General features: G+C 70.5%; 52 protein-coding genes (2 of these 52 only partly in view). 17 read left to right on the top strand and 35 right to left on the bottom strand.

Features of this window, described 5'->3' with window-relative positions; translation table 11 throughout:
- On the top strand, positions 1-292 hold the end of the coding sequence (ppk2, locus tag QZ749_RS24985) for a polyphosphate kinase 2 (RefSeq protein WP_296953123.1). The gene continues 629 nt to the left of window position 1, outside the view; 292 of the gene's 921 nt are visible here — the last part of the coding sequence; its start codon lies off the left edge, out of view; the stop codon is at positions 290-292.
- A gap of 52 nt (positions 293-344) precedes the next feature.
- Here the strand turns inward: ppk2 and QZ749_RS24980 are convergent, their stop codons facing one another.
- Complete coding sequence (locus QZ749_RS24980) at positions 345-533, bottom strand: hypothetical protein (RefSeq protein WP_296953082.1); 189 nt, start codon at positions 531-533, stop codon at positions 345-347.
- Between the two features lie 387 nt (positions 534-920).
- Here QZ749_RS24980 and QZ749_RS24975 point away from each other — a divergent pair, with 387 nt between their 5' ends.
- On the top strand, positions 921-2504 hold the full coding sequence (locus tag QZ749_RS24975; protein ID WP_296953080.1) for a hypothetical protein: 1584 nt from the start codon (positions 921-923) through the stop codon (positions 2502-2504).
- Between the two features lie 179 nt (positions 2505-2683).
- On the opposite strand, the gene QZ749_RS24970 is transcribed toward QZ749_RS24975, so the two are convergent.
- The 15 genes from QZ749_RS24970 to QZ749_RS24900 form a co-directional block, all read right to left on the bottom strand.
- Positions 2684-3310 (bottom strand): cold shock and DUF1294 domain-containing protein, encoded by a 627-nt coding sequence (locus QZ749_RS24970; RefSeq protein WP_296953079.1) that lies wholly within the window; start codon positions 3308-3310, stop codon positions 2684-2686.
- Positions 3311-3446: 136 nt separating this feature from the next.
- Entirely contained in the window at positions 3447-3965 is a 519-nt protein-coding gene (locus QZ749_RS24965) for a hypothetical protein (protein WP_296953076.1), read from the bottom strand.
- Positions 3962-5725 (bottom strand): TIGR02594 family protein, encoded by a 1764-nt coding sequence (locus QZ749_RS24960; RefSeq protein ID WP_296953074.1) that lies wholly within the window; start codon positions 5723-5725, stop codon positions 3962-3964. Before QZ749_RS24960 ends, QZ749_RS24965 begins: the two co-directional genes overlap by 4 nt.
- A gap of 9 nt (positions 5726-5734) precedes the next feature.
- Positions 5735-6301, bottom strand: coding sequence for a hypothetical protein (locus QZ749_RS24955; RefSeq protein ID WP_296953072.1), 567 nt, complete (start codon positions 6299-6301; stop codon positions 5735-5737).
- A 3-nt stretch (positions 6302-6304) separates the two neighbouring features.
- Positions 6305-9133 carry a type VI secretion system Vgr family protein gene (locus tag QZ749_RS24950; protein ID WP_296953068.1) on the bottom strand — a complete coding sequence of 943 codons (2829 nt, stop codon included), beginning with the start codon at positions 9131-9133 and terminating at the stop codon, positions 6305-6307.
- Between the two features lie 166 nt (positions 9134-9299).
- Complete coding sequence (locus QZ749_RS24945; RefSeq protein WP_296953066.1) at positions 9300-9668, bottom strand: hypothetical protein; 369 nt, start codon at positions 9666-9668, stop codon at positions 9300-9302.
- Positions 9669-9725: 57 nt separating this feature from the next.
- The gene (locus QZ749_RS24940; protein WP_296953064.1) at positions 9726-10112 is read right to left on the bottom strand and encodes a hypothetical protein; all 387 of its coding nucleotides are present in this window, start codon (positions 10110-10112) and stop codon (positions 9726-9728) included.
- A complete protein-coding gene (locus QZ749_RS24935) occupies positions 10109-10900 on the bottom strand; it encodes a polymorphic toxin type 44 domain-containing protein (RefSeq protein WP_296953062.1) in 792 nt (263 codons plus the stop codon). Before QZ749_RS24935 ends, QZ749_RS24940 begins: the two co-directional genes overlap by 4 nt.
- Positions 10897-11457 carry a PAAR domain-containing protein gene (locus QZ749_RS24930; RefSeq protein WP_296953059.1) on the bottom strand — a complete coding sequence of 187 codons (561 nt, stop codon included), beginning with the start codon at positions 11455-11457 and terminating at the stop codon, positions 10897-10899. The genes QZ749_RS24935 and QZ749_RS24930 overlap by 4 nt, the downstream gene beginning before the upstream one ends.
- Before the next feature lie 94 nt (positions 11458-11551).
- Positions 11552-11968, bottom strand: coding sequence for a hypothetical protein (locus QZ749_RS24925; RefSeq protein WP_296953058.1), 417 nt, complete (start codon positions 11966-11968; stop codon positions 11552-11554).
- 2 nt (positions 11969-11970) lie between these two features.
- Complete coding sequence (locus tag QZ749_RS24920; RefSeq protein WP_296953056.1) at positions 11971-12846, bottom strand: peptidase; 876 nt, start codon at positions 12844-12846, stop codon at positions 11971-11973.
- A gap of 43 nt (positions 12847-12889) precedes the next feature.
- A complete protein-coding gene (locus QZ749_RS24915) occupies positions 12890-13702 on the bottom strand; it encodes a transglutaminase family protein (RefSeq protein WP_296953054.1) in 813 nt (270 codons plus the stop codon).
- Position 13703: 1 nt separating this feature from the next.
- On the bottom strand, positions 13704-14657 hold the full coding sequence (locus tag QZ749_RS24910) for an alpha-E domain-containing protein (protein WP_296953122.1): 954 nt from the start codon (positions 14655-14657) through the stop codon (positions 13704-13706).
- Entirely contained in the window at positions 14657-16072 is a 1416-nt protein-coding gene (locus tag QZ749_RS24905) for a circularly permuted type 2 ATP-grasp protein (RefSeq protein WP_296953052.1), read from the bottom strand. Before QZ749_RS24905 ends, QZ749_RS24910 begins: the two co-directional genes overlap by 1 nt.
- 92 nt (positions 16073-16164) lie before the next feature.
- A complete protein-coding gene (locus tag QZ749_RS24900; RefSeq protein ID WP_296953050.1) occupies positions 16165-16857 on the bottom strand; it encodes a DNA-binding protein in 693 nt (230 codons plus the stop codon).
- Positions 16858-17303: 446 nt separating this feature from the next.
- On the opposite strand from QZ749_RS24900, the gene QZ749_RS24895 reads away from it, so the two are divergent.
- Positions 17304-17600: a hypothetical protein gene (locus QZ749_RS24895; RefSeq protein ID WP_296953048.1), complete on the top strand. Its 297-nt coding sequence runs from the start codon at positions 17304-17306 to the stop codon at positions 17598-17600.
- A 274-nt stretch (positions 17601-17874) separates the two neighbouring features.
- Here the strand turns inward: QZ749_RS24895 and QZ749_RS24890 are convergent, their stop codons facing one another.
- The 3 genes from QZ749_RS24890 to QZ749_RS24880 form a co-directional block, all read right to left on the bottom strand.
- Positions 17875-18834 carry an HDOD domain-containing protein gene (locus QZ749_RS24890; protein WP_296953046.1) on the bottom strand — a complete coding sequence of 320 codons (960 nt, stop codon included), beginning with the start codon at positions 18832-18834 and terminating at the stop codon, positions 17875-17877.
- A gap of 96 nt (positions 18835-18930) precedes the next feature.
- Positions 18931-20376, bottom strand: a complete 1446-nt coding sequence (locus tag QZ749_RS24885) for a GMC family oxidoreductase N-terminal domain-containing protein (protein WP_296953045.1) — start codon at positions 20374-20376, stop codon at positions 18931-18933.
- A gap of 32 nt (positions 20377-20408) precedes the next feature.
- Complete coding sequence (locus QZ749_RS24880) at positions 20409-20537, bottom strand: hypothetical protein (protein WP_296953044.1); 129 nt, start codon at positions 20535-20537, stop codon at positions 20409-20411.
- Here QZ749_RS24880 and QZ749_RS24875 point away from each other — a divergent pair.
- Complete coding sequence (locus QZ749_RS24875; protein WP_296953043.1) at positions 20536-21762, top strand: YeeE/YedE family protein; 1227 nt, start codon at positions 20536-20538, stop codon at positions 21760-21762. The genes QZ749_RS24880 and QZ749_RS24875 overlap by 2 nt on opposite strands.
- 25 nt (positions 21763-21787) lie before the next feature.
- On the opposite strand, the gene QZ749_RS24870 is transcribed toward QZ749_RS24875, so the two are convergent.
- Together QZ749_RS24870 and QZ749_RS24865 are read right to left on the bottom strand one after the other, a co-directional pair.
- Entirely contained in the window at positions 21788-22672 is an 885-nt protein-coding gene (locus tag QZ749_RS24870; RefSeq protein WP_296953041.1) for a hypothetical protein, read from the bottom strand.
- 498 nt (positions 22673-23170) lie between these two features.
- On the bottom strand, positions 23171-23695 hold the full coding sequence (locus tag QZ749_RS24865) for a hypothetical protein (protein WP_296953039.1): 525 nt from the start codon (positions 23693-23695) through the stop codon (positions 23171-23173).
- A gap of 297 nt (positions 23696-23992) precedes the next feature.
- Between QZ749_RS24865 and QZ749_RS24860 the strand changes: the two genes are divergently transcribed.
- Positions 23993-24727 carry a sterol desaturase family protein gene (locus tag QZ749_RS24860; RefSeq protein WP_296953037.1) on the top strand — a complete coding sequence of 245 codons (735 nt, stop codon included), beginning with the start codon at positions 23993-23995 and terminating at the stop codon, positions 24725-24727.
- A gap of 30 nt (positions 24728-24757) precedes the next feature.
- On the opposite strand, the gene QZ749_RS24855 is transcribed toward QZ749_RS24860, so the two are convergent.
- Positions 24758-26056 carry a family 1 glycosylhydrolase gene (locus tag QZ749_RS24855; protein ID WP_296953036.1) on the bottom strand — a complete coding sequence of 433 codons (1299 nt, stop codon included), beginning with the start codon at positions 26054-26056 and terminating at the stop codon, positions 24758-24760.
- Between the two features lie 34 nt (positions 26057-26090).
- Positions 26091-27878 carry a thiamine pyrophosphate-requiring protein gene (locus QZ749_RS24850; RefSeq protein WP_296953035.1) on the bottom strand — a complete coding sequence of 596 codons (1788 nt, stop codon included), beginning with the start codon at positions 27876-27878 and terminating at the stop codon, positions 26091-26093.
- Positions 27879-28168: 290 nt separating this feature from the next.
- Here QZ749_RS24850 and QZ749_RS24845 point away from each other — a divergent pair, with 290 nt between their 5' ends.
- Positions 28169-29614: an NAD-dependent succinate-semialdehyde dehydrogenase gene (locus tag QZ749_RS24845; protein WP_296953033.1), complete on the top strand. Its 1446-nt coding sequence runs from the start codon at positions 28169-28171 to the stop codon at positions 29612-29614.
- A 114-nt stretch (positions 29615-29728) separates the two neighbouring features.
- On the opposite strand, the gene QZ749_RS24840 is transcribed toward QZ749_RS24845, so the two are convergent.
- Complete coding sequence (locus QZ749_RS24840) at positions 29729-30250, bottom strand: DUF6622 family protein (RefSeq protein ID WP_296953031.1); 522 nt, start codon at positions 30248-30250, stop codon at positions 29729-29731.
- Positions 30251-30495: 245 nt separating this feature from the next.
- Here QZ749_RS24840 and QZ749_RS24835 point away from each other — a divergent pair, with 245 nt between their 5' ends.
- On the top strand, positions 30496-32880 hold the full coding sequence (locus QZ749_RS24835) for an EAL domain-containing protein (protein WP_296953029.1): 2385 nt from the start codon (positions 30496-30498) through the stop codon (positions 32878-32880).
- Positions 32881-32985: 105 nt separating this feature from the next.
- Here QZ749_RS24835 and QZ749_RS24830 read toward each other — a convergent pair whose 3' ends face one another.
- Positions 32986-34311, bottom strand: coding sequence for a hypothetical protein (locus QZ749_RS24830; protein WP_296953027.1), 1326 nt, complete (start codon positions 34309-34311; stop codon positions 32986-32988).
- 352 nt (positions 34312-34663) lie between these two features.
- Here QZ749_RS24830 and QZ749_RS24825 point away from each other — a divergent pair, with 352 nt between their 5' ends.
- Positions 34664-36100: a hypothetical protein gene (locus QZ749_RS24825; RefSeq protein WP_296953025.1), complete on the top strand. Its 1437-nt coding sequence runs from the start codon at positions 34664-34666 to the stop codon at positions 36098-36100.
- On the opposite strand, the gene QZ749_RS24820 is transcribed toward QZ749_RS24825, so the two are convergent.
- Complete coding sequence (locus tag QZ749_RS24820) at positions 36045-36731, bottom strand: NUDIX hydrolase (RefSeq protein ID WP_296953023.1); 687 nt, start codon at positions 36729-36731, stop codon at positions 36045-36047. The genes QZ749_RS24825 and QZ749_RS24820 overlap by 56 nt on opposite strands.
- Positions 36732-37003: 272 nt before the next feature.
- Positions 37004-38671 carry a sodium/solute symporter gene (locus QZ749_RS24815; RefSeq protein ID WP_296953021.1) on the bottom strand — a complete coding sequence of 556 codons (1668 nt, stop codon included), beginning with the start codon at positions 38669-38671 and terminating at the stop codon, positions 37004-37006.
- A gap of 437 nt (positions 38672-39108) precedes the next feature.
- On the opposite strand from QZ749_RS24815, the gene QZ749_RS24810 reads away from it, so the two are divergent.
- The 3 genes from QZ749_RS24810 to QZ749_RS24800 all read left to right on the top strand — a co-directional run bounded on the left by QZ749_RS24810 (position 39109) and on the right by QZ749_RS24800 (position 43129).
- Positions 39109-39771, top strand: a complete 663-nt coding sequence (locus QZ749_RS24810; protein ID WP_296953017.1) for a hypothetical protein — start codon at positions 39109-39111, stop codon at positions 39769-39771.
- Positions 39772-39850: 79 nt separating this feature from the next.
- Complete coding sequence (locus tag QZ749_RS24805; protein ID WP_296953015.1) at positions 39851-40702, top strand: ferritin-like domain-containing protein; 852 nt, start codon at positions 39851-39853, stop codon at positions 40700-40702.
- A 15-nt stretch (positions 40703-40717) separates the two neighbouring features.
- Positions 40718-43129: a DNA polymerase II gene (locus QZ749_RS24800; protein ID WP_296953013.1), complete on the top strand. Its 2412-nt coding sequence runs from the start codon at positions 40718-40720 to the stop codon at positions 43127-43129.
- 17 nt (positions 43130-43146) lie between these two features.
- On the opposite strand, the gene QZ749_RS24795 is transcribed toward QZ749_RS24800, so the two are convergent.
- From QZ749_RS24795 to QZ749_RS24775, 5 genes are all read right to left on the bottom strand, one after another.
- Entirely contained in the window at positions 43147-43611 is a 465-nt protein-coding gene (locus tag QZ749_RS24795) for a carboxymuconolactone decarboxylase family protein (RefSeq protein ID WP_296953011.1), read from the bottom strand.
- A gap of 91 nt (positions 43612-43702) precedes the next feature.
- On the bottom strand, positions 43703-44776 hold the full coding sequence (gene ada, locus QZ749_RS24790) for a bifunctional DNA-binding transcriptional regulator/O6-methylguanine-DNA methyltransferase Ada (RefSeq protein ID WP_296953008.1): 1074 nt from the start codon (positions 44774-44776) through the stop codon (positions 43703-43705).
- 2 nt (positions 44777-44778) lie between these two features.
- Positions 44779-45183, bottom strand: a complete 405-nt coding sequence (locus QZ749_RS24785; protein ID WP_296953006.1) for a nuclear transport factor 2 family protein — start codon at positions 45181-45183, stop codon at positions 44779-44781.
- A gap of 118 nt (positions 45184-45301) precedes the next feature.
- Positions 45302-45754, bottom strand: coding sequence for an Rrf2 family transcriptional regulator (locus QZ749_RS24780; protein WP_296953004.1), 453 nt, complete (start codon positions 45752-45754; stop codon positions 45302-45304).
- A 79-nt stretch (positions 45755-45833) separates the two neighbouring features.
- Complete coding sequence (locus QZ749_RS24775; RefSeq protein ID WP_296953002.1) at positions 45834-46619, bottom strand: SDR family oxidoreductase; 786 nt, start codon at positions 46617-46619, stop codon at positions 45834-45836.
- Positions 46620-46795: 176 nt separating this feature from the next.
- On the opposite strand from QZ749_RS24775, the gene QZ749_RS24770 reads away from it, so the two are divergent.
- Positions 46796-48214 (top strand): aldehyde dehydrogenase family protein, encoded by a 1419-nt coding sequence (locus tag QZ749_RS24770; protein WP_296952999.1) that lies wholly within the window; start codon positions 46796-46798, stop codon positions 48212-48214.
- A 4-nt stretch (positions 48215-48218) separates the two neighbouring features.
- Here the strand turns inward: QZ749_RS24770 and QZ749_RS24765 are convergent, their stop codons facing one another.
- Positions 48219-49736, bottom strand: a complete 1518-nt coding sequence (locus QZ749_RS24765) for a PLP-dependent aminotransferase family protein (protein ID WP_296952997.1) — start codon at positions 49734-49736, stop codon at positions 48219-48221.
- Positions 49737-49846: 110 nt separating this feature from the next.
- On the opposite strand from QZ749_RS24765, the gene QZ749_RS24760 reads away from it, so the two are divergent.
- The 5 genes from QZ749_RS24760 to QZ749_RS24740 all read left to right on the top strand — a co-directional run bounded on the left by QZ749_RS24760 (position 49847) and on the right by QZ749_RS24740 (position 54002).
- Entirely contained in the window at positions 49847-51055 is a 1209-nt protein-coding gene (locus QZ749_RS24760) for an NAD(P)/FAD-dependent oxidoreductase (RefSeq protein WP_296952995.1), read from the top strand.
- 23 nt (positions 51056-51078) lie between these two features.
- A complete protein-coding gene (locus QZ749_RS24755) occupies positions 51079-52134 on the top strand; it encodes a hypothetical protein (RefSeq protein ID WP_296952993.1) in 1056 nt (351 codons plus the stop codon).
- 14 nt (positions 52135-52148) lie between these two features.
- A complete protein-coding gene (locus QZ749_RS24750) occupies positions 52149-52598 on the top strand; it encodes a GNAT family N-acetyltransferase (protein ID WP_296952989.1) in 450 nt (149 codons plus the stop codon).
- Positions 52599-52608: 10 nt separating this feature from the next.
- Entirely contained in the window at positions 52609-53259 is a 651-nt protein-coding gene (locus QZ749_RS24745; RefSeq protein ID WP_296952987.1) for an FMN-dependent NADH-azoreductase, read from the top strand.
- 89 nt (positions 53260-53348) lie between these two features.
- Positions 53349-54002: a response regulator transcription factor gene (locus QZ749_RS24740; RefSeq protein WP_296952985.1), complete on the top strand. Its 654-nt coding sequence runs from the start codon at positions 53349-53351 to the stop codon at positions 54000-54002.
- 48 nt (positions 54003-54050) lie between these two features.
- Here the strand turns inward: QZ749_RS24740 and QZ749_RS25620 are convergent, their stop codons facing one another.
- Positions 54051-54563, bottom strand: coding sequence for an aminotransferase class I/II-fold pyridoxal phosphate-dependent enzyme (locus QZ749_RS25620; RefSeq protein ID WP_307726682.1), 513 nt, complete (start codon positions 54561-54563; stop codon positions 54051-54053).
- Positions 54564-54611: 48 nt separating this feature from the next.
- On the bottom strand, positions 54612-54652 hold the 3' portion of the coding sequence (locus tag QZ749_RS25615; RefSeq protein ID WP_307726679.1) for a PLP-dependent aminotransferase family protein. The gene runs 823 nt beyond the window's last position; 41 of the gene's 864 nt are visible here — the last part of the coding sequence; the start codon falls outside the window, past its right edge; the stop codon is at positions 54612-54614.

Here is a 54652-nt window from a genome sequence, read left to right as displayed (position 1 = left end):
CAAGCAGTGGAAGCTGAGCCCCATGGACCTGGAATCGCGCCGGCGCTGGGAAGAGTACACGAAGGCCAAGGAGATCATGCTCGAGCGCACCCACATCCCGGAAGCGAAATGGTGGGTGGTGCAGGGCGTCGACAAGAAGCGCGCGCGCCTTAACTGCATCCACCACCTGCTGCAGCAGATGCCCTACGTGGAAGTCGACCGGCCGACCATCCAGTTGCCCGAGCGCGAGTACCACGACGACTACGTGCGGCGGCCGGTGGCGCCGGAGATCATCGTGCCGGAAATCTATTGAAAGAATATTTCATGAATGATCGCCAGCTGACATAGTCTTTCAGCTGGCCGTGTCAATCGCCCGGCCCTTCGCCGGGCATCGTGTCCGCCATCAGCCGGAGCTCTTCCGGCGTCAGTTCCTCCGGCTTCTTGTCCTTGAGGCCGTCCACGTCCTTGTGCGGCGGCGGCGCGGCCGCGTCCGCCCCGGGTTGCTGGTCCGCTTGCTGGTCCGCTTGCTGGTTCGTTTGCTGGTCGTCGTTCATGCGATCCTCCTTTTGCGACATCGTGTGGCCAAGTGTCGCATGGCCAGAGCATCGGCGGCGCCGCGCATCCGGCCGACCGGCAACGCTGGCGTGAGCAGCGGGATGCGCGCCGCAGGACCCGGGCGCCTTCGACCCCGCGTTGCCGTTTTCTGCATTTTTCCGGCCTTGCCGGCGGTATTGCCGGGGCCGGCCGCCTTGCAGATCATGCGGTCGGCGATGCCGGTGGCCGGGATGGCTGGGTACGTATTCGTCGGGGACTGCGTTGCGTTGCCGATACCCCGTGCGGGCAATGGATGTCTTGACACGCCATTAATGTTGTGCGATTTTCATGTTTGTCTGCGGCCGAGCCGCCGGAAGTGCCGCCATCTCCCTCGAAGGAGTCGACCCATGCCACGCACCGCGCTGTCTTCCACGCTGGCCGGCCTGGCCATTCCCCTGGCCCTGTTCGCCTGCGCCACGCACGCGCACGCGCAGGCGGGGCGCGCGCCCAGGCCCATCGAGGCGGTCGTGAGCATGCGCGGGGCGGCGCCGGGCGATGCGGCGCTGCCGCTGACGGAAGCGCAACGGCAGGACGTCTCCATCAATTTCCTCGAAAAGCGCACGGCGCCGGCGCTGCGCTGCGTCTACCGCAAGCCGGGCGGCGGCAAGGGCTACCAGCTGACGTTCTGGGAGCGCAGCCGGCCCGACCCGGGCCGGATCAGCGGGATCTTCCCGGTGGACCTGGATATGGCGCTGTCCGCGTGTCCGCCGACCTGGGGCGAGGCGGTCGCCCTGGGCTGGGGCGGCGGCGCCTGGGAGGTGGCGGCACGCGCCGCCGGTGCCGATGCCGCGGAGCGCCAGGCCGATGCCGACCGCGAACTGGCGCGTTCGCGCGAGACGCCGGAGACGCGCGCGCGGGCCTGGATCGCGCAGGCCGAGTCGTTGCCGGCGACGGGCGCGGCGGCCGACCTGGCGCTGGCGCGCGGCATCGACGCCGAGATCGCCTCCATGGAAAGCCGCCTCGACGAACTGCATTCGCGGCCGTTCAACGACCGACTGGTGCAGCCGGGCGGGCTGTTCGAGCGCATCAATCGCCTGGGGCAGGTCGCGTTCGTGAAGGCGCGCCGGCTGGATGCGTCCCCGGCGGGGCGCAAGGCCTTCGACGCCTGGGACGAACGTCTCGGCGGTCCCGCCGTGAGCGCGGTGGCGCGCCTGCAGAAAATCGTCCATTACCGCCAGAACCGGCGTGTGCGCATGGCCGAGGTCACGGGCGACGCGGGCGAACGCGAGATGCAGAGCTGGGGCAACGTCGATTTTTCGCCGGTCTGGGCCGGCCAGTCGGCCCTCCTTGGCGTCTTCGCGCGGCACCTGGACGGCCGCCCGACGATCGACCCCGCGTTCCAGCGCAGGATTGCGCAGGACCTGGAGCGCATGCGTCCGGGCGGCGATCCCGGTCGTCCCTACTATTACCACGTGCCGGCCGATCCCAAGCCGGCATGGATGATGACTCCGGAGGAAGAGGAGACGCAGGGCGGCAGGGTGGCCGGCGGCCTGGTCAACGCGGTCATGGGCGTCGGCGACCTGATGCGGCTGATCGACAAGGTCGATGCGGATATACGCGAGTCGCGCATTGCGTTCTGGAAGTGCTATGCCGCGCGCTGCAGCGAGGCGGGGAAGACGTTCTACGCCTATTCGCACGCCATGTGGACCAAGGACAATTTTTACTTCGCTCGCCCTGCGATGTCGGACCTCACGATCAATCGCGGCATGTCCTTCCTCGGCGACGGGGCCATCGACGGCGGCCCGGTGTCCCATTGCGCGCCACAGGCCAACGGCCTGTCGGAGGCGCTGGCCGGCGCGGTCAACCGCAGCCGGGGCGATCCGGTCGCTTCGGCCCGTGCCGTCGTGGCTGTGATGAAGGGACCCGCCTACGCAAGCTGGCAGGCATGCCGGGACCGCATGGAGTACGTGTTCCGGCCGCGCTTCCTGTGAGCGGTCTTGGGCGGTGGCGCACGCGTACCGCTCATGCCGGTGGCAGGCCTGGCGACCGGGATCGACGAACACGGCGCCAATGTCGCCGCTGCCGAGCTCGAGGATGGCATCGCCGGCTGGAGGGTGATCTGCTTGTTCATGGGTTCCCCTCGGTCGAGATGGAACGGTCGAGTGGCACGTCAACGAAGGACCTCCGCCCCATACGGCGACGCCAGCCAGCACAGCATGGCGCAATGGAGCGCAACCGTCCAGCGGAACGCCGCCTGGAACGCCGGCTTGCTCGATTTGTGCCGGAACACGCGCTGGGCCAGCAGCGCACCCGGCCATCCGCCGGCGAGGGCCAGTAGGTGGAGGTGGCTTTCCCGGGTCCGCCGCCGGTCGTGCCGTGCCGCCGACTTGTCGATGCCGTAGGCGACGAAGGCGATCGTGCTCATGCCCAGGCAGAGCCATGGGACCGCGGACGGCAGCCAGCCCAACGCGGCAAGCACGGCGACGAGGGCGAGGAAGCCGACGGACAGGGCCAGCGCGCCCGCGTCGTTCCTTGGCGCAGCGCCCGATGGGGCGCGCGGCTTGCCGCGTTCGCGGACAAATGCCACCCGTTCCGCACGCGGCTGTCCCTTGCCGTTGGCGCCGAGCTGGTAGGTGACGATGTCGCTCTCGGCCGGCCGCGCACCGCGTTCGCCGAACGCGCTGGCATGGACGAATACGGTCGGACCGCCGCCGTCCGGCGTGATGAAGCCGAAGCCCTGGTCGTCCTTCCAGGTCGTGATCCTGCCTTGGTGGCGGGGCGGGGTGGAACTGTTCATCCGTGGCGTCCGTGTGTGCCGATGAACACCAGTGTATTGGTGGATGTTCTTTATGGCAATGGGTCGGGTGGTCGTCCGACTTCGTGGGGACGGCCCGCCATCGAGACAGCGGCGACGGTCGGCCCGCCGCCCGTGCTCAGGGCGCCGCCAGCACCCCCAGGCCGGCCACGGCCTTGCACGCGGCGACGTTGAACTTGCGCTGGTCCGCGGCTTCGGCGGGCGTCAGCGTCGACACCAGGACTTTTTCGCCGGGGTCGCCGGAAATGCCGTACAGGCGCAGCTTGCCCTCCCTGACTTCGTAGGCCAGCGCGCCGTCGAAGCCGTGCGTGAGCGTCGCATCGCGATAGCCGGTCAGCAGCGCGGCCAGGCGCTTGCGCTTGGCCTTGTCGTTCACGGCGCCCACGGCCAGGTCGCCGGTCAGTTGCGGCGGCAGGTTCGCGACGTACAGGTTGGCGATGTCCAGCATGTAGTCGTTGCAGTCCGCGACCTTTTGCGCCTTGTGGTCGGCGAAGAACTGCTTGACCGCGCCGGCATAGGGCGCGCCGGAGGCGTTGCCGACGGCGGCCAGGCTCAGGCCGTCGGGGGAGCCCGCCTGGGCCGCGCCGGCGGCCGCCAGGGACGCGAGCAGGAGGATGCGTTTCAGGGATGTCGTCATTGGGTTTTTTCGTTTGCGCCGGAGGCGGCGTTGGCAATGTTCAGGAAGTTCTTGTTGACGTCGTCGACATCGACGACGTCCGGTTCGTGCTGCGACTTGGCGTATTCCTCGTACGTGACCGGAATGTAGAAGCCATGGAATTTCTGCTGCAGCCACTTGCCGTGCAACTTGAACCGGGCGGACACGCCGGTGACCTTGTACTGGGACACCTTCAGGCGATCGCTCTGGTTGCCGCCCAGGCCGGCGATATGGCCCTGCGCCGTCTTGCCGTACACGAAGGTGACGTGGCCGGTGCCGGCCGCCTTGCCGCTGTCCTCGAAATAGTTACGCATGACCATGATCGCGCCGTACACGGGCTTGTCGATCTTCTTGAACTTCTTCGACCAGGTCGGGAATTGCGACGAGGCGCTCTTCTCGTGCGGCGCGCCGACGGTCATCAGGCAGTAATTGACGAAGGCGGCGCACCAGGGCGTGGTCACCATGTTCCCGCCCAGGCCCACGCGCTTGTGGAAGTTGCCGGTCTTGGTGATGACGCTCTCGTCCTGGCCGGCCCATTTCTTGGCTTCGTCGATCGCCACCGGCATCCAGGGCGCCGTCTTCTGGTCGGCGGGCACGATTGCCAGCGGCTGGCCCGTGCCTTTCTTGCTGCGCGTCAGGTCGGCGCCGGTCGCGGGCGCGGCGGCGGCGGCCTTGGCGGCCTTGGCTGCCCCGGCCGCGGGTGCCGGTTTCGGCTTCGGCGCCGGCCGGGCCGCGGCCGTCCTGCCGCGGCCCGATGGCGGCCCGTAGATGCCGATCACCTGGCCGACGTAGATCTTGGCCGGATCCTTGATCGCCGGGTTGTCCTTCATGATCGCGGCGACCGAGGTGCCGAAGCGCGCCGCCAGGATGCCCAGGGTTTCCTTGCGCGCCACCACGTGGTCGAAGGGGCGGCGCGCCGGATTCGTCACGCTGGCCGGCGGCTTCTTCGGCGCGGTGGGCGCCTCGTAGCTGACCAGGTCGTGCAGCAGCACGTAGGCGCTGGACACGCCGTCCATCACGAACTCGAACTGCTTGTGCCAGGCCCCGGTCAGGTCCGGGAAGTGGATCTCGGCCTTCTTGCCCGGTTCGATGTGGGCGATCTTCGGCAGCTGCCCGTTCTTGTCGGTCTTCTTGTCGTAGGTCTTGTCGCCGATCCTGATCTGCACCGGGACGTCGGGCTTCGGCATGGCGCCGTCGGACACGGTGACCGTGGTGGTCGGCACTTCGCGCTCCCGGCGCTTGTCCTTCAGCGCATGGAAGCCTTCCTTCTTTTCCATGGCGTCCAGCACGTCCTCGAGCTTGTCGTCGGAAATGTCGCTCAGCTTGGTCGTGATCGGCAAGCCGGTATGCTTGCTGATGGCATTGGCGTAGGCGAGCGGGTCGTTCTTGTCCGACGCCGGCGCGTAGCCCAGCATCATCTTGCCGGGATGCTTGGGATCGGGAATCCCGGTCAGCATCGTGTAGATGGTGCGGTCGTTGTAGCGGCGGCGCAGCAGCTTCTTCTTCTGCAGGCGGCCTTCCTCGTAGCTCTTGAAGATCAGGAAGGCGCCATTGCCCTTGGTCTTGCCGACGCCGATGGCGCCCATGATGGGCGTCTCGCCGGCCGGCCGCAGGTTGCCCGGATTATTGAAGCGCCAGGCGATGGTCCCGCCGGTACGCAGCAGGTGGGTGCCATCGTCGCCGACGTAGTCGACGGTCAGGATGCTGGCATCGTAGCGGGCACTGATGAACTCGCGCGTCATGGTTCAATCCTACTTCTGCGGTTTCGACGCGACTTCCTTCTTCAGCACCTGTTCGACCGTCAGCCTGGCGCTGGCCGGGTAGCTGGAGGAGGACGTCTTCTTGAAATAATGGGCCGGGCCGTCCGGGTTCTCGTCGCTGTACGCGGCCAGCCGGTACCAGCGCACCGCGACCGCGGCCCGCGCGCCGGGCTTGGTCTCGGCGACCACGAGGTCGACGGTGCCGGCGCGCGGCACGACGACGGCATCGGCGACGGTCTGCTCGCCCTGCGAGATGCTGAACCAGGTCAGGTCCTGGTCGGTGTCGCCGTTGACCACCGGGACGTGCATCCAGGGTTCGCCGGGCTTGGCTTCCAGGTAGAACGTCAGGCTGCGCTTGTACGTCGTCACGTCCTGGTAGGTGCCGGTGACGAGGATGAGCTTGCCGTCCGCGACCTGCCACTGGTGGATGCCTTGCTGCTGCGACGAGATGGCGGCCGCGGCGGGGCCGGCTGCAGTAGGGGTGGCGGCGCCGGCGCCCGGCGCCGCCAGGGCCACGCATGCGGCCAGTACCAGGGTCTTGAGGATGCTGTCGATCATGTCTTATTCTTCGCCTTCGGGATTGTTGATGAGCTTGCCAAGCAGGTGCGGGTTCAGGTGCAGCGACAGGTCGATGCCGGCCAGGCCGGTGGCGAACGGACCGAAGTCCTCGGCCTCGCGCGCCGGCGCCTCCTCGTCCTCGGCGTGGTAGAAATCCTCGTCCGGCCGCTCGATCTCGGGCGCCGGTTCGGAGGCCGCGAGGCGCACGCTGCGCCAGCTGTCCTCGCCCACGTGCAGGGTCAGTTGTTCGTTGTCGTCGAAATCCAGGCGCGGCAGGCGCCCGTCCTCGGCCAGCACGCCGGCGGCGACCTCCTTGCCCAGCCGGTCGAGGATGCGGTAGGGCTTGCCGACCATGCCCAGCGCGGCCACGACGTCGTCGGCGCCGGGGAAGGCGAAGCGCAGGCTGTGCTGGCCCACCTGCGCGGCCGGCATGGCGGCGAACGACGCGTCCAGGTTCTGCGGACCCGAATGGGCGTGGGTGGCCGCATGCACTTCCCATTTGCCGCCGGTGCCGTGCTCGATGCCTTTGGCGCTGATGCGGATGAAGCTGCCGCCGGCGTGGAGCAGGATCTCGCGGTCGGCGGCGATCTCGATGTTCTGCCGGGTGCTGATCAGCTTGAGCACCTGCTCGGCGACGATCTCGACGTTGTCGCTCTGCGCCTGGATCTCGACCTTGCCCTTGGCCGCGAACAGCTTCATGCCGGCCTTGTGGACGAACACGCCGAGCTTTTCGGTCAGGCTGGCGAACAGGCTCTTGCCGGTCGAGATCGACAGGTGTTCGCCGGTGGTGAGCACCGTATGGCGGTCGCTCTGCACGTGGGTGCTGCGCGCCGTGCTGGTGGCGATGCCGGCCGGGCTGGACAGCACCAGCTGCGGGTCGCTCAATTCGCCCTGGGCCTTGCCGCTGCCGCGCACGGCCTCGTTCTGGGCGGCCAGCGCCGCCCCGGCGGCGGCCTGGTCGACGCCCGGCTGCTGGGCCAGGTGCTGCTCGGCCAGTTCGCGCATCTGCTCGTGGCGCTCGCGCGCCGCGTTCAGGCGGCCGACGGTCTCGCCCATGTCCTTGGCGTGGCCGGCGGCATTGTCGCGCGCCTCGGTGGTCAGCAGCATGCCCATCCCGGCGCGCGCCACGCCCCAGGCGTTGGTGGTCAGTTCCCAGCCTTCGCCACGCTCGTCCTTGCGCCCGCTGTTGTCCTCGACGCGGGTGATGTGGCCGAGCGAGAGCTGGCTGTGCTGGTGGTCGCTCTTGAGCTGCGCCTGGATCTTCTCGTAGGTATCGTCGAGGATCAGGTGGTTGCTGCGCCCGCCCGCGGCGTTGCCGCCGTTCGGCGCCAGTTCGCGGCTGCGCAGGCCGGTCAGCGCGTGCTGGGTCGGCTGCTGCCAGGGCGGCATGTTGCGCTCGTTGAAGACGCTGCCGGTGACGATGGGCCGGTCGGGCGAGCCGCCCAGCCATTGCACGATCACCTCGCTGCCCACGCGCGGCACGGCGGCCGCGCCCAGCTCGCTGCCGGCCCAGGAACTGGCCACGCGCAGCCAGGCCGAGCTGTTCTCGTCGTTGACGCCCTCGCGGTCCCAGTGGAACTGGACGCGGATGCGGCCGTAGCGGTCGGTGTGGATGCTGTCCGGCCCCTGCGGCCCGACCACGGTGGCCGTCTGCGGCGCCAGGATGCGCGTGTCGCTGCTGTTGAAGTTGCGGCCCGGGCGCCACGGCACCTGCCTGCGGATGCAGCGCATGGTGTTGCTGTACTCGGCCGGCAGGGTATCCTGCAAATAATTATTGCGCGCCAGGTGCCGCACTTCCAGCACCAGGAATTCGTTCTTGCCGGGGTCGTCGCCGCCGGCGTCGCTGTCCTTGAAGTGGTCGCGCAGGCGGAACCAGCGCCCCGGCTGCAGGAAGCGGCTGTTGCCGCTGCCCTCGAAGTAGCGCGACGCGGCCTCGGTTTCTTCCATGCGCAGCTGGGCCAGGCGGTCGCCGCGCTGCAGGCCGTCGAAGCCGTAGGCGCCGGTGTATTCGTAGGATTCCACCTGGAGCACGCTGCCTTGCCGGTTCACCGTCGGCATCGTGACGTTGGCCGGCACCGGATGCTTGAAGTCGAACCCGCTCAGTGCCACGCTGGAGGCGGCGATGTTGCGCACCGGCGACCACTGGGCGATGCCGTCCTCCTCGCTGGCACCGCCGTGGCGCTGGAAGCGCACCTCGCCGTCGCCGTCGATCGGGTCGGCGCCGCGGGTGTCGTCGCCTAGCACCAGCTTGTGGCCGGCCGGCGTGTGTTCGTACCAGTAGTGCCAGCCGGCCGCTTCCCAGCGCCGGTGCAGGTAGTTGTGGTCGGTCTCGTCGTACTGGCAGGCGTCCGTCATCGGCGGATCGTCGCCCAGCAGGCGGCAATCCCAGTCGGGCAGCGTGGAGTAGTCGGCGAAGATGCCGGCGGTCTGGTCGCGCAGCGCCTTGTGATGGAAGAGGTAATTGTCCTTGCGCAGGGACAGGTACTTCAGCCACGGCCCGAGGCGGGCTTCGTAGAAGGCGAAGCCGCCGTCGGTGGTGACGTGGCGGAAGCTGAAGACATAGCCGCTGAAGTGGCGCAGGCTGCCGTCGCCGCGCACCAGCTCGACCGTCATCAGCTTGCCCTGGACGTCCTTCAGCGCGATCGTGGCGCTGTCGGACAGCAGTTCGACCCGGTACTCGAAGTCGCGCGACATGGATTCGAACGCGTCGAGCGCATTGGCCAGCAATGGCGCGCCGGGGCCGTCGGCGTGCGGGAAGGTGACGCGCAGGATGCGCTGGTGCTGCGGATCGCCGAACACCAGATCCTGTATCGATTGGACAACGTTTTGCATCCGACTTTCCTGTCAATGACCCATATGAATGTTTCCCGACAAAAGTGACACGAAGAATTTTCTTCGTACACATACATGTATTCTAAGCAAATAATCCTTGAATGCAATTGAATCGCTGTCTATCGTGCGCGGGGTGCACCCTGCCCGCCAGGACCTGCGGCCGGCATCAATCGATGCCGAAGCGGGCCGGGAAATCGGTCCTGACGACGGTGCGGGTAATTTTCGTGTCGGCGCCGATGTAGACGTCGACGCGGCTGAAGGGCGGCGCGAGGTCCACGCCGTGCCCACCGGCGAGCGGCATGCTGACCCCGATGTAAGCATCCGGAGGCAGGCGATGAGGCAGGTGAAACGCGATCTGCTGGCCTGGAGCGATCGTGGCCTTGGTGACGCGGTCGTTCGCATTGAAGTAATAGACGACCGGGGCGGTCGCGGTGCTGGCATAGTGCAACACCACCACGGGCGCCGTGTGGACCAGCAGGCCGAGTCCGAGCCAGGCCAGTACCGGAACCGCGACGACCAGCGCCAGCGTTTTCATCCTGGGCGAAAAGGTCGTCTTCGATGGCGGTGCCGGCATGACGTGCGATGCGCTTTCCTAGTCCGATCCGAAGCGCGCCAGGAAATCGGTCCTGACGACGGTGCGGGTAATTTTCGTATCGGCGCCGATGTAGACGTCGACCCGGCTGAACGGCGGCGCGATGTCCACGCCGTCACGGCTTGCGGCCGGCAGGCTGACGTTAATGAAATAGCCGGCATGCGGCCGATGGGCGGTGCGGAACTCGAGGCGCGCACCGGGTTCGATCTGGTCCTTGACGATATCGTTGTCTTCGTTGAAAAAGTACGTCACGGGCGCGGTGGCGGCCGCGGAATAGTGCAGGTACACCACCGGCGAGGTATAGGAAAAGACGGCAAGGGCGAGCCACAGGGCAATGAACGCCCCGGCGATCGCCAGCAGTTTCGTGGGGAAGGGGGCGATCTTCATGGGGTACATTCGTGCGGTCGTTTGGCGTAGTCGTTCCCGACGCCCCACGGTAGTGGAACGCCGACGATGGCCCTGAGCAGGATGGCCGTCGTCAGTGCGGCCGGCTTGGCGCGCGCATACAGGTCCACGCCCAGTTTGATGGAAATATGGTCCGGTATATCGTCCATGCGATTGGCCCACGCGCCGTTTTCAGGATGGTGCTGGATGCGTGGAACACGCAACTTCCGCGCATCGCGCAGGAAATCGCTGCCGGCCTGGGCCAATCCGGCGCCGCCCAGCAACTCGTCCGCGCTGAAGCCGCACGCCACGCCCACGTAACCGTAATGGATGTTCGACCAGATATCGTAGAAATAATCCTCGTTGCCGTAGCGTTGCCAGCCCTTGCGAAAGATATGCTGCTTGCGCAGGCGTTCGGCCAGGATCGGCTTGTGATCCCACGGCCGGTTCGGCGCGACCCGCTCGGCCCAGATCGAATACGCCGCCATCTTCTTGCCCGCGGCAATGCCGGCATAGTCCGGCGGCCCGCCGAACTTGGCGTACCAGGGCAGGGCGTTCCAGGCTTCCATCTCCTTGGCCATGTCGTAGGCATTCGCCTCGGTCATCTTCCGGCCTTCTTCGCTGAACGGGTTGCGCTTCATCTCCGCGACCATGTATTCGGCGATGCCGACCACGTCGTTGCCGTGGTTACAGACATGCAGCGTCTTCGCCGCGCGGTCCGCCACCGGCGTGGTGTTGGTGGCGCCGACCAGCCGCATCGGCCTGCCGTTCCTGTCCAGCACCGCGCTCATGCATCGTCTTCCAGGTAGATCCGCACGTGCTCCTCGTCCAGCGTCTGCTTGAGCAGGTGCGTGTGGCCGTCGGCATCGGTGGTGCCGTGCTCGATGCTGCCATCCTCGCGCTCGATGGCATAGGCCGTGTGGGCCAGCGGCCTGCCGTCGCTTACGCCCAGCAGCACGTAGCGGTCGTCGTAGCGGCCCGGCACCCAGGGCGCGTCGTCGTCCGGCTCGGGCGCCAGGGCGGCGGCGGCCAGCGCCACGGCGGCCGGCTGGAAATACGCGGTGACGAGCGGGACGCCGGAGGCGTCCTCGACGCCGTGGATGCCGTTCAGGGTCGAGACCAGCGGACAGCCGCCGCTGGTCTCGTCGCCGTGCAGGGCCTGCGGCAGGCCGTCGGGGAGGGTGAAATGGTGTTCGCCGGCGCCGACCACGCAGTGCTTCCTGCACGCCATGGGGTTGCCCGCGTGTGCGAGCGGCTTGCCGTGGCTGGTGAATGTGGGGTGTCCCTGCTTCACCTTGCCGCCGCAGGACGCTTCGTCGCCTTCGCGTATCCAGCCGATGATGTTCATATTTACGACACAAGAATGTTAAATCGCGTAAATATTTTAGCAGCAACTTCAAGGCAGGGTGAGCTCGATTCGTGGCGTGCGCCGGGGACGGCCGTCAGCGCGTCCAGGTGCAGCCGTCGTCCCCGACCGCGTCCAGGTCCTCGGTAAAGGCGAACGTCCTGCCGTCGGCCCGCACGTAGCGCGCGCCGTAGACACGGGCGCCCTGCGTGACCAGGGTATAGGTGCCGCCCGCGGGCTGCTCGCGCCAGACGGTGGTGAATTCGTAGGGCCGGCCCGGGTCCATCTCGGCCTTTTCCCGGCTGACGAGCCGAACGGGGATGGCCACGCTGCCGTGTTCGTAGCGGACCTGGCCGGCCTTCCCCTCGTCCGCCGGAAAACGGAATTCGAGTCGCAGCGGCCGGCGCGCGTCGGTCGTCTTCAGGCAGCGGAAATCGTCGGTGCCGGCCTGCGCCGCGCCGCAGCACACGGCGGCAAGCACGAGGACGCACGCCGTCCCGATGGCGTCCGCCATGCTCAATGCTGCGCGGTCGACGCCGGCCCCTGCGCCAGCGACTGCACCTGGGCCGTGGGCGCCGCCGCGACCATGCCGGCCGGCAGGGCGATGCGCACCGGGCGGTTGCTGGCCGCCGCCGTCGACAGCACGTTTTCCGTCGCGTCCGGCGCGGCGTTCCACACCGGCGCATCGATGCCTTCGAAGACGCTCTTCAGCTGCTCGCCCCAGATGTTGCGGATCTGGCTGAAATACTGGTTCTTCTCGTCGATGCGCACGAAGCGGGTGACGGCCAGCGCCCCGTCCTCGTAGACCAGCAGGTCCAGCGGCAGGCCCACCGAGATGTTCGAGCGCAGCGTCGAGTCCATCGAGATCAGCGCGCACTTGGCGGCGTCGTCGAGCGAGGTGTGGGGGGTGACCACGCGGTCGATGATCGGCTTGCCGTATTTCGCCTCGCCGATCTGGAAATAGGGGTTCTCGTCGTGCGATTCGATGAAGTTGCCGGCCGAGTAGACGTAGAACAGGCGGCAGCGCTCGCCGGCGATCTGGCCGCCGAAGATCATGCTGACGTTGAAGTCGACGCCGAACTCGGCCAGCTTGCCGCTTTCCTGCTTGTGGATCGTGCGCACGGCCTCGCCGACGATGCGGGTGGCCGCGAACATGTCCGGGGCGTTCCAGATCGTCGCGCCTTCCGGGCTGACGTAGCTGGAGATGACCTGGCGGATCGCCTGCGATATGGACAGGTTGCCCGCCGTCATCAGCACCATCATGCGGTCGCCCGGGTTCTCGAACACGCTCAGCTTGCGGAACGTGCCCACCTGGTCGACCCCGGCATTGGTGCGCGAATCCGCGAGGAACACCAGGCCCGCATTCAGGCGCATGCCTACACAGTAAGTCATTGGAGTCTTTACGCAATCAAAAACGTCATTTTATACGAGCCGCTCACTGGACGGGCACGATCAGCGCCTGCACCGTCATCGTCTCGTCGCCGCCGCCGCGGCGCATGCCGCGCACCGGCGCCGCCGACTCGTAGTCGCGCCCGATCGCCAGGCGGCAGTAGGCCTCGGTCATCAGGCGGTTGTGGGTGACGTCGACGCTGACCCAGCCCGTGTGGTCGTCGTCCTCGACCCAGACGTCGACCCAGGCGTGGCTGGCCGCGTGGCCGGTCGATTCCGGGTCGATGTAGCCGGACACGTAGCGCGCCGGCACGCCGCGCGCATGGCAGCAGGCCAGGAAGATGTGGGCGTGGTCCTGGCAGACGCCGGCGCCCAGCGTCATCGCCTCGCCGGCGGTGCTGGACACGCTGGTTGCACCGCTGCGGTACGCGACCGCACCGAAGATGTGCGCGGCCAGGTCCAGCGCGTGGCGCGTGCCGATGCGCGCGCCCGGTCCCGGCAGGACGTGCGCGGCGAGCGCCGCCAGCGGCTGGCTCGGTTGCGTCAGCCGGGTCGGCACCGTGAAGATCAGCGGCGACAGGCCGTCGCCGTCCTGCAGGCGGCCGCCGGCCAGCGCCGTGGTGGTCACCAGGCCCTCGACCACGATGCGCACCGTGTCGTGCGGCTCGTTCAGCGTCATCATGTGCGAGAAGTTGCCGTAGGCGTCGAGGTAGGACGTGCAGTGGCCCGGCGTGGAGATCTTCCAGGACTGCACCTGCTGCTGCGCCTCGGCGCGCGGCGTCAGGTGCAGCTGCTCGATGCTGTAGGCCTGCGGCTGGCTGTAGCGGTACATGGTTTCGTGGCGGATGGACAGTTGCATGTCAGGCTCCCAGCGGTACGAGGAAGTCGCGGCTGATGCCGTTGCCCAGCGCGTAGACGTTTTCCATGAACGCGGACAGGGTGTCGTCGATGCCGGCGTCGAGGATGTCCTCGATGCGCGCGAACTGCAGGTCGGCGTGCATCTTGCCGGCCAGGCGCTCGGTCTCGCGCGAGACGTCGTTGCGCACGGTCTTCAGGTTGGCCACCACCTGCTCCATGCAGGCCAGCAGCGAGCGCGGCATGTCGGCGCGCAGCATCAGCAGCTCGGCCACGCGCGCCGGCGTGATCGAGTCGCGGTAGACCTTGCGGTAGATCTCAAAGCCGGCCACCGAGCGCAGCAGGGCGGCCCAGTAATAGAATTCGCGCTGCGTGGGCAGCTCGTGGGTGTCGCTCGGTTCGCGCGCGCCCTGCGCGCCGTGGTATTTCACGTCGAGCAGGCGCGCCGTGTTGTCGGCGCGCTCGAGGAAGGTGCCGAGGCGGATGAACACCATCGCCTCGTCGTCCAGCATGGTGCCGAAGGTGACGCCGCGCCACAGGTGGCAGCGGTACTTTACCCATTCGAAGAATTCGCTCGGGTCGCTGTCGAGCGCGGTGCGCTCGCGCAGGCCGATCCAGGTGGCGTTGTGGGTTTCCCAGACCTCGGTGGTCAGCACCCCGCGCACGGCGCGCGCGTTCTCGCGCGCGGCGGTCAGGCACGAGACGATCGACGACGGGTTGGCCGGGTCGTTGACCATGAAGGCCAGCACCTTCTGGGCATCGAGCTCCCCGTGGCGCGCCTCGTAGGCGTCGCGCAGCTCGGAGATGCCCAGCATGGCGCGCCAGGCCTGCTCGGCGTCGTGGCGCGACTGCGGCAGCATCGAGGTCTGCACGGCCACGTCGAGCATGCGGGCGGTGTTCTCGGCGCGCTCGGTATAGCGCGCCATCCAGTACAGGTGGTCGGCGGTACGGCTCAGCATCATTCCTCCAGAATCCAGGTGTCCTTGGTGCCGCCGCCCTGCGACGAGTTCACCACCAGCGAGCCTTCCTGCAGCGCCACGCGCGTCAGGCCGCCCGGCACCATCGAGATGGTCCTGCCGGACAGGACGAAGGGACGCAGGTCGATGTGGCGCGGCGCGATGCCGCTTTCCACGTAGGTGGGGCAGGCCGACAGCGACAGCGTCGGCTGCGCGATGTAGCCGTCCGGCCTGGCCTTCAGGCGCGCGCGGAAGTCCTCGATCTGCTGGCGGCTGGCGGCCGGGCCGATCAGCATGCCGTAGCCGCCGGCGCCGTGCACTTCCTTGACGACCAGCTGCTCGAGGTTGGCCAGCGTGTACGACAGCTCGTCCGGACGGCGGCACTGCCAGGTCGGGACGTTGTTCAGCAGCGGCTCCTCGGCCAGGTAGAAGCGGATCATGTCCGGCACGTAGGGGTAGATCGACTTGTCGTCGGCCACGCCGGTGCCGATGGCGTTGGCCAGCGTGACGCGGCCGGCGCGGTACACCGACAGCAGGCCCGGCACGCCCAGCGTGGAATCGGAGCGGAACGCCAGCGGGTCGAGGAAGTCGTCGTCCAGGCGCCGGTAGATCACGTCGACGCGCTTGGGGCCGCGGATCGTGCGCATCCAGACGGCGTTGGCGTCGACGTACAGGTCCTTGCCCTCCACCAGCTCGACGCCCATCTGCTGGGCCAGGAAGGCGTGTTCGAAATAGGCCGAGTTGTACATCCCCGGCGTCATCACCACGACGGTGGGATCGCTGGCGCCGGTGGGCGCGACCGAGCGCAGGTTCTCGAGCAGCATGTCGGGGTAGTGCTCGACCGGCGCGATGCGGTGGCGCGCGAACAGTTCCGGGAACAGCCGCATCATCATCTTGCGGTCTTCCAGCATGTACGACACGCCGGAAGGCACGCGCAGGTTGTCCTCGAGGACGTAGAACTCGCCCTGGCCGGCGCGCACGATGTCGACGCCGGCGATGTGGGCGTAGATGCTTGACGCCACGCTGATGCCCTGCATCTCGGGGCGGTACTGGGCGTTCTGGTAGATCTGCTGCGCGGGGATGATGCCGGCCCGGATGATGTCCTGCCCGTGGTAGATGTCGTGCACGAACATGTTGAGCGCCTTGACCCGCTGCGCCAGGCCGGCCTGCAGGGCCGTCCATTCGTGCGCGGGGATGATGCGCGGGATGGTATCGAACGGGATCAGGCGTTCGGTACCGGCGCCGTCGCCGTAGACGGCGAAGGTGATGCCGACGCGGCGGAAGGTCAGGTCGGCCTCCGCGCGCTTGCGCTCGATGCGCTCTGGCGGCTGCATCCGCAGCCAGCTGTCGAATGCGCGGTAGTGGTCGCGGATCGTGCCGTCCGCGCCAACCGTCATCTCATTGTAGAAGTCCCTCATGTGGCAATCCCGGAGTCTTGACAGTTGATGACTATCAAGAAACGTGCCAGAGGAAAACGGGGCGGGACGCCCCATTCTGGTGCGCCGCGTGATCAGCGCTTGCTGCGCGCCGCCTCCAGCTGCTTGCGCAGCTCGGCGTTCTCGCTTTCCAGCGCCGTGCGCGCGGTGGTGGCGCCCACCAGCTCCATCTCGGCCGCCAGGCGGCGATCGGACTCCGCCGCCTGCGCGGCGACGTTGCGTTCGATTTCGGCGCGCAGGGCGGCCAGCTGGCTGTCCTTGCCCTCGATCGCCAGCTGGTCCTTGGCCTTGCTGACCAGCGCATCCATCGCCACCTGGCGCGCGTTGCGCAGCTCGGCGTTCAGGCGCTCGATGGTCTCGTCGCGCTCGGCCAGCAGGGCCAGCGCGTCGTCGCGCGCGCCGGTCACGTCGGCCAGCTCGGTGCGCAGGCCGTCGCGCTCGGCTTCCAGTTCCTCGCCGACGGCGGCCAGCACCTCGCGGTCGGCGTCCGACTGGGCCAGCGCCTCGCGTTCGGCGGCGCCGGCGTCGTGGGCGAACTGCAGCGCCCATTCGGCCAGGCCGGACAGCAGCGCTTCCGGCAGCTCGGCCCGGGGCGGCTCCACCGGCTTGGCGGTGGCGAGGCGCCAGGCCGACAGGTGCTTGTAGACGGCGTTCGGCGAACCCCCGACGACGGCCCGTACCGCTTCGAGCGTCACGGGCGAGCCATCGTCCTGCAGGCCCGCGGCGGCTGCGGCAACGTCGTCGTAGGTGATGTCCTGGTCTGCCATGTCTTTCCCGATGCTGTGGTTGAAGTGGCGCATATGATACGCGAGCCGGGGGCGGTCGCGCGCGGCCGGATGGCCCGCCGTTGACTTCCTGGACACAAATTGTTGCCCAGAATCTACAATAAAGTTGTCCACCTACGGATTCCTGCATGGACGGCCCGATCCTTCAGCGCGCCGGGACCGCGTTCGCGGCCATCCACGGGGTGTGCATCGCCGCAGCGCGCGCGTCCGTCGATCCGGCGGCCCCGGCCGGCAGGCCGGGCGCCCCTCGCCGGAGGCGCTGCAGCGCTTCGGCAAGGCGTGTCGTTGCCCGCTGTGGGTAAAGAACAACAGCTTCACCTCATCATCCTAGGCTATCGCAACCATAAAGATTTTCACATGGTCGCTATCGGCGCGGTGGCCTATCATGTTAGCTAAACGAAACAAATACTGGACACGACGGAGTTCCCATGACCACCATCCTGCGCAACGCGATCCCGGCCCTGCTGCTGGGGCTGGCCCTGGCCGGCGCGGCCCATGCCGCGTCCGCCGAGCGCGATGCGGTGGTGGTACGCGTGCGCACGGCGCCGGAAGCGCCTGCCAGGGCCGAGCCGGCGATCGTGCCGGAGATGGCCGCCGACGCGGGCATGACGGATCACCTGGCGCCGCGCACCATCGGCGCGATCGCCGGCGCCATCGGCGTGTTCAGCATCGCCAGCGCCATCCGCCGCCGGCGCGCCCGGGCCGGGGTGCCCGAAGCGGTCTGAAGGGCGTAGGTCATCGGGGGCGGCACCGGCAGGGCATCCGTGAGCGCCTTCGGCCGGCAGTGGCAGCGGACACGCGACCCGGTGTTCGTCACGTCGTCGGGCCGGCATCGACATCATGGTTGTCCGTCCACGGGCGCCCGGACGTCAAGGACAGCCAATCCCCCGTGCGCGATCGACGACGATGCGATTTGCGCCAGCGCGTTTCCGCCCGCCGGACACCGGCTCCCGTGCGTCGCAGGGCGACGTTATATCGATCCAGGCCGCAATGCGGCCATCAATCTTCCGCCAGCGCCAGCTTGTTCAGGCAACGCCGCTGGAAGTTGTCCAGCCCCTCGGTCACGAGCGTATCGTCCTCGTCGATGACCGCGCCGTCGATCAGCAGGCGCAGCTTGGCGATGCGGTCCCCCAGCGCCAGCGCCTTCGCCAGCGGCTGCTCGCCCGGTTCGCCGGCATGCGCGATGGCCTCGCACACGTCCGCCGGGAATTCCCAGTGCCGGGCCACCTGCGCCGACAGCGCGCGGCCGTGTTCCTGGACCGCCAGGCCGAAGGCGCGCGAACCCGGGATGCGGCCTTCCTGGCCGATGCGGTCGGCCAGGCGGAACGCCACCAGCAGGCCGACGTTCTGCATCAGGCCGGACAGGTAGGCTTCGAAGGCGCCCGCGGTCATGCCCGGCGCCATCAGGCTCGCCGCCAGTGCGCATTTCTCGGACTGGCTCCATACCTGCGGCGCGGCGCGGCGCGCGAAACCGCTCGACTGCATCGTGATGATGGGCCGGAACGCCAGGCGCGCCAGCAGCATGCGCAGGCCGTTCTGGCCCAGCATCATGATGGCCGCCTCGACGGTCTTGACGGGCGTCAGCGGGCGGTAGTAGGCGCTGTTGGCCTCGCGCACCACCTCGGCCACCAGCACCACGTCCTGCGACGCCTGGCGCGCCAGGTCGGCGTTCGACGTACCCTCGTCGCCCAGGCTGGCCAGCAGTTGCGGGATCACTTCGGGCACGCGCGGCACCAGGCCGGCCGCGGCGGCCGGGTCCCGCGCCAGCTGGCGCAGCTCGTCGAGGATGCGCCGCTCGACGTCGTCCGGCGCCTCGTAGCCGGCGCTGGCCGTCAGCCAGCGGTAGTAGGCGGCGTCGATTTCGGCGCCCGCGCTCTCGGCTTGCGCGTGGGCGTCCGCGGCGGCGGCGGTGGCCGCCTGCTCCGAGTTCCCCAGCAAACCCTTGATCCAGTTCTTCATAGTCCGTTCCGCCGTGCGCGAATGGCGGCAGGTTAGCACGCGCGGGCCCGCCAGCGCCAGCGAATCATCGGTTGCGGGGTGGCTCCGACCGGCGGTTCAGGAGCGCGCCGGCCAGGGGGAGGGGGAGGGGGCGGCGGCCTGCGCCAGTCGGCCGGCTGGCGGCGCGTCCGTCGCGCCAGGCGCCTCCCCGGCTGCCGGCGCCGCCGGCGCGCATCCTCCCGCCGCGCCGGCTTCCGGGCGGCGCGCGGCCAGGTGCGCGCCCAGGCGCTTGCCCAGGCACAGCAGGGTGAGCGTCGGCGGCAGGCCCCAGGGCTCGGGGATCACCGACGCGTCGCACACGTACAGCCCGGGCGTGGCGGTGCGCAGGTCGGCGTCGACCATGGCGCCGATGCGCAGGCTGCCGCCCGGGTGGGCGGCGAAATGGTGGCTCGCGAAGATGTGGCGGGCGCCGGCTTCCCTGAGGATGGCGCGGGCGATCTCGTTGCCATGGCAAAAGCGTGCGCGGTCGGCGTCCTGCAGCGCCTTGTCGACCCAGCGCGGGCCGATCCGGCCGCCGATGGCGTCGCGGATCTTGACCATGATGGTCAGGGTGCGCGCATGCGCGAACAGCCGGTCGGGACGGCCGGCCTGCAGCGCGAACGCCTGGTACATCGGACGCGGCAAGGTGAGGTCGGCCAGCGCCAGGCCGTCCGCCTGCCAGGTCGCGCCGGCGGCCATCGGCACTTCGGCGCCGCCCGGGCCGTGGCGTTCGTCCAGGTCGTCGACGCTGCCCATCACCGCCACCACCGGGTCGCTGAAAAACGCGGCGGGCGCCGTCATCAGGCCGGACGCGCGCAGCAGCCGCGGGCTGCCGATGCCGCCGGCGGCCAGCACCACCAGTGGCGCGCGCCAGCTGCGCGCGCGGCCGTGCACCACCGCCTCGACGCCGGCCGCGCGGCCCTGCTCGCGCAGCACGCGGGTGACGCGCGCGCCGCTCACGAGCTGCAGGCTGCTGCGCATGCCCTCGTCGACGAAATCGCGCGCCGTCCACTTGGCGCCGTAGGGACAGCCGTAGACGCAGCGCCAGCAGCCGCGGCGGCAGGACTGCGGGCGGATCAGCTTGTCCAGCCGGCGCCAGGGCAGGGCCAGGCGCCGGGCCGCGCCGGCGATGCGCGCCGCCATCGGGCCGACCAGGTGGTCGGGCAGCGGCGCCATCGGCAGTTCGGCGCGCAGTGCCGCCAGCGCCGGTTCGAGGTCGATGCCGTGGGCCGCGAACATGGCGGCCGGCGGCGGCGCGGCGGTGGCGAAGTTGATCGAGGACGTGCCGCCGAGCGCCAGCGCGCGCACCAGCAGCGAGCCGTCGCGGTGCAGGAAGGCGCCCTTGCCGGGCACCGCGGCCATGCCCGCCATCTGCCCCAGCGTGCCGGCCAGCGGCGCCGCGCTGCCCTGTTCCAGCAGCAGCACGCGGGCGCCGCGCAGCGCCAGTTCGCGTGCGGCGGACGCGCCGCCGGGGCCGCTGCCGACGACGATCGCGTCGAGCGGGGTGGAGGAATGGTCGGACATGGAGGGGGCAGGCGTCGGGGCAATCCCGCATGTTAACACGCGGGCCGGCACGCCGTCCGCGCGGCGTCGCGGCCGGCCATGGACGACGGGCCGGGCAGGAAGTGCGAAAACGCGCCACAATAGCGCATTGCGTCGTCGACGCCACCCTGATCGTTCGCCATGTCCGTTTCCTCGACTTCCCCGTTTCCCGCCTCGCCCGGCCGCGCCGGCATCAACCCCGCGCCGCTCGCGGTCGCCCTCCTGCTGGTCGTGCTGGGCGCCGCCTGGCTCGGCCAGGCCGTCGGCTGGCGCCAGGCCGCCCTGTACGTCGTCGGCGCGCTGCTCGGCCTGTCGCTCTACCATGCGGCGTTCGGCTTCACCTCGGCCTGGCGCGTGTTCATCGCCGACGGCCGCGGCGCCGGCCTGCGCGCCCAGATGATCATGCTGGCCGTCGGCGTGGCGCTGTTCTTCCCGGTGCTGGCCGCCGGCACGCTGTTCGGCACGCCCGTCAAGGGCCTGGTGTCGCCGGCCGGCACCTCGGTCGTCGTCGGCGCCTTCATCTTCGGCATCGGCATGCAACTGGGCGGCGGCTGCGCTTCCGGCACCCTGTACACGGTCGGCGGCGGCAGCACGCGCATGGTCGTCACGCTGCTCGCCTTCATCGCCGGTTCCGTGATCGGCACGGCGCACATGCCGTTCTGGACGTCGCTGCCGCAGCTCAAGCCGCTGTCGCTCGTGAACGAACTGGGCGTGGCGCCGGCGCTGGCGCTCAACTGGACCGTGTTCGCGCTGGTCTACGCCGTCACGGTCGCCGTCGAGAAGCGCCGCCACGGCCGGCTGGTGGCGGCCCACGTGCAGCCGCCGCACGCGTCGCCCTGGCTGCACGGCCCGTGGCCGCTGGTGGCGGGCGCGCTGGCGCTGGTGGTGCTGAACTTCGCCACGCTGGCGCTGTCGGGACGCCCCTGGGGCGTGACGTCGGCGTTCGCCCTGTGGGGCGCGAAGGCGGCGGCGCTGCTGGGCATCGACACCGCCAGCTGGGCCTACTGGTCGACCAAGGCCAACGCCGCCGCGCTGGCCGCGCCGGTGTGGAACGACGTCACCTCGGTGATGGACATCGGCATCGTGCTCGGCGCGATGCTGGCGGCGGCGCTGGCCGGCCGCTGGGCGCCGGTGTGGCGCCTGCCGTTGCGCTCGCTGGTCGCGGCCGTCGTCGGCGGCCTGCTGCTGGGCTATGGCGCGCGCCTGGCCTACGGCTGCAATATCGGCGCTTACTTCAGCGGCATCGTCTCGGGCAGCCTGCACGGCTGGCTGTGGCTGGTGGCGGCCTTCTGCGGCAACGTCGCCGGCACCCGGCTGCGCCCGCTGTTCGGCCTGGAGGTCGAGCGTCTCAAGCCGACCGCCTGCTGATCCACGGCGTCGCCGCTCCGCCGCGCTACGCGGCGCGCGCGGCCAGCGTGTCGCTCAGTGCCGCCAGCAGCGCGTGCACGACCTGCTTGTTGGAGACGTGGAACAGCAGCATCTCGGTTTCCGTCAGCGCGAACGGCCCCTCGTAGCCCAGCACGTCGCGCACCCGCCGCATCACGGCCAGGTAGTAGGCATAGGCCGACGCGTCCGCCACGCTGCCGTCCTCGATCCAGTCGGCCAGCACCGCGACGTGCGCGCCGGCGGCCGGACAGGTCTTGCCGCGCCGCTGCAGGTAGCCCAGCGCCGCCAGCGATTGCGTGTCCAGGGTGCTCAGCAGGCGGTCGCGGCCCTGCGGCACGGGAACGGCGGGCGCGTGCACGCCGTGCAGGAAGTGGATCGTGTTCAGCGCGAACGCGATGCGCGCATCGTAGACCAGCGCCCAATCGCTCCAGACGAAGCTCAGCCACTTGGACCAGCTCGAGATCCCCTGGACCGGGAAGGTGCAGCCGGCCTGCGCCTGCAGGTCGTCCAGCGAAGCGATGGCGGACAGGTCGGCGATGCCGGCGCCCGTGTAGCGCGCCGCATAGCCGGCAATGGTGGCGTCGCGATTGCTGCGCAGGGCGCCCCAGTCGCGGATCACGAAGGAGCACAGCGCGGCCATGCGCGCCGCGCGCGTGTCGGCGGGCAGGCCGTGGCAGGCGCGGGCGCGGGCGGCGACGGCCGCGCGCAGGGCGTTGGTGGCCGCGGTGCCCCCGCTGCCGTCGCCCAGTCCGAAGCCCATGGCCGCGGCGGTCGTCCTGGCCGCCGGCGTCAGCGGCCAGTCGAAATCCTTCAGCGTGTCCTTCCAGGGCGCCAGGTAGGCGGCGACCGCGTCGCCGAAGTGCAGTGCTTGCTGTTGCAGGGTGGCGTTCATCGTTTCCATCGGGGAGTGGCAATCAGCGCATCATAATGGTTTGGCGCTGAAATTGCTTGACTGCAATACGAGCCTGGCCCGCCGCCCTTCCGGTCGTATCGTGCAAGCCCCGGTCTTGCATGGGCTATATGGATGTCGTAAATACCGCAGGCACTCAGTCGTGTCGTGCCGCGGGATTCCTTTGCCGGGTGTTCTGGACACGTCGTCGACCTGGTGTGGATCTTCCTGTATCCAATGTCGTACGTCGTCGGACGCGCTGGGGGCTGCGATGCGCGGCGAACTGCGACCCCTGCTGCCGACCTTGCTCGCGCTGCTGGTGGGACTGGTAGTCATGCGTCTGCGTCGCGCGCCGGTGCTGCTGCGGCTGGCGGCGGTGGCGGTGATGTTCGGGCTGTCGCCGGCCGACGCCGCGACGCGGACCGAGGTGCGGGCGACGTGGCAGCAGCCGGCGACGGTGCCGGCGCGGATGGGCGCTGCAGCCTCGATCCGCGTTACGCGTTACGCGAGCCTGTCCGGAAACGCCGTTTCGAGCAGGCGGGGATCGACATCGACCCAGCTGAGCGGCGTACCGATCTGCACGACGGTACCGCCGCCGCCTTCGAACGACAGGCCGCTGCCGGCGACGCAGAATGCGGAATTGATGCCGACGGTGATGACCGTGTTCTGGCCATTCAGGAACTGGGCGGCTGGTTCCAGCGAATATTCGACGACCGGGCGCGGGGGCGGCGTCGCGATCTGGATTCCCATGGATAGCAGTTTCGCGATCCTGGGATCGGGGCCGGATCGCGTGCCCGGCATTCCTTCATTGTTCCCCACTTGCTGGACCGCCTGCATTTCCGTCGGCTTGTCGCGCGTCAGCGCAACGTGGCGCCCGCCGGCCAGGCAGTACATCCATGTATTGATGGCTTCCTGGAGGTTGCAAACACGGTAGCGCGTGAGTACTGTTTCGTTAACGCCGGCGGCGTCGCGCCGGTTCCACATGTGGGCAAGATGGCCGCCTTCGCCGACGATCTTGTGGGTCATTTCGAGATTTCCAGTGCTTCTGGTCGGCACGATTCCTCCAATGCGTTGACGATGTTGTCATCGTGGCACGGTTCGCGACCACGCCAGCGACGGCATGACGGCACGCGGACCTCTTGTTGCTTCCGGTGCACTAAATCATGATGAACCATTATTATCTTTGGGGCAAGTAATTTCCTGATTGAATTTTTCATCGAAGGCAGGGGCGCCCCGTCGCAAGGGAAACATCGCGGACTGCGTGACTGCTGTAGAGTGCCTATGTCGCGGCGTCCACGCGGCGCCTGTCTCTGGAGCGCAAGCATGGTAGAACTCCTGGTAATGCCCATCATCGGCCTGGCCTTCGTGGCCCTGTTCACGCGCGAAGTCATCGCGCCGGCCTCGCGCAATGCCTGCGACCGGCGCTGGCTGGTGCTGGCGAGCGGCGTCGGCGCCGTCACGGTGGCGGTCACGCTGGCCGTCGGCTGGCTGTTCGCCGGGCCGATCCGGCGCGTGGCGCTGTTCGATGCCGGGAGCGTCATGCCGGAGGCGGCGGTGGGGCTGCTGGCCTTCCTGCTGACCAGCTTCGTGTTCTACTGGTGGCACCGCGCCACGCACCGCGCCGACCTGCTGTGGCGGGTGTTCCACCAGCTGCACCACAGCGCGCGGCGGGTGGAGGCGTTGACCGCGTTCTATGCGCATCCGCTCGATTCCGCGGCCGCCATCTGCATCAGCGCCGGCGTCAGCTACCTGGTGCTGGGCGCGAGCCCCGTCGCGGCCGCCATCGCGCTGCTGCTGACCGGCCTGTTCGACCTGTTCCTGCACAGCGACCTGCGCACGCCCACCTGGCTGGGCTATATCGTGCAGCGGCCGGAAATGCACACCGTCCACCACCAGCTGGGCCACCACCGCCAGAACTATGGCCTGCCGCTGTGGGACATGCTGTTCGGCACCTGGTGCAATCCGCCGCGGCGCGCGCCGGTGCTCGGCTTCGACGGGGACAAGCCGGACCGCGTGACCGACATGCTGCTGTGTCGCGACGTGCACCGCCAGGGCTGACGACGGCCGCCGCACCGCCCCTGCGGCGCCTCACTGCGGCTTGTCGGTGTCGTGCGTATCCATTTTCATCAGCAGCCGCCGCAGGTTGTCGGTGACGGCGCCGGCGTCCGGCCGGTGGTCGACCGCCATGCGCGGGTCCGGTTCGAGGTCATTGTAGGCGCGGAGGCGGTCCTTCCAGTCGCCGATCAGCTTGCCGTACTCGCGCCCGGCGTCGCGGATCTGGCGGTCGAGGTCGAACAGGCCGCGCGCGTTGACGCGGCCCTCGATGAAGCGCAGCGAGTCGTTCCAGTCGACCTGGTCGGTCAGCGAGTACCAGGTGAAGCCGACCATCGGCACGCCCGCGTGCATCAGTCCGAGCATCTGCGACCACTGGCGGCGCAGCCAGATGGCGGCTTCGTCGCCGTGCGGACCCTCGTCGCGGTTGGTTTCCGTGTGCATCAGCGGCAGGCCGTAGCGCTCGTAGTACTGGCGCGCGATGGTGGTGTAGCCGAGCAGTTCGCCGGCCGCGTGGCGCTCGCCGTCGGGCATCACGTAGTGCTCGTTGGTCACGTAGTAGTCGGTGCCCAGCACGCAGTTGCGGCGTACCGCGTTCTGTTCGAAGAAGCGGCATTCCTCCTGCGTCATCCCGCACTCCTGCACGAAGGTGCGCGTGGCCGGGTCGAGCGGGTGGCCGTAGTTCAGGTCGAGCGTCAGGAAGCGGATCTGGTTGATCGCGTCGACCAGTTCCACCGACGCCGGCTCGCACGGATGGAAGTATTCGGTCGACTCGCTCTGGATGAAGATGGCGTCCGCGCGCCGCTGGCGCACCTCGTGCATGGCCAGCAGGTTGGCGCGCGCCAGGTGCTTGACGGCGGTGACGTAGGCGCGCGGGCTGGCCTGCTGCTCGTTCCACCAGCCGTACAGCGCCGAAAAGCGCGCGCACACGTACATCTCGTTGACCGGGGTGTAGAAGCGGATCCACGGATAGCGCGCGGCGAAGTCGGCCGCGTAGGTGCGGAACAGGTCGGGGAAGTCGGGGTTCTGGAAATTGCCGACCCAGTCCGGCACGCCGAAGTGGCACAGGTCGGCGATCGCTTCGATGCCCAGCCGGCGCAGTTCGCCGAACGCCTGGTCGGAGAATTCCCAGTCGTAGCGGCCGGGGCCGAGCCAGACGCGGTGCAGCGGCACGCCGTAGCGCAGGTAGTTGATGCCCATGCGCGCCACCAGGCCGAAGTCGGCTTTCCAGTTGCGGTAGTGGCCGCATTCTTCCATCTGGTCGCGCCGCACGCGCCCGTGCTCGAGGGTGGGATAGCTGTTCTCGATGCCGGTGGCGAACATGAATGGGATCATCGTCTTCCTTTCGCTATGGCGCGCGCAGGCGCGTTCACTTCTTGTCGCCCGGGAGGATCGAGCTCAGCACCTGCCGGGCCACGCCGGCCAGCATCGACCCCTCGCTTGGGTCGCCCTTGACGGCCGCCGTCATGAAGGACCTGGCCTGCTCCAGCGTGATGTGCGAGGGCAGCGGCGGTACCTCGGGGTCGGTCTTGAACTCGAGCACGACCGGGCGGTCCGACGCCAGCGCCTCGCGCCAGGCCTCGCCGACCATGTCGGGATCGTTGCAGTAGATGCCCTTCAGGCCGATCAGTTCGGCGAAGCGGTGGTAGGGCACGTCCGGGATCTGCTGGGTCGCCTCGAACTTGGGGTCGCCCTGCATCACGCGCTGTTCCCAGGTCACCTGGTTCAGGTCGCCGTTATTGAAGACGCAGCAGATCCAGCGCGGATCCTTCCAGCGCTTCCAGTACTTGGACACGGTGATCAGCTCGGCCATGTTATTCATCTGCATGGCGCCGTCCCCGACCAGCGCCACCACCGGACGCTCCGGATGGGCGAACTTGGCGGCGATCGCGTAGGGGACCGCGGCGCCCATCGAGGCCAGGCCGCCGGACAGCGAATACATTTGGCCGCGCTGCACCTTCAGGTCGCGCGCGAACCAGTTGGCGCAGGAGCCGGAATCGCTGGTGACGATGGCGTCGCGCGGCAGCAGCGGCGACAGCTCCCAGGCCACGCGCTGCGGATTGACCGGGTCGGCCTTGGCCATCGCGCGCTGTTCCAGCAGGCGCCACGAATCGCGCACGTCCTGTTCGACCTTGTCGCGCCAGGACTTGTCGGTCTTTTCCTCCAGCAGCGGCAGCAGCAGGCGCAGCGTCTCGGCGGCGTCGCCGTGCAGGTTGACCTCGGTGGGGTAGCGCATGCCCAGCATGGTCGGGTCGATGTCGATCTGGACCGCGCGCGCCTTGCCTTCCTTGGGCAGGAATTCGGCGTAGGGGAAGCCGGTGCCGACCAGCAGCAGGGTGTCGCAGCCGTTCATCAGTTCCCAGCTGGCCTTGGTGCCGAGGATGCCGATCGAGCCGGTGACCCAGGGCAGGTGGTCGGGCAGGGCGGCCTTGCCCAGCAGCGCCTTGGCGGCGCCGGCCAGCAGGCGCTCGCCCACCGCCATCACCTCGTCGGTGGCGCCCAGCGCGCCGGCGCCGACCAGGATGGCGACCTTGCTGCCGGCATTGAGCACGTCGGCGGCGCGGCGCAGGTCGGCCTCGTAGGGCACCACGCGCGGCTTGGTATAGCCCAGTCCGGAGAACACCGAGCCGTGCTTGCGCGGCGGGTCTTCCCAGGGCTCGTCCTGCAGGTCGTTCGGCAGCACCAGCACGGACACCCCGTTGCGGCCCAGCGCCGTGCGCATGGCGCGGTCGAGCAGGTGGCGCACCTGCGCCGGCACCGCCGCTTCCTGGACGAAGTCGGCGACGTCGGCGAACATGCGATCGAGGTTGACTTCCTGCTGGTAGTGGGCGCCGCGGATCGTGCGCGCGGCCTGGCCGGCGATGGCCAGCACCGGCACGTGGTCGAGCTTGGCGTCGTACAGGCCGGTGACCAGGTGGGTCGCGCCGGGACCGCCGGTGGACAGGCACACGCCCGGCTGGCCCGTGAACTTGGCGTGGGCCGAGGCCATGAACGCGGCCATTTCCTCGTGGCGCACCTGGATGAACTCGATCTTCTTCTCGGCGCGGTTGAGCGCGCCCAGCACGCCGTTGATGCCGTCACCCGGATAGCCGAAAATGGTCCGTACGCCCCAGTCGTACAGGCGCTCGACGAAATAATCACCGACGGTTTTGCTCATGATGTCTGCGTGTCCTCTGTCTGCGGTTGGCGGATGGGCGGCGCCACGGCGCCGCGAGTTGGGACCAAGGTTAGCACCGACACGCTCAGCCACAGGACACGTTATGCCAGCGAAAATGTTCTTGACGACGGGCAGCGCGCCGGCGCCGTCCGCGTAAAGACGGCGCGGCAAAACGCGGGCAGGTTGCACCGGCCGCGCCGATTTCTGGCACAGTAGCGGACGACCGCACGCTGCCGGCGCGGGCGCCGGGCGCGGTCGCACCATTCCAACGACAAGGACACCTACCTGCCATGACGACTTCCAGCTATCCCGATACCCGCCTCCTCATCGCCAACGAATGGGTCGAGGCCGAAGGCGGCAAGACCATCCCCGTGCTGAACCCGGCGACCGGCAAGGCGATCGGCAGTGTCGTGCATGCCAGCGTCGGCGACCTCGACCGCGCCCTGGCGGCCGCCCAGCGGGGATTCGAGGCCTGGCGCGCCGTGCCGGCCTTCGAGCGCGCCGCCACCATGCGCCGCGCCGCCGGCCTGCTGCGCGAGCGCGCCGCCGACATCGCCCGCCTGCTGACCCAGGAACAGGGCAAGCCGCTGGCCGAGGCGCGCATCGAGGCCATGGCCGGCGCCGACATCATCGACTGGTTCGCCGCCGAGGGCATGCGCGTGTACGGCCGCATCGTCCCGTCGCGCAACCCGGCCGCCCAGCAACTGGTGCTGAAGGAACCGGTCGGCCCGGTCGCCGCCTTCACCCCGTGGAACTTCCCGATCAACCAGGTGGTGCGCAAGCTGGCCGCCGCGCTGGCCACCGGCTGCTCCTTCCTGTGCAAGGCGCCCGAAGAGACCCCGGCCTCGCCGGCCGCGCTGTTCCAGTGCTTCGTCGACGCCGGCGTGCCGGCCGGCGCCGTCGGCCTGGTGTTCGGCGATCCCGCCGAGATTTCGGGCTACCTGATCCCGCACCCGGTGATCCGCAAGGTCACCTTCACCGGCTCGACCCCGGTCGGCAAGCAGCTGGCCGCGCTGGCCGGCGCGCACATGAAGCGCGTGACGATGGAACTGGGCGGCCACGCCCCGGTCATCGTGGCCGAGGACGCCGACGTGGCGCTGGCGGTCAAGGCCGCCGGCGGCGCCAAGTTCCGCAATGCCGGCCAGGTGTGCATCTCGCCGACCCGCTTCCTGGTCCACAACAGCGTCAAGGACGAGTTCGTGCGCGCGATGGCCGCCCATGCGCAGGGCCTGAAGCTGGGCGACGGCCTGGCGGACGGCACCACGCTGGGCCCGCTGGCCAACGCGCGCCGCGTGGCGGCGATGCGCAAGGTGGTCGAAGACGCGGCCGCCAGGGGCGCGCAGGTCGTCACCGGCGGCCAGCGCGTGGGCGAGGAGGGCAACTTCTTCGCGCCCACGATCCTGGCCGACGTGCCGCTCGACGCCAGCGTGTTCAACGACGAGCCGTTCGGCCCGGTGGCCGCCGTGCGCGGCTTCGATACGCTGGACGAGGCGATCGCCGAGGCGAACCGCCTGCCGTTCGGCCTGGCCGGCTACGCGTTCACGCGCTCGATCAAGAACGCCCACCAGCTGATGCACCGCATGGAAGTCGGCATGCTGTGGCTGAACCAGCCGGCGGCGCCGAGCGCCGAGATGCCTTTCGGCGGCGTCAAGGATTCGGGCTACGGTTCGGAAGGCGGTCCGGAGGCGCTGGAAGCCTACCTGAACACCAAGGCGGTGTCGCTGATCGGCGTGTGATGCGCCAGGACCCGGGCGGGCGCCGCCCGGGCCGGCGCCCGCAGCGTCGGCCCGCAGCGTAGGCCCGGCGGGTCAGGCCCAGGGGGTCAGGCCCGGCGCGTCAGGCCCTGCGCTTCAGGCCATGCGCGCCGTGCCCACGGCGTGCCCCTGCAGCCGGCGCCACGCGGCCACGTCGCCGGCCAGGCGGCCCAGGAACCAGCCGCTGGACAGGCCGAACAGGGCGCAGGCCAGCATGGCGAAGGTGGTGTCGCGGCCGAGCGCGGGCTGGACCGCCAGCGCCACCGACACCCCGTACTTGGTGCAGAACACCGCCATCATCATCGCCAGCGGCGCCCAGCTGCCGTGCAGGCGCACCCGGCCGGGCGCGGCGCCGGCGGCCAGGCGCGGGCGGCCGAACCGGTAGGTGACCAGCATCGTCGCGCCGGCCGCCACCGCCCATGCGGCCCAGGCCGGCACGCCGGCGCCGAACTTCCTGCCGATGTCTTCCAGCGCCAGCGCCAGCATGACGGCGGGAATGATGAACAGCTTGCGCATGCTCGTCTCGCGCGTGCGCGCCGCCGCCACGCCGCGGACCACGAGGAAGGCGAGGATCGCCCAGACATAGACGGGGGTGTGGCTCAGGATCTGGTTCAGCATGGTCGGCTCCTTGAAATTGTGCAAGAGTGGATCGGGTGATGCCATCTTGCGATGGACAGCGCCGCGGCGCCGGGGTTTGCGACGAGATGCGGCGGGGCGGCGCGAAATGCGGCTGGCGGGCGCCAGTGGTGGCGGCGTGCGGCGAGCCGGGGGCGAATCGTGCGCCCGTGCGGGGGCGCAAGCCTATGATGGCGAATGCCCGCTCGCCATGTCATCCGGGATGGTCCGGGCAACAGGAGTCCGCCTTGCATCCGTCGCCGCTTCCCCTTGCCGTCTTCGTGGTCGACGCGACCGGGACCGTCACCGACTGGAATCCGGCCTGCGAGAAGCTGGCCGGCTATACCGCGTCCGACATCCGCGGCAGCAGGATCGGGAACCTGATCGATGTCGACGACGAGGCCGGCGCGGCGCCGCGCGCGCTGGCGCAGCGCGAGGCCGAAACGACCGGCAGCCTGGCCTGCGTCGACGGCCGGCGCATACCGGTACGCATCATCGTGGCGCCGCATTCCTACGAAAAGACCGGCTCCGCTTCGTACAGCGTGATCGTGGTGCCGCGCAAGGCGCTGGCGCCGGGACGCCCCGGCCTGGTCCAGGACCTGGCGGTCGACGACATCATCGAGGGGCTGCCCTGCGTGTTCTACGTGATCGACCGCAGCGGCCACCTGCTGTTGTGGAACCGCCAGCTCGAGGAGGCGCTGCAGGTGCCCAGCGCGGCGATGCCGAGCCTGAACGTGAAGCGCTTCTTCGATCCGGCGACGCGGCCCACGGTGGTCTGCAACATCATGGCGGCCTTCGAGCACGGCGAATCGACCCACGAGGCCGACCTGGTCGGCCGCCAGGGCAAGCGCACCAGCTTCCTGTTCCACTGCGCGCGCACCAGCCTGGGCAGCCTGCCCTGCGTGTTCGGCACCGGGCTCGACATCAGCGCGCGCAAGCAGTCCGACAAGGCCCTGCGGCTGCGCGAGCGGGCATTGACGTCGAGCGTGAACGCGATCGTGATCACCTGCCGCGACCGCCACGAACACCATATCGAATACGTCAACCCGGCCTTCGAGCACCTGACCGGCTACACGCTGGCCGAGATCAAGGGGCGCGACCCGCGCTTCATGCGCGTGCCCGGTTGCGACGTGGAGGAGGGCCACCGCATCAGCGCGGCGCTGCGCCGCCAGCAGAGCGTGCGCGCGCTGCTGCGCAACGCGCGCAAGGACGGCACGATCTTCTGGAACGACCTGCGCATCGACCCGGTGGCGGCCGTCGACGGCGAGGTCACGCATTTCGTCGCCGTCATCAGCGACGTCACCGAGGCGCGCCACTACGAGCGGCGCCTGCAGCACCTGGCGCACCACGACCCGCTCACCGGCCTGGCCAACCGCGCGCTGCTGCAGGAGCGGCTCGCGGAGGCGTTGGCGGCGAGCACGCACGGCGGCGGCCAGGGCGCGCTCGCCTTCCTCGACCTGGACAACTTCAAGCACGTCAACGATACCTTCGGCCACGAGGCCGGCGACGCCGTGCTGCGCGCCATCGCCACGCGGCTGCGCGAGAACACGCGCGACGACGACACCGTGGCCCGCGTCGGCGGCGACGAATTCGTGCTCGTCATCCGCGACCAGCCGGGGCTGCAGGAGCTGGCCGACCTGGTCGAGCGGGTCCGCGCGGCCGTCGCGCTGCCGGTCGCCGTCGGCGGCCAGGAGATCCTGCCCGGCGCCAGCATCGGCGTGGCCGTGTTCCCGCGCGACGGCGCCACCCCGGACCTGATGATGCGCGCCGCCGACGCCGCCATGTACCATGCCAAGGCGCTGGGCCGCAACAACGTGCAGTTCTATTCGGCCGCGCTGAACCAGGCCGTGCACCTGCACCTGCAGTTCGAGGCCAGCCTGCAGCGCGCGCTCGGCAACGGCGAGCTGGCGCTGGACTACCAGCCCAAGGTCGACCTGCGCAGCGGCCGCGTGGTCGGCGCCGAGGCGCTGATCCGCTGGCGCCATCCGCAGCAGGGACTGGTCGGGCCCGACCGGTTCATCCCGGTTGCCGAGCAGACCGGCCTGATCGTGCCGATCGGCGAATGGGCCATCGCCGAAGCCTGCCGCACGCTGCGCGACTTCCACGCGGAGGGCATCGAGGGCCTCGTCATCGCCGTCAACCTGTCGGCGCGCCAGCTGCGCCAGCGCCAGTTCGTGGCGCGCCTGGCGGCCATCCTCGCGCACCACGGCGTGGATCCGCACTGCCTCGAACTGGAGGTGACGGAAAGCCAGCTGATGGACAGCCCGCGCGACGCGCAGGAGGCACTCGAAGGGCTGAAGCGCCTCGGCGTGCGGCTGTCGATCGACGATTTCGGCACCGGCTACTCGAGCCTGAGCCACCTGCAGCAGTTCCCGGTCGATACCATCAAGATCGACCGCTCGTTCCTCGGCAGCGTCCAGGACGACGGCCACGCGGTGATCACGCGCGCCATCATCGCCCTCGGCCACAACCTCAGGCTGGAGGTGGTCGCGGAAGGCGTGGAGACGCGCGAGCAACTGCGCTTCCTGCGCGCCCACCACTGCGACCAGATGCAGGGCTATTACTTCAGCCCCGGGCTGCCGCGCGAGGGCCTGCGCGACCTGCTGCGCAGGGGGACGCGGCTGGGCGACTGAGCCGCACGCGCCGCGCCGGCGCGCCGGGCCGGATCCGCGGGCGCCACGGCGGCGCGTGCGGGATCGGGGCGCGGCCGGGGCGGCATCGGTGCCGGGCCGCCGCCGTCACAGCCGCAACGCATCCTCCACCTGGCGCGGACTGATCTTGAGTACCCGGTCGGTCTTCTCGACCTTGAACCAGCGCTGCGTGTTGTCGGCGTTGATCACGATGGGCTTGCTGCCGTCGACCTGCCGGATGGACAGCTTGAAGTAGGACAGGCGCTCGGGCAGGTCGAGGACGACGTCGCTGCCCCACAGCAGCGGCGTGGGCGGCGCCGCATCGACCTTTTGCGCGGTGACGGTGCGGACCTCGGTCCAGGCCACGGTGCCGCCCAGCCAGGCGCGCGCGTCATACCAGGCCCTGCTGCTCGAGAACGGCAGCCTGGGGCCGCAGTCGCCGCCGTTCTTCAGCGTCGCCTGCATGCGGAAGCCCTTCGGCGTGAAGTCGAGCGGCCCGGCCATGCTCCGTTCGCCGTTCCCGGACGTGGCGGTGAACGTCACCGATCCCGGCAGGATCGTGTAGGCGGGGCCGTTCTGCACGGCATAGTTCAGCGAGTAGTCGCGCTGGCCGACGCAGTGCGGATTGCCGGACTCGAACGGCGCGCTGGCCGCCCGCGGCTCCTGCGTATCGCTGGCGTAGCCGACTTCCAGCGCATAGTCGCCGAGCTTGGGCGGCACGGCGACCACGAGGCTGCGGTAGTTCTTCTTCGCCTCGTAGTTGCGGAACACGTGCTTGACGCGTTCCCAGAACTCCTTGCGGTCGGCGACGACGAGGCTGCCCGTGACGTTCCTGAAGCCGTCCACCGTCGCGAAGGTACTGGCGGGGCAGTGGAAGGCGAGCATGGCGTCGGTCTGGCTTGCCAGCGTGCACGACTGGCCATCCATCTCCAGCCTGGCCGGGCCATAGGCAAGGAAGCTGCCTTCGACGACCAGCCGCACCGGCGCGGCACCGGTCGGCGCCAGCAGGTGGTCGGGCCGGATGCGGGCGATGCGCGGGCTCTTGTCCGCCAGCGGCAGGCGCGCCACGGCGTTTTCCACGGTCTTCGAGATGTCGCCCAGCTTGTCCAGCGGCGCGGTGGTGGCCGCCTTGGCGGCGGCGATGGTGTTCTCCGCGCCCTGGAACAGCGCTTGCTGCTGCTTGTCGAGATCCTTGAAGGTCTTGTCCTGCACCGTCAGCGCCGCGTGCTCGACCTCGCTGATCGTGACCAGGAGGTGCTGGCGGATCTGGAAGCTGTTCACGCTGGCCGTCTGGTCCAGCTGGTGGATGATGTCCTGTGCCGCGCGTTTGAGGTTGTCGACCACGTTTGCGACCACCATGTCCGCACCCGGGGTGCCCTGGGCCGAACACATGGTCGAGATGAACAATCCGGTCAAGCCGAGCAGCCGTTTCATGACGCCTCCTTTGGACGGGTTGATAGAGCGGGATGTCCCGACGATAGCGTGTATGGACGAGGTGGCGTTGCGCCGTGCCGGTGCCGATCGCTTGATGTGACGCAATGGCAAGCACGACGGTAGCAGTTCTGGATTGCTTTAGATCATCATGTAATTCCAAAAAGAATTAGTTGCCGTGAAAGACGGAACTTTGTGCACGAGGGAGAGGATCTGCATTGCCATCGGATGGTATTTAATATGCCTTTATGTGGAATATAAAGTTGCAACCGTTTGGATAATTTTTGGTAAATCCGTGCCATACTGGGCACCCATGCGCAGCCTTCCAACTTGCCGATGACGCAGCCGAGCCACCATGTTCCTTGACGACCCCTCCCGACCCGGCCCTGCCATCCTTGCCCACGTGGCGCGCCATCCCTTCGTCTACCTGTCGCTCGCCCTGCACACCGTGGTCATGGTCGCGCTGCAAGGGGTGCACGTGGCGGGCAATGCGCGCGTGGAGCGAGCACGGCAGCAGCACCTCGTCGAAGCCGGCCAGCGCTTGACCGAACAGGCCCGGCTCGAGAAACGCGTGCAGGACATGGCGCGGATCAAGGCGCTGCTCGAAGAGAGCGCGGCGGCCGGCCCCGCGCGTCGCGCGCAAGCCGGCGCGCAGGACGATGCCGCACGGCCCCGCCCGGGCCACGAGACGCCCGGCAAGCTGCTCGAGACCGCCACGGCGCTGGCGCGCGCCATCGACGGGATCGAGCGGGACATCAAGGCGGCGCGACTCGCGACGCTGCTCGCGATCCCGAAGGAGAAGGCGCTCGAACGGTTGGCGCAGGCCAGCCCGCCGCCGGAGACCGCGCGCCCCGCGCCGCGGGACGCTGCCGACGCCGCGGCGCGGATCGCCGGGCTCGAAGCGCGGGCGCGCGCCGCCCTGGAGCAGCGCCGGCGCGAACTGGAGCGCCAGCGCGACGGCACCCCGGTGACGGCCGGCCCGGCGCGCCCCGCCGGCATGCGGCCGTCGGAGGACGGCAGCCTGGCGCCGGGCGATGCGGCCCTCGGCGCAGCCACGGGCCAGGGCCCGGCGACGCAGGGCAAGACCAGCGGCGTGGCGCTGCTGTCGGTGCTGGAGCGGATCACCGACTTTTCGCATCCCGACCTGCCGGAGCAGCCGACGAAGGCCTATGCGGCATCGGGCCAGTACGGGCTCTTCGACGGCGGCAAGGGACGGATCCCCGCCGTGGGCGCCGGCGCGGTCGCCAAGGGGTCGGGCGGCGTGATCGGCCCCGGCGGTCCGTACGCCAGCCGCGTGTTCGTCGATCGCTGGTACCTGATCGGTCCCTTCGAGGGCCGGCATGGCGCGGGCCTGTTCGCCAATGGCCGCCACCCGCCGGAGCAGGCCGTCGTCCTGGACGCCGCCTATCGCGGCAAGGATGGCCGCCTGCTGCGCTGGGAATACGTCGACGCGGCGCGCTATCCGCTGGTGCCGCCGGTGGCCGAGGAGGACGCCGTGTACTACGGCTATACGGAACTGATGATGGACGAGGACAGGGACCTGACGATCTGGGTCGGCGCCGACGACGACGCCCGGCTCTGGCTCAACGACAGGCTGGTCTGGGGTGGCGGGAACGTCGACAAGGGCTGGTTCTTCGGCCAGGCGTACGACACCTGGAATACCCACGTGCGCGACTACAACCTGAGCGAGGGCCGGCGCACGGTACGCTTTCGCAAGGGCCGCAACAAGCTGTTCTTCAAGCTCTCGAACGGCCCGACGCGGGTGTTCTTTTCGCTGGTGCTGACGACCTGACCGCGTCCGCGCCGGCGGCGGCGCGCCGCCCCAGCGCGGCAATGATGGCCGTGTCGTTCGCGTGCGCGGCGACGTCCGCCAGCCGCGCCGGCGGCACCAGGTGCACCGCCTGCGTCTCCCAGCCCATCAGCGCCGGATTGCCGCCGACGCGGCGCGCCAGGTAGTAGCGCGTGAAGGTCCGGGTGCGGCGCACGTCGGCCAGGAAGGCGACGATCTCGACGGCCAGGCCCGATTCCTCGAACACCTCGCGCACGGCGGTCGCCTGCAGGCTGGCGCCGGGATCGACGCGCCCCTTCGGAAAGGTGGCCGCGTAGCCGCCGAACGCATTGGTCGGCGCCACCAGCCACACGCGTCCGTCGTCCTCGACCACCACCGCGCCGGCGGCGGCCTCCAGGCCCGGGGGCAGGACGAAGGCCGGTTCCTCGATGCCTGCGGGAGGGGGCAGGCCGGCGAGGCCGGCGGGGCCGAACGCGAGGCCATTGAGCGCCGCGGGCACGCAGCCGCCCGGCACGGCCGTCGCCACGCGGGCGGGGTCGTGCCAGGCGTCGGGCTCACAGGGCGACGACGGGCGGGCGATGAAGACCGGATGGCCGTCGTCGTCGGGGCAGGGATGGCAGATTGGCGTGGGCATCGTGGCGGCAGTCCGGGGGAAACGCGACGATAGCACGCCGGCACACCGCCGCGCCGGACGTCGGCGCGACCGCGAGTCCCGTCCGCTGCCGCCCCAGCCGATTTGCGCTGCCACAAACCGGGGTCAGAGCCCGGCTCTGACCCCGGCTCTGACCCCGGTTTTGGGAAATGGTGTTGGGGAACGGCTTTGGCGGCGGGCGAACTTGTTCTTTCCTTGGGCGGCGCCATGAAAAAAGGCAGCCCGTGGGCTGCCTTCGGGGGCGGGGGCGTGTGCTACCACCAGACGCCGTAGATCATGGCCACCAGCACGCACACGACGGCCGAGCCGAACGCGAACGCGCCGTCGACCCGGAACAGCTGGCGGTCGACGACCAGCGCCTTGATCTTGGTGGCGTCGCCCATCCTGCTGATGACGACCATGCCCGCAACCACGGCCCAGAACACGATGAACATGCGGTCCAGGAACGGGATCTCGTAGACGCCGTGGCCGTTGTCGGCGGCGAAGCCGATCGGGGCCAGGAAGCGCAGGTCCATCATCTCGGGCAGGAACTTCAGCACGATCGAGAACACCAGGCCGCCGATGGTCGCGAACATCGCGGCCGGCGCCGTGGTCTTCTTCCAGAAGAAGCCCAGCAGGAACATGGCCAGGATGCCCGGCGAGACGAAGCCGGTGTATTCCTGGATGTACTGGAAGCCGCCCTTCTTGTCGATGCCCATGAACGGCGCGATGCCTACCGCCAGCAGCATCGCGATCACCACCGAGACGCGGCCGATCCACACCATGCGCTGCTCGCCGGCGTCCTTGTTGAAGTTCTTCTTGTAGATGTCGAGCGTGAAGATGGTCGCGATCGAGTTCGCCTTGCCGGCCAGCGAGGCCACGACGGCCGCGGTCAGCGCGGCGAAGGCGACGCCCTTCAGGCCGGACGGCAGCATGGCCAGCAGCGTGGGGTAGGCGCGGTCCGGATTCAGCTCGCCGCCGACGCGCATCGCGTCGCCCAGCACGCCGGCGCGGTCCAGCGCGAACGCGGCGATGCCCGGCAGGACGACGATCACCGGCATCAGCAGCTTCAGGAAGGCGGCGAACAGCAGGCCCTTGCGCGCCGTCCGCAGGTCGGCGCCGAGGGCGCGCTGGGTGATGTACTGGTTGCAGCCCCAGTAGTTCAGGTTGACGATCCACATGCCGCCGATCAGGGTGGTCAGGCCCGGCAGGTCCATGTAGTTCGGGTCGTTGCGGCCCAGGATCATGTTGAAGTGGTCGCGCGTGCTGCGGAACAGTTCCGTCGCGCCGCGGATGGCGCCGTTGCCCTGGCCCAGCGTCGCCACCAGGTCGAGCGCGATCCAGGTCGTGACCAGGCCGCCGATCACCAGGCACAGCACCTGGATCACGTCGGTGTAGCCGATGACCTTCATGCCGCCCAGCGTGATGATGGTCGCGAAGATCGCCAGGAACAGCATGCACGGGAACACGCCGATGCCGACGATGCTGCCGATCGCCAGCGCGCCCAGGTACAGGATCGAGGTCAGGTTGACGATCACGTACAGGCCGAGCCAGAACAGCGCCATGGTCGTGGCCACGGCCTTGCCGTAGCGTTGCTCGAGGAACTGCGGCATCGTGTAGATGCGGTTCTTCAGGTACACCGGCATGAAGAACACGGCGACGATGACGAGGGTGGCCGCGGCCATCAGTTCGTACACGGCGATCGCCATGCCAATGCGGTAGCCGGAACCGCTCATGCCGATGAACTGCTCGGCCGAGATGTTGGAGGCGATCAGCGATGCGCCGATCGCCCACCACGTCAACGACCCCTCCGCGAGGAAGTAGTCGTGCGAGGCGGATGTCGAAGCACTCTTCTTGCGCCGGTAGACCCAGATGCCGTAGCCGGCCACGACCACGAAGTAGACGAGGAAGACGAATGTGTCGAGGGATGAAAACAGGTTCATGGATAGGTGTCTCGTATTGCGGACGTGGCGTCCGCTGTTTGTTATGTCGTCGGCCGATGCCTTGCGCCCACGTGCCGCGGTCGGGTGAACGTTGCCTGTGTTCTACGTTCACCCTGGCAAGAGGTTATCGGAAATGTCACTGAATCGCCATGCCGGTGACCGCCCGCCAGTGCCTGCGCATGTTACTGTTTGCGCAAACATTTGAATCCTAGCATGCTTGCGGCCGATTTTGAAACCGTTTTCAGAAATCCCGGCGCGGGTACTGGAAGCACGCGGCCCCGGCCGTAAATATGCCTAAGGGAAAGGAACGCGGGGATGCTGTTAAAACGACTATACTGGCCCCAAGCCTGATGTCACCTTGACAAGGTGGCGCGAGGCGCGTAACGGCGTGCGCCGGTCGGCGCAGCCCCTGGAACGCACATCATCAGGAGGACAACATGAAACTCACCATGCTTTCGATCCGCAGCATCGCGGCGGCGTGCGCCCTGTGCGCCGTCGCCACCGTGCCGGCCGTGGCCGCGCAGCAGCAGACCGCCAAGAAGCCCGGCGACCCGGCACGCTGGTACCAGGGCAACAAGAACCAGCAGCAGAGTCTCTCCACCATCAAGAAGGAAATCAATGCGGCCTACGCCCAGCAGAAGGCCGAGTGCGGCCGCGGGGCGAAGAGCGAGCGCGCGTCGTGCCTGGAGCAGGCGCGCCAGGTCTACCGCGACGACATGGCCAATGCGAAGCAGCTGGTGGCCGAGGCGCCCAGCGGCAGCGTGAGCGAGCGCGTGGTCAGCACGACCGCCGCGCCGGATCCGGCCGATGCCGGCGCCACCGCCGTGGGCGGTTCGCAGGGCGGCGCGACGTCGTCGGGCGGCGCCGGTGTGGCGGACGCCACGCCGCGCAGCCTCGACGAGGGCGCCGCCGCGACGGGCAACTCGGGCACCGGCATCAGCGCCTCGGGCAGCGGCGAGACGGGCGCCACCGGCAGCTCGTCCACGGGCGCCACCGATGCGGGCACCGGCACCGGTCCGCAACCGATCGCGCCGCAGCCGATGCAGCCGCCGCCGCTGGTGACGCCGCCGCGCAGCGAGGACACGCCGATCCAGCGCTGAGCGTACGAGTCGCGCCACGGGGCGGTAGCGTGGTGTCCGGCGTGGCCGGATGCTACACTACCGCCCTTTACGTTTTGCCATGCCGGATCCATCGATGACGAACGCGGCGCCCCTGCCCGAACCGACCGAACTGCGCGCCGCGGCCCTGCGCTGCCTGGTCGAGACCGACCCTGCCGCCAAGGCCGCCGGCGTGGCCGCGCTGGCCGCGGCGCACGCGGCCGGCGCCCTGGCCATCGACACGGCCGCCGTGCTCGTCCCCGCCGCCGGGATTCCCGGCCGGCCGGCGCGCCCGGAACTGGTGCCGCCGCGCCTGGTGGGCCGCCGCTCGATGGCCACCGTCGAGGGCCGTGCGATGCTCGTGCACGCGCTGGCGCACATCGAATTCAATGCGATCAACCTGGCGCTGGACGCCGTCTGGCGCTTCGCGCACATGCCGGCGCCGTACTACACCGACTGGCTGCGCGTGGCCGCCGAGGAGGCGTACCACTTCGGCCTGCTGGCGGCGCACCTGGAGGCGCTCGGCTGGCGCTATGGCGACTTCCCCGGCCACGACAGCCTGTGGGAGATGGTCGCCAAGACCAGCGGCGACGTGCTGGCGCGCATGGCGCTGGTGCCGCGCACGATGGAGGCCCGCGGCCTGGACGCGATCCCGCCGCTGCGCGCCAAGCTGGCGCAGGCCGGCGACCGCGCGGCGGCCGGCATCCTCGACATCCTGCTGCGCGACGAGGTCGGCCACGTCGAGATCGGCAACCGCTGGTACCTGTACCTGTGCGACGGGCGCGGGCTCGAGCCGGTGGCGACCTACGACGCCCTGACCGTCCAGTACCAGGCGCCCGTCATGAAAGGGCCGTTCAACATCGAGGCGCGCCGGCGCGCCGGCTTCACCGAGGCCGAGCTGGCGCGCTATGCCGGCGCCGCCATGCCGGCCTGAGGGCGGCGCGCGCCGATGGACCGTCCCGCCGACACGCCGCAGGCCGCGGCCGCACCCGCGCCGCAGGGCTTCCTGTTGACGCGCCACTGGCGCGACGTCGACGCCGGCGTGGAGGTCGAGTTCTGGCTCGCCACCGACGCTGGAGCGCGGCGCGTGCGCCTGGCGCCGCAGCCGGCCATCGCCTTCGTCCCGCAGGAGCAGGGCGAGGCCGCGCGCGGCCTGCTGGCGCGCGAACGCGGCTGGGAGCTGCGGCCGCTGGCGCTGCTGGACTTCCGCCACCGGCCCGTGCTGGGCCTGTACTGCCGCCACTACCGCCACCTGCTGCGCATCGAGAAGCGCCTGCGCGAGCACGGCATCGACGTCTACGAGGCGGACGTGCGCCCGCCCGACCGCTACCTGATGGAGCGCTTCATCACGGCGCCGGCCACCTTCGCCGGCCTGCCCGCGCCCGGCGCGCCGGACCTGCTGCGCGACGCCCAGCTCAAGCCGGCGCCCGGCTACCGCCCGCTGCTGCGCACTGTCTCGCTCGACATCGAAACGACGATGCAGGGCGAGCTGCGCTCGATCGCGCTGGAAGGCTGCGGCCAGCGCCAGGTCTACATGCTCGGCCCGGCCAACGGCGACGCCACCGGCCTGGACTTCGACTACGAGGTCTGCGCCACCCGCGTGGCGCTGCTGGACCGCTTCGAATCCTGGATCCGGCGCCACGACCCGGACGCCATCATCGGCTGGAACCTGGTGCAGTTCGACCTGCGCGTGCTGCAGCAGCACGCGCAGCAGGCGCAGCGCCCGCTGCGCCTGGGCCGCGACGGCAGCGCCATCGAGTGGCGCGAACACGGCAGGCAGGAACACTACTTCGTCTGCATCGCCGGGCGCCTGGTCATCGACGGCATCGAGGCGCTGCGCTCGGCCACCTGGACCTTCCCCTCGTTCAGCCTGGAACACGTGGCCCAGAGCCTGCTGGGCGAGGGCAAGGCGATCGACAACCCGTACGACCGGATGGCGGGCATCGACCGCATGTTCGAACAGGACAAGCCGGCGCTGGCGCGCTACAACCTGCGCGACTGCGAGCTGGTCACGCGCATCTTCGCCAAGGCGGGCCTGATGGCCTTCCTGCTGGAGCGCGCCAGCGTCACCGGCCTGGCGGCGGACCGCAGCGGCGGCTCGGTGGCCGCCTTCGAGCACGCCTACATGCCGCTGATGCACCGCCTGGGCCGGGTGGCCCCGAACATCGGCGACGTGCCGGGCGCGGACAGCCCCGGCGGCTTCGTGATGGATTCGCGCTCCGGCCTGTACGATTCGGTGCTGGTGCTGGACTACAAGAGCCTGTATCCGTCGATCATCCGCACCTTCCTGATCGACCCGGTCGGCCTGGTCGCCGGCCTGGAGGAGGACGAGGCGGATACCGTGCCCGGCTACCGCGGCGGACGCTTTTCGCGCACGCGCCACTGCCTGCCCGGCATCGTGGCGCGGGTCTGGCAGGAGCGCGAGGCGGCCAAGCGCGAGCGCAACGCGCCGCTGTCGCAGGCGCTGAAGATCATCATGAACGCCATGTACGGCGTGCTGGGCACCACCGGCTGCCGCTTCTTCGACCCGCGCCTGGCCTCGTCGATCACGATGCGCGGCCACGACATCATGCACCGCACGCGCGCGCTGATCGAGGCGCGCGGCCACCAGGTGATCTACGGCGACACCGACTCGACCTTCGTCTGGCTCGGGCGCGCCCATGCGGAGGAGGACGCCGCGCGCATCGGCCGCGACCTGGTCGAGCACGTCAACGGCTGGTGGCGTACGCACCTGCAGGAGGAGCTCGGCATCGACAGCGCGCTGGAGCTGGAATACGAGACGCACTTCCGGCGCTTCCTGATGCCGACCGTGCGCGGCTCCGACGAGGGCAGCAAGAAGCGCTACGCGGGCCTGGTGCGGCGCGCCGACGGCAGCGAGGAGGTGGTCTACAAGGGACTGGAGACGGTGCGTACCGACTGGACGCCGCTGGCCCAGGCCTTCCAGCAGGGGCTGTACGGCCGCATCTTCCGCGGCGAACCCTACGAGGAGTATGTGCGCGACTACGTGGCGCGCACCCTGGCCGGCGACTTCGACGCCCGGCTGGTGTACCGCAAGCGCCTGCGCCGGCCGCTCGAGGACTACCAGCGCAACGTCCCGCCGCACGTGCGCGCCGCCCGCAGCGCCGACGAGTTCCACCTGCGTCGCGGCCGTCCGGCCCAGTACCGCAACGGCGGCTGGATCCGCTACGTGATGACCCTGGCCGGGCCGGAGCCGATGGAACTGGTGGAGGCGGGCGGCGCCGCCGCCATCGACTACGAGCATTATCTGACGCGTCAGCTCGAACCGGTGGCCGACGGGATCCTGCCGTTCCTGGACGACAGCTTCGCGCGCTTGACCAGCAGGCAGGGCGCGCTGTTCTGAACGCCCTGCGCGGGTGGCTACATGCCCGCCGGCGGCGTCACCGGGATCGGATTGCGTAGCGACAGGTTGATGACGTTCCAGCCGCGGATGACGGCGATCGCATACCCCAGTTCCGCGATCTCGGTCTCGCTGAAGTGTTCGCGCAGCGCGGGCCAGGCGGCGTCGGTGTCGTCGCGGCCGGGCAGGGCGTTGACGGCGTCGGCCCAGGCCAGCGCGGCGCGTTCGCGCGCGTCGAAGAACGGCGACTCGCGCCAGGCGGCGATGCTGTTCAGGTGGCGCGGGTCGACGCCCTGCCCGACGAGGTCGCGCCAGTGCATGTCCACGCACACGCCGCAGCCGTTGACCTGCGAGACGCGCAGGTTGACCAGCTCGACGAGGCGCGGGCCGAGCGAGCTTTGCTTCGCGGCGTGCGACAGGGCGATCATCGCCTTCAGGGGCGCCGGGGCCAGGTTGAACAGGGGGATGCGGGCAGTGTGCGACATGGTGCGTTCCTTTCGGGTTGCCGGACGCGGAATGCGTCCTCATGCCTGTTAGACGTGGCAGCGGCGGCGCGTGTGACAGGCGCCGGAACCCTCACCGTTCCGATTCGCGCCGCAGCAGCGCGGCCTTGCGCTCGATGCCCCATGCATAGCCCCAGGCGCCACCGTCGCCGCGCACCACGCGGTGGCAGGGAATCGCCACCGCGTGGACGTTCGCCGCGCAGGCCGCGGCCACGTCGCCCAGCCGGCCCGGGACGCCGCAGATGCGCGCCAGCTCGGCATAGCTGACGGTCGTTCCCGGGCCGATGGCGCGCAGCGCTTCCCAGACGCGCCGTTGAAACGCGGTGCCGCGCACGTCCAGCGGCAGATCGCAGCACAGCGCCGGCCGCTCGACCATGCCGGCCACGCGCGCGACCAGTTGCTCGTAGTCGGCATCGGCGCCGACCAGGGTCGCGCGCGGGAAGCGGTCCTGCAGGTCACGCAACAGGGCGTCGGGATCGTCTCCCAGCAGGATCGCGACGACGCCGGCGGCGCTCGACGCCACCAGCAGCGCGCCCAGGCTGGTGGCGCCGACGGCGAAACGGATCGTCTCGTCGGCGCCGCCGGCGCGGTAGCGGCGCGGCGCCATTCCCAGCGCGGCCGGCGCGGTGGCATAGAAGCGCGAGCTCGAGCCGAAGCCGGCCTCGTACAGCGTGCGCGTCACGCTGGCGGCGCCCGGCAGGGCCCGGCGTAGCCGCTCGGCGCGGCAGGCGGCGTGGTAGGCCTTGGGGCTGATGCCGGTGACGGCCTTGAACAGGCGATGGAAGTGGCTGGGGCTGCGTCCGGCCTGCGCGGCCAGCGCCGCCAGCGGCAGCGCGTGCTCGCTGGCGGCGATGGCGGCGCAGGCGCGCGCCACCAGTTCGACGTTGCGCTGCTGCGTCGACATGCCTTCCGGATGGCAGCGCCGGCAGGGCCGGCAACCGCTGGCGCGCGCCTGCTCCAGCGTGTCGTGCAGCCGGACGTGGCGCGGATCGGCGGTGCGCGCCGGGCACGACGGCCGGCAGAACACGCCGGTGCTGGCGACCGAATACCAGAACGCGCCGTCGGCGCCGCGATCGCGCGCCACGATGCGCTGCCAGCGCGGGTCGTCCGTCACGGCCGGGTGGCCGGACTGCGCGGCGCCGGCCATGGTCAGCGCGCCGGCTGGCGCAGCGCCGTGCCGAACGGATTGTCGATCAGGTAGCGCCACAGTCCGTCGGGACCGCGCCGCGCGATGTCGTTCGCGGTGGCGACCATGTCGACGGGCGCGCCGTCCGGTCCGGTGCCCACGATGGACCAGTCGAGGACCAGCGAGGCGATGTCGCCGGCCACGAAGATGTGGCGCGCGCTGATGCGCATCGGCAGGCCGAGGCGGAAGTACTTGCGCAGCTCGGCGCGGATGGCGTCGGGGCCGCGCTGCGCGACGCCGTCGGCGTCCACCAGCATCCCTTCCGGGTCGTAGAACCCGAGCATGACGTCTTCGTCGAGCGAATTGATGTGGGCAAGCAGCGCGTCGACGATGCCTTCGGGGCGGTCGGCGAGACGGTAGGCGGTCATGGCGTTTCCTTTCGTGCGTGATGAAGAAGGCGCCATTGTGCTTGCCGCGGCACGGCGTGGCTTCCCGGTTCTTATCATCAAACCCGGACTCCCGTTCGCCGCGACGCCGCGCGCACGCCTACGCCGCCAGCGGCCCGCGGTGCAGCGTGACGGGCGCTTCCTTCGGCGGCGGTTCCGGCAGCAGGTCGGCCAGCGTGTGGCGGTCCAGCTCGGCCAGGTAGGCGGAGGTGGCGTCCTTCAGCACGCTCTTCAGGCGGCAGGCCTTGACCAGGCCGCAGGGCGTGCCGGACGGATTGAAGCATTCGGCCATGTAGAAATCGCTCTCGGCCAGGCGCACGACGGCGCCGACGTTGATGTCCTTCGGTTCGTGGGCCAGGCGGAACCCGCCGTTGCGGCCGCGGACGGTCTCGACGATGCCGTTACGGCCGAGTTCGTTCACCACCTTCATCAGGTGGTTCTTCGAAATGCCGTGCAGGTCCGCGATCTCCTGGATGGTCACCAGACGGTCGCGGTTGCTCCCGAGGTGCAGCAGGGTGCGCAGCGTATAGTCGGTAAAGGAAGTCAGGCGCATGGGCCGACCAGTATACCGGAAGCGCGTCGCGTCCGCCCGGACCGCATGCGCGGGGCGATGCGCCATCCGGGAGGGGCGGTCAGCGATAGCGCGCGGCGGGGCGGGCGTTGCCGAACAGCGTGGCCAGCGCGCGCCGGCTCGCCTCGTGGGCGTCCCAGCGCTCGGGGGCGTGCAGGCCCGGGATCGTCACCGCCTCGCCGCGACGCAGGCCGGCCAGGGCGGCGTCGACCAGCTCCCCGGCGTCCATGATCCAGTCGGCTGGCAGGCGCGCGAGCGGGTGGCCCAGCGTGTCCCAGAAGCCGGTCGCCGTCACGCCCGGCAGCACGGCCTGCACGCGCACGCCCTTGCCGGCCAGCTCGTGCTGCAGCGCCTGGGTAAAGGCCAGGACGTAGGACTTGGAGGCGCCGTACACGCCGTTCATCATCTCCGTGGCGATGGCGACGATCGACGAGACGTTGACGATGGTGCCGGCGCCGCGCGCGACCATCCCCGGCAGCGCCGCGTGCGTCAGGCGCGTGAGGGCGGTGACGTTCAGCGCGATCATGCGCGTCAGTTCGCCGGCGTCGCTGTCGAGCAGCGGCCGCATCGAGCCGACGCCGGCATTGTTGACCAGCATGGCGACGTCGCCGCGCCCGCGCAGCAGGTCCTCGACGCGGCGCAGGCCGTCTTCGCTGGCCAGGTCGGCGGCGACGACGTCGACGCTGCGGCCGGTGTCGGCGCGCAGGCGCGCGGCCAGCGCTTCCAGCGCGGCGCCGTTGCGGGCGACCAGCGCCAGGTCGTGGCCGTCCCGGGCCAGGCGCTGCGCGAACAGCGCGCCCATGCCGGCCGACGCGCCGGTGACGACGGCATATCCCTTGGTGCTCATGGTGTGTCCTTTCTCGATGGGTGAGCGATCGGATTAAGATACATCAATAATGCATCTTTAAGCGGGCGCCGCTGGCTTGGCCCGGTCGAAAACCGCGGTCTTGGCCCGGTGGGGGCAATCGTGCGTCGCTAGACTGGTGGCGTTGCGCCAGCGCGCGCGCTTCCACAGGAGAATGCATGCACGACATCGACCACATCTACATCGACGGCGCCTTCCGCGCGCCGCACGGCACCGACACCATGGAACTGATCGACCCGGTCGACGGCCGGCCGGCCGCGCGGGTGCGCCTGGCCGACGCGACCGACACGCGCGCCGCCATCGCGGCCGCGCGGCGCGCATTCGGCGCCTGGTCCGCCACCACGCCGGCCGAGCGCATCGGCTGGCTGGAGCGCCTGCAGCGGGCGGTGGCGCAGGCCGAGCGCGAACTCGTCGCGACGATGATCGAGGAATACGGCGGCGCCCCGGCCACGTGCGTGGCCACGGCGCGGCGCGCCGCCGAGTCCTTCGGCCTGGCCGCCGCGCTGCTGCGCACCTTCGCCTTCGAGCGCACGGCCGGCGCGGCCAGGGTGTTCATGACGCCGGTCGGCGTGGCCGGCCTGATCACGCCGTGGAACGCCACCTACGGCTTCGTCTGCAGCAAGCTGGCCACGGCGCTGGCGGCCGGCTGTACCGCCGTGATCAAGCCCAGCGAACTGAGCGCCCGCCAGGCGGCGCTGCTGGCGCGGGTGCTGCACGGCGCGGGCCTGCCGCCCGGCCTGTTCAACATCGTCACGGGGCGCGGCGACGAGGTCGGCGCCGAGATCGTGCGGCACCCGGACGTCGCCAAGATCTCGTTCACCGGCTCGACCGCCGTCGGCAAGGCGATCATGCGCGGCGCGGCCGACACCATGAAGCGCGTGACGCTGGAACTGGGCGGCAAGTCGCCCACGATCCTGCTCGACGACGCCGATTTCGAGGCCGCCATGCCGCTGGCCGTCGCCGCCGCCGTCAACAACAGCGGCCAGGCCTGCCTGGCCGGCACGCGCCTGCTGGTGCCGGCGCACCGGCTGGACGAAGCCGAGCGCCTGGCGGCGCGCGAGATGGCGGCGCTGGTGGTGGGCGACCCGCGCCGGCCGGACACGCGCATCGGACCGATGGTCAGCGCGCGCCAGTACGAGCGCGTGCAGGGCTACATCCGCCAGGGCCTGGCCGAAGGCGCGCGCCTGCTGGTGGGCGGTCCCGGCAAGCCGGCGGGGCTGGAACGGGGCCACTTCGTGCGTCCGACGCTGTTTTCCGGGGTGCGCAACGACATGACCATCGCGCGCGAGGAGATCTTCGGACCCGTGCTGTCGATGATCGCCTACCGCGACGACGACGAGGCGGTGGCGATCGCCAACGACACCGTCTACGGCCTGCAGGCGTACGTGTTCGGCGCCGATGCCCCCCGCGCCGCGCGCGTCGCCGCGCGCATCGAGGCGGGACGGGTGTTCGTCAACGGCCTGTACGACGTGCCGGAAGCGCCCTTCGGCGGCTTCAAGCAGTCCGGCGTGGGGCGCGAGTTCGGCAGCTTCGGACTCGAATCCTATCTCGAGCCGAAGACGGTGGCGGGCGCCTGAGCGCTCACGCGCCGCGGCCGGACAGGGCGCGCGCGATGCGCCGCGCGCCATCCTCGATGGCGTCGGCGTCGAACGGCGCGAAGCCCATCACCAGTCCGGGCGCCGGACGCGCGCTGCCGCAGTAGCGCCGCAGCGGAAAACCGGTCAGCCCGGCCGGCGCCAGGCGCGCCAGCGCCGTGTCCTCGTCCATGCCGACGAGGCGCGCCACCACGTCCAGCCCGGCCTGCGGCGCCGGCACCTCCAGCAGGCCGTGCCAGTGGCGCCGCGCCGCATCCTCGAAGGCGGCGGCGCGCGCCGCGTACAGGCGGCGCATGCGCCGCACGTGGCGGTCGAAATGGCCCTCGGCCATGAAGTCGGCCAGCACCGCCTGCGCCAGGCCGCCGGCGCCGCGGTTGGTCAGCGAGAAGGCGCGCACGAAGCGGTCGACGAGGTGGCGCGGCAGCGCGACGAAGGCCAGGCGGATGCCGGGGAACAGCAGCTTGCTGAAGGTGCCGGCCAGGATCACGTGGCGCTCGCTGCCCGGATGGCTGCGCAGGGCCGGGATCGGCTTGGCGACGAACCGGTACTCGCTGTCGTAGTCGTCCTCGAACACGTAGGCATCGTTCGCGACCGCCCAGTCGAGCAGGGCCAGGCGCCGCTGCGGCGCCAGCGCCATCCCCAGCGGCGCCTGGCGCGCCGGGGTGACGTAGGCCAGGCGCGCGTGCGGCGCGGCGCGCAGGCCGTCCTCGACCCGCATGCCGTCGGCGTCGACCGGCACGTCGGCCACGCGCGCGCCCGAGGCCAGCATCAGTTGGCGCGCGCCGGCATAGCCCGGATCCTCCATCCAGACCGTCTCGCCCGGCCCGACCAGCAGGCGCAGGCAGATGTCGAGCGCCTGCTGCACGCTGCCGAGCACCACGATCTGCTCGGGCGGCACCGCCACGCCGCGCGCCACGTGCAGGTGGGCGGCGATCGCCTGGCGCAGCGCCGCCAGGCCAGCGGGGCCGGTATCGCCGAACACGTCCGGGCGGCCCGGGCGCAGGTGGCGCACGTGCAGGCGGCGCCAGGTGTCCACCGGGAAGGCGGCGACGTCGCAGCGGTGCGGGTGGAACGGCGGCGCGCCGCCCGGCGCCGGCTGCAGCGGGAAGGCGGCGCCCAGTCCGTCCAGCCGTCCGGTCCACCAGGCCGCCGGCGGCGGTGCCGGCTCGGGGCGCGCGGGCGCCGGCGGCCCGTCGTGCGCGGCCGGCGCCTGCAGGCTGCGCTCCGGCAGGGTCGCCGCCACGCGCGTGGCGCTGCCGCGGGCGGCGTCCAGGTAGCCCTCGGACAGCAGCTGGTCGTAGGCCGCCTGCACGGTGCCGCGCGCGAGCGCCTGCTGGCGCGCCAGCGCGCGGGTGCCGGGCAGGCGCGCCCCGGGACCGAGACGCCCGTCCAGGATGGCCTGGCGCAGCGTGCGGTACAGCCAGCGCTGCAGCGTTTCGCCGTCGTCCGGGCTGCCCAGGGGAAGCGACCAGATCGGCGCATCGGTACGGCGGCGCGCGCTCATCGGCGGCCGCCCCTGCAAAGTGGACTAGTCATTTATGTGAAATCCGGATCAAGACAGGAGGCCAGTGTAATTCGAGAATGGCGCCATCGACAACCACCGAGGAGCACATCATGAAACAGGAGATCGTCATCGCGGGCAGCGGTTTCGCCGGGACCTGGGCGGCGCTGGCGGCGGCGCGCGCCGTGGCGCTGGCGGGCCGGGAAGACGGCATCGGCATCACCGTCGTCTCGCCGCAGGCCGCGCTGCACATGCGTCCGCGCCTGTACGAGGCGGCGCTGGAGGGCATGGCGCCCGACCTCGCGCCGCTGTTCGCGGCGGTCGGCGTGCGCCACCTGGCCGGCCACGTGCAGGACATCGACGCGGCCGCGCGCCGGGTCTACGTCGGCGCCAACGACGGCACGCGCCACGTGCTGCCCTACGACCGCTTCGTGCTGGCCACCGGCAGCCGCGTGTTCCGGCCGGCGGTCCCGGGGCTGGCCGCCTATGCGTTCGACGTCGACCAGCTCGACGGCGCGCAGGCGCTCGAGCGCCACCTGTGCGACCTGGCGGCGCGGCCGGCGAGCCGGGCGCGCGACACGGTGCTGGTCGCCGGCGGGGGCTTCACCGGCATCGAGACCGCGGCCGAGATGCCGCAACGCCTGCGCCGCGTGCTGGGCCTGGACGCCGACGTGCGCGTGGTGATCCTGGAGCAGGCCGAAGCGATCGGCCCCGACCTCGGACCGGCGCCGCGGCCGGTGATCGAGGCGGCGCTGGCCGAGCTCGGGATCGAGGTCGTGACCGGCGCGCGGGTGGCCGCCATCGATGCCGGCGGCGCCACCACGGCGGACGGGCGCCGCTTCGAAGCCGCCACCGTCATCTGGACCGCCGGCATGCGCGCCAATCCGCTGGCCGTGATGGTCGGCGCCGGCCACGACCGCTTCGGCCGGGTGCCGGCGGACGACTTCCTGCATGCGGCCGGGGTGGACGGGGTATTCGTGGCGGGCGACGTGGCGCGCGCCGCCACCGACGATGCCGGCAACGTGGCGGCCATGTCGTGCCAGCACGCGCTCGGCCTGGGCCGCGTGGCCGGCCACAACGCCGCCGCGGAGCTGGCCGGGCTGCCGCTGCACCCGTACCGCCAGCCCAAGTACGTCACCTGCCTGGACCTCGGCCCCTGGGGCGCGGTCTACACGGAAGGGTGGGACCGCCAGGTGCGCCTGACCGGCGCCGAGGCCAAGGCGCTCAAGCGCGCCATCAACACCGAATGGATCTACCCCCCCGCGCCGCAGCGCGAGGCGGCCTTCGCGACCGCCAATCCCGATCACGTCATCGTGCCCTGAACCGCCCATCGAAAGGAAACGCCATGTCCCACGTCCATCCCGCTTCCCTCGCCGTGGCGCCGGCGGCGCTGCGGCCGTCCTGGTTCGCCGCGCCCGCGCTGGCCGCCGTGTATCCCTACGTTTTGGCCGGTTTCCACGGCGCCGCCAGCGCGATCGCCGTCGGCGCCGGCTGGGAAGCCTGGCTGGCCGCCGCGACGCTGCTGCTGGCCGCCAACGTGCTGCCGCTGCTGGCGCTGGCGCTGGCGGTGCGCCTCGGGCGCGAGCCGCGGCCGAGCGCGGCCCAGCTGCTGGCGCGCCGCGTGGCGCTGCTGGCGGTGGGGGTGCCGCCGCTGTTCACGCTGGCCGGCGTGGTCTTCATGCTGCTCGGCCATCCCGCCTGGGACCTGCCGTTCACGCTGGCGCTGTGGGGCGCGCTGGCGCTGGCCGTGGCGCTGGCGCCGCGCAGCGCGCCGCCGGTGGCGCCGGCCGCGGCCGGCAATGGCCGCTGGCGCGTCGCGCACGGCATCGCCGCCGTCGTCGCCGTGCTGTACCTGTGCGCCCACCTGGCCAACCACATGGTCGGCTGGATCGGCCCCGACGCCCACGCCGCCGTGATGAAGGTGCTGCGCACGGCGTACCGCTCGCGCGCCGGCGAACCGCTGCTGATCGGCGCCTTCGGCTTCCTGATCGTGAGCGGCGCGCTGATGGCCTGGCGCCTGACCGGACGCGCCAGCGACGCCGTGCGCACCTTCCAGGTCGCCGGCGGCGTGTTCCTGGTATTCGCCGTGGTCAGCCACGTCAACGCCGTGCTCTACCTGGCGCGCGTCGTGCTGCGCATCGACAGCGACTGGGGTTTCGGCGTCGGCGCACCCAACGGCCTGCTGAAGGACGCCTGGAACATCCGCCTGCTGCCGTACTACCTGCTGGCGGTCTTCTTCGCCATCGCCCACGCCTTCTGCGGCCTGCGCGGCATCCTGCTGGCGCACGGCAAGGGGCGCCGCCTCGGCGACCGCGTGCTGGCCGGCGGTACCGTGTTCGCGGCCACCGTCGCGATCCTGATCACGATGGCGATGTGCGGCCTGCGCATCCACGTCGCCTGAACCGGGAGGATGCCATGGATGACCTGTTCCATGCCGACACCGACGCCGAGCTGCGCGCCTGCTGGCCCGCGATGGCGACGCTGCGCCCCGCGCTGGCCGATGTCGACGCCTTCCTGGCCGCCTGCGCCCGCATGCGCGCCGGCGGCTACCGGATCCTGGCGGCGCGCGCGGGCACGGAGGTGGTCGCCCTTGCCGGCTACCGGATCCAGGAAAACCTCGTCTTCGGCCGCTTCCTGTACGTGGACGACCTGGTCACGCTGCCGGCGGCGCGCGGCCACCGCCACGGCGCGCGCCTGGTCGAGGCCTTGCGCGCGATCGCCCGCGCCGCGCTCTGCAGCCGGGTCGTGCTCGACACGGGCCTGGCCAACGTGCGCGCCCAGCGCTTCTATTTCCGCGCCGGCCTGCTGCCGCTGGCGCTGCGTTTCGCGGCGGATGCCGCCGCGCCCCGAACCGAACTGCCATGAGGAGAATTCCATGAACATCCTGCACATCAGCGCCAGCCCGCGCGGACGCGAGAGCGACAGCCATTGCCTGTCCGAGCACGTGGTGGGCCACCTGCACCGGCGCCGTCCCGGCGCGCGCGTCGTCCAGCGCCTGCTGTCGCTGCACGACCTGCCGCACGTGGACGGCGACTATGCGCACGCCCTCGGCGGCGGCGACGGCGCCGCCGGCGGCGCGTCGCTGGCGCGCTCCGACGTGCTGATCGCGGAACTGGAAGCCGCCGACGTGCTGGTGATCGGCACCCCGATGCACAACCTTACCGTGCCGTCGGCGCTGAAGGCCTGGCTCGACCACGTGGTGCGCGTGCACCGCACGATGCGCCTGACGCCGCAGGGCAAGGTCGGCACGCTGGCGGACCGCCCCGTGTACGTGGCCGTCAGCAGCGGCGGCCTGCGCACCGGCCCGCGCGCGCGCCAGCCGGACTTCCTGGAGCCCTACCTGCGCGCCGTGCTGCCGATGATCGGCCTGCGCGACATCACCGTGTTCTCGCTGGAAGGCACGGCGCTCGGCGCGCAGCGCGCCGAGGCTGCCCGCGTCGCGGCCCGCGAGGCGGTCGACGGCTGGTTCGCCGCGCTGCCGGCGCCGGCCGGCGCCCGTGTGACCGGCGCCCTTCACGGCGAATGACATCGCTTGACTTGCCCGCGCGGGGGGCCGCGGCCGATGAAGACGGCATCGCAACCCGCGGCGCCGGCCGCACCAGCAGGAGCCAGACCATGTCGACGATTCCGAACCACGTGCACGTCGTGCACGCCGACCCCGCGATGGACGCGGGCCTGTACGCCATCCTCGCCGCGCACGCGGACTGGCGCGTCACCAGCGAGGCGCGCGAACCGGCCCAGCGCGCGCTGGCGCGCGTGCTGGTGGCCGACCATGCGACCGGGATCGCGCTGGCGCGCGCCGGCGCGGGCCGCCAGGCGGTGCTGGTCGTCAGCCAGCGCGACAAGGAGTGGGACGTGCGCACCGCGATGGAAAGCGGCGTGCTGGGCTACCTGCACCAGTCCTGTCCGGCGGACGAGCTGGCGCACGCGGTGCGCCAGCTGCTGCGCGGCATCCGCTACCTGAGCGAGCCGGTCTCGCGCAACGTGGCGGCCGGCCTCGGGCGGGCCGCGCTGACCGAGCGCGAGACCGACGTGCTGCACCTGCTGGCCGAGGGGTATTGCAACAAGCTGATCGCGCGCCGCCTCGGCATCGGGGTCGGCACCGTCAAGACCCATGTGAAGGGCGTGATGAGCAAGCTGGACGCGACCGCCCGCACCCACGCCGTCGTCGTCGCGGCGGCGCGCGGCCTGATCGATCCGGGCCGGCGCAGCGCGGTCCCGGCGCCGGAGCAGGCGCCGGTGGCGCGGGCGGCGCGGGTACTGCAGTGACGGCAGGGGGCGGCCCGGCGCGATGCCCGGGCCGCGCCGCTCAGCCGTTCAGCCGTCCAGCGCAGCCGCCAGCCGCGCGGCCAGCACCGCCGCCTGGCCGGGGTCGGCGACGTTGGCGAAGCCCAGCAGCAGGCCGGCGCGCGCGCGCGGCCCGGCGTACCAGGACGACAGCGGCTGCACCGCCAGTCCGCCGGCGCGCAGGCGCGCCGCCAGCGCACGGTCCTCGCCCTGCGCCAGGCGCGCCAGCAGGTGCATGCCGCCCGGCGGCGGATCGATGTCGAGCCGGCCGCCGGCGGCGTCCAGCAGGGCCGCGCGCAGCAGCGCGCTGCGCTCGGCGTAGAGCCGGCGCATGCGCTGGATGTGGCGCACGAAATGCCCTTCCTGCAGAAAGTCGCGCACGATCGCCTGGGTCAGCAGCGGCTGGCCGGCGCCGAAGGTGGCGGCGTCGGCCTCGAAGCGCTCCACCAGCGCCGGCGGCACCACCAGGTAGGCCAGGCGCAGCGCCGGGAACATCACCTTGCTGAAGGTGCCGCAGTAGAGCACGCGGCCGTCGCGGTCCAGGCTGGCCAGCGCCGGCAGCGGCTTGCCGGCATGGCGGAATTCGCCGTCCTAGTCGTCCTCGACCAGCCAGGCGCCGGTGCGCGCCGCCC

Origin of the sequence: uncultured Massilia sp. (genome assembly GCF_913773735.1) — a bacterium.
GTDB lineage: Bacteria > Pseudomonadota > Gammaproteobacteria > Burkholderiales > Burkholderiaceae_D > Telluria.
The sequence above is the reverse complement of the archived record's forward strand: the minus strand, read 5'-3'. Positions and strand labels throughout refer to the sequence as shown.

What these genes read in the sequence shown, in the direction of transcription:
- QZ749_RS24820 (WP_296953023.1), bottom strand. Translation starts at nt 36,731, where the DNA reads ATGCCCACGCCAATCTGCCATCCCTGCCCCGACGACGACGGCCATCCG.
- QZ749_RS24870 (WP_296953041.1), bottom strand. Translation starts at nt 22,672, where the DNA reads ATGAACGCCACCCTGCAACAGCAAGCACTGCACTTCGGCGACGCGGTC.
- QZ749_RS24805 (WP_296953015.1), top strand. Translation starts at nt 39,851, where the DNA reads ATGCCGGATCCATCGATGACGAACGCGGCGCCCCTGCCCGAACCGACC.
- QZ749_RS24850 (WP_296953035.1), bottom strand. Translation starts at nt 27,878, where the DNA reads ATGAGCAAAACCGTCGGTGATTATTTCGTCGAGCGCCTGTACGACTGG.
- QZ749_RS24775 (WP_296953002.1), bottom strand. Translation starts at nt 46,619, where the DNA reads ATGAGCACCAAGGGATATGCCGTCGTCACCGGCGCGTCGGCCGGCATG.
- QZ749_RS24930 (WP_296953059.1), bottom strand. Translation starts at nt 11,457, where the DNA reads ATGAACATCATCGGCTGGATACGCGAAGGCGACGAAGCGTCCTGCGGC.
- QZ749_RS24785 (WP_296953006.1), bottom strand. Translation starts at nt 45,183, where the DNA reads ATGACCGCCTACCGTCTCGCCGACCGCCCCGAAGGCATCGTCGACGCG.
- QZ749_RS24855 (WP_296953036.1), bottom strand. Translation starts at nt 26,056, where the DNA reads ATGATCCCATTCATGTTCGCCACCGGCATCGAGAACAGCTATCCCACC.
- QZ749_RS24880 (WP_296953044.1), bottom strand. Translation starts at nt 20,537, where the DNA reads ATGGCGAACGATCAGGGTGGCGTCGACGACGCAATGCGCTATTGTGGC.
- QZ749_RS24745 (WP_296952987.1), top strand. Translation starts at nt 52,609, where the DNA reads ATGAACATCCTGCACATCAGCGCCAGCCCGCGCGGACGCGAGAGCGAC.
- QZ749_RS24925 (WP_296953058.1), bottom strand. Translation starts at nt 11,968, where the DNA reads ATGGCGGACGCCATCGGGACGGCGTGCGTCCTCGTGCTTGCCGCCGTG.
- QZ749_RS24825 (WP_296953025.1), top strand. Translation starts at nt 34,664, where the DNA reads ATGTTCCTTGACGACCCCTCCCGACCCGGCCCTGCCATCCTTGCCCAC.
- QZ749_RS24950 (WP_296953068.1), bottom strand. Translation starts at nt 9,133, where the DNA reads ATGCAAAACGTTGTCCAATCGATACAGGATCTGGTGTTCGGCGATCCG.
- ada (WP_296953008.1), bottom strand. Translation starts at nt 44,776, where the DNA reads ATGGCCGGCGCCGCGCAGTCCGGCCACCCGGCCGTGACGGACGACCCG.
- QZ749_RS24875 (WP_296953043.1), top strand. Translation starts at nt 20,536, where the DNA reads ATGTCCGTTTCCTCGACTTCCCCGTTTCCCGCCTCGCCCGGCCGCGCC.
- QZ749_RS24755 (WP_296952993.1), top strand. Translation starts at nt 51,079, where the DNA reads ATGTCCCACGTCCATCCCGCTTCCCTCGCCGTGGCGCCGGCGGCGCTG.
- QZ749_RS24895 (WP_296953048.1), top strand. Translation starts at nt 17,304, where the DNA reads ATGACCACCATCCTGCGCAACGCGATCCCGGCCCTGCTGCTGGGGCTG.
- QZ749_RS24890 (WP_296953046.1), bottom strand. Translation starts at nt 18,834, where the DNA reads ATGAAGAACTGGATCAAGGGTTTGCTGGGGAACTCGGAGCAGGCGGCC.
- QZ749_RS24980 (WP_296953082.1), bottom strand. Translation starts at nt 533, where the DNA reads ATGAACGACGACCAGCAAACGAACCAGCAAGCGGACCAGCAAGCGGAC.
- QZ749_RS24795 (WP_296953011.1), bottom strand. Translation starts at nt 43,611, where the DNA reads ATGTCGCACACTGCCCGCATCCCCCTGTTCAACCTGGCCCCGGCGCCC.
- QZ749_RS24750 (WP_296952989.1), top strand. Translation starts at nt 52,149, where the DNA reads ATGGATGACCTGTTCCATGCCGACACCGACGCCGAGCTGCGCGCCTGC.
- QZ749_RS24845 (WP_296953033.1), top strand. Translation starts at nt 28,169, where the DNA reads ATGACGACTTCCAGCTATCCCGATACCCGCCTCCTCATCGCCAACGAA.
- QZ749_RS24810 (WP_296953017.1), top strand. Translation starts at nt 39,109, where the DNA reads ATGAAACTCACCATGCTTTCGATCCGCAGCATCGCGGCGGCGTGCGCC.
- QZ749_RS24920 (WP_296953056.1), bottom strand. Translation starts at nt 12,846, where the DNA reads ATGACTTACTGTGTAGGCATGCGCCTGAATGCGGGCCTGGTGTTCCTC.
- QZ749_RS24935 (WP_296953062.1), bottom strand. Translation starts at nt 10,900, where the DNA reads ATGAGCGCGGTGCTGGACAGGAACGGCAGGCCGATGCGGCTGGTCGGC.
- QZ749_RS24885 (WP_296953045.1), bottom strand. Translation starts at nt 20,376, where the DNA reads ATGTCCGACCATTCCTCCACCCCGCTCGACGCGATCGTCGTCGGCAGC.
- QZ749_RS24910 (WP_296953122.1), bottom strand. Translation starts at nt 14,657, where the DNA reads ATGCTGAGCCGTACCGCCGACCACCTGTACTGGATGGCGCGCTATACC.
- QZ749_RS24780 (WP_296953004.1), bottom strand. Translation starts at nt 45,754, where the DNA reads ATGCGCCTGACTTCCTTTACCGACTATACGCTGCGCACCCTGCTGCAC.
- QZ749_RS24960 (WP_296953074.1), bottom strand. Translation starts at nt 5,725, where the DNA reads ATGACGCGCGAGTTCATCAGTGCCCGCTACGATGCCAGCATCCTGACC.
- QZ749_RS24765 (WP_296952997.1), bottom strand. Translation starts at nt 49,736, where the DNA reads ATGAGCGCGCGCCGCCGTACCGATGCGCCGATCTGGTCGCTTCCCCTG.
- QZ749_RS24860 (WP_296953037.1), top strand. Translation starts at nt 23,993, where the DNA reads ATGGTAGAACTCCTGGTAATGCCCATCATCGGCCTGGCCTTCGTGGCC.
- QZ749_RS24770 (WP_296952999.1), top strand. Translation starts at nt 46,796, where the DNA reads ATGCACGACATCGACCACATCTACATCGACGGCGCCTTCCGCGCGCCG.
- QZ749_RS24815 (WP_296953021.1), bottom strand. Translation starts at nt 38,671, where the DNA reads ATGAACCTGTTTTCATCCCTCGACACATTCGTCTTCCTCGTCTACTTC.
- QZ749_RS24740 (WP_296952985.1), top strand. Translation starts at nt 53,349, where the DNA reads ATGTCGACGATTCCGAACCACGTGCACGTCGTGCACGCCGACCCCGCG.
- QZ749_RS24865 (WP_296953039.1), bottom strand. Translation starts at nt 23,695, where the DNA reads ATGACCCACAAGATCGTCGGCGAAGGCGGCCATCTTGCCCACATGTGG.
- QZ749_RS24760 (WP_296952995.1), top strand. Translation starts at nt 49,847, where the DNA reads ATGAAACAGGAGATCGTCATCGCGGGCAGCGGTTTCGCCGGGACCTGG.
- QZ749_RS24830 (WP_296953027.1), bottom strand. Translation starts at nt 34,311, where the DNA reads ATGAAACGGCTGCTCGGCTTGACCGGATTGTTCATCTCGACCATGTGT.
- QZ749_RS24900 (WP_296953050.1), bottom strand. Translation starts at nt 16,857, where the DNA reads ATGGCAGACCAGGACATCACCTACGACGACGTTGCCGCAGCCGCCGCG.
- QZ749_RS24955 (WP_296953072.1), bottom strand. Translation starts at nt 6,301, where the DNA reads ATGATCGACAGCATCCTCAAGACCCTGGTACTGGCCGCATGCGTGGCC.
- QZ749_RS24800 (WP_296953013.1), top strand. Translation starts at nt 40,718, where the DNA reads ATGGACCGTCCCGCCGACACGCCGCAGGCCGCGGCCGCACCCGCGCCG.
- QZ749_RS24965 (WP_296953076.1), bottom strand. Translation starts at nt 3,965, where the DNA reads ATGACGACATCCCTGAAACGCATCCTCCTGCTCGCGTCCCTGGCGGCC.
- QZ749_RS24840 (WP_296953031.1), bottom strand. Translation starts at nt 30,250, where the DNA reads ATGCTGAACCAGATCCTGAGCCACACCCCCGTCTATGTCTGGGCGATC.
- QZ749_RS24975 (WP_296953080.1), top strand. Translation starts at nt 921, where the DNA reads ATGCCACGCACCGCGCTGTCTTCCACGCTGGCCGGCCTGGCCATTCCC.
- QZ749_RS24970 (WP_296953079.1), bottom strand. Translation starts at nt 3,310, where the DNA reads ATGAACAGTTCCACCCCGCCCCGCCACCAAGGCAGGATCACGACCTGG.
- QZ749_RS24940 (WP_296953064.1), bottom strand. Translation starts at nt 10,112, where the DNA reads ATGAAGATCGCCCCCTTCCCCACGAAACTGCTGGCGATCGCCGGGGCG.
- QZ749_RS24915 (WP_296953054.1), bottom strand. Translation starts at nt 13,702, where the DNA reads ATGCAACTGTCCATCCGCCACGAAACCATGTACCGCTACAGCCAGCCG.
- QZ749_RS24945 (WP_296953066.1), bottom strand. Translation starts at nt 9,668, where the DNA reads ATGAAAACGCTGGCGCTGGTCGTCGCGGTTCCGGTACTGGCCTGGCTC.
- QZ749_RS24905 (WP_296953052.1), bottom strand. Translation starts at nt 16,072, where the DNA reads ATGAGGGACTTCTACAATGAGATGACGGTTGGCGCGGACGGCACGATC.